The sequence below is a fragment of the Streptomyces sp. NPDC086554 genome, assembly GCF_040686095.1.
Classification (GTDB): Bacteria; Actinomycetota; Actinomycetes; order Streptomycetales; family Streptomycetaceae; genus Streptomyces.
This window is the reverse complement of sequence record NZ_JBFBJK010000018.1, coordinates 1-56,342: the sequence shown is the minus strand read 5'-3', so window position 1 is coordinate 56,342 and position 56,342 is coordinate 1. Positions and strand designations below refer to the sequence as shown.

52 protein-coding genes and 4 pseudogenes (1 of these 56 running past the window's edge) are annotated in these 56,342 nt (G+C 68.4%); 30 read left to right on the top strand and 26 right to left on the bottom strand.

The features are described 5' to 3' along the window. The 5 genes from AB0O76_RS27630 to AB0O76_RS27610 all read left to right on the top strand — a co-directional run. A protein-coding gene (locus tag AB0O76_RS27630) for an ROK family transcriptional regulator (RefSeq protein ID WP_365496459.1) crosses the window boundary here: on the top strand, window positions 1–647 show its 3' portion. Its footprint begins 553 nt before the window's first position; only the last 647 of its 1,200 coding nucleotides appear in the window; the start codon falls outside the window, past its left edge; the stop codon is at window positions 645–647. A gap of 96 nt (window positions 648–743) precedes the next feature. Continuing rightward, window positions 744–1,340 carry a class I SAM-dependent methyltransferase gene (locus AB0O76_RS27625; protein ID WP_365496457.1) on the top strand — a complete coding sequence of 199 codons (597 nt, stop codon included), beginning with the start codon at window positions 744–746 and terminating at the stop codon, window positions 1,338–1,340. 79 nt (window positions 1,341–1,419) lie between these two features. Further along, the gene (locus AB0O76_RS27620; protein ID WP_365496455.1) at window positions 1,420–2,844 is read left to right on the top strand and encodes a tetratricopeptide repeat protein; all 1,425 of its coding nucleotides are present in this window, start codon (window positions 1,420–1,422) and stop codon (window positions 2,842–2,844) included. Window positions 2,845–3,241: 397 nt separating this feature from the next. Next, window positions 3,242–3,520, top strand: a complete 279-nt coding sequence (locus tag AB0O76_RS27615) for a hypothetical protein (protein WP_365496453.1) — start codon at window positions 3,242–3,244, stop codon at window positions 3,518–3,520. A gap of 340 nt (window positions 3,521–3,860) precedes the next feature. Further along, window positions 3,861–4,064, top strand: a complete 204-nt coding sequence (locus tag AB0O76_RS27610; RefSeq protein ID WP_365496451.1) for a trypsin-like serine protease — start codon at window positions 3,861–3,863, stop codon at window positions 4,062–4,064. A gap of 476 nt (window positions 4,065–4,540) precedes the next feature. Here AB0O76_RS27610 and AB0O76_RS27605 read toward each other — a convergent pair whose 3' ends face one another. Next, the gene (locus tag AB0O76_RS27605) at window positions 4,541–4,870 is read right to left on the bottom strand and encodes a hypothetical protein (protein ID WP_365496449.1); all 330 of its coding nucleotides are present in this window, start codon (window positions 4,868–4,870) and stop codon (window positions 4,541–4,543) included. A gap of 273 nt (window positions 4,871–5,143) precedes the next feature. Here AB0O76_RS27605 and AB0O76_RS27600 point away from each other — a divergent pair, with 273 nt between their 5' ends. Both AB0O76_RS27600 and AB0O76_RS27595 read left to right on the top strand, forming a co-directional pair. Next, complete coding sequence (locus AB0O76_RS27600) at window positions 5,144–5,950, top strand: SGNH/GDSL hydrolase family protein (RefSeq protein WP_365496447.1); 807 nt, start codon at window positions 5,144–5,146, stop codon at window positions 5,948–5,950. Continuing rightward, on the top strand, window positions 5,947–7,317 hold the full coding sequence (locus AB0O76_RS27595) for a DUF3533 domain-containing protein (RefSeq protein ID WP_365496445.1): 1,371 nt from the start codon (window positions 5,947–5,949) through the stop codon (window positions 7,315–7,317). The genes AB0O76_RS27600 and AB0O76_RS27595 overlap by 4 nt, the downstream gene beginning before the upstream one ends. Window positions 7,318–7,364: 47 nt before the next feature. Here AB0O76_RS27595 and AB0O76_RS27590 read toward each other — a convergent pair whose 3' ends face one another. The 7 genes and pseudogenes from AB0O76_RS27590 to AB0O76_RS27560 all read right to left on the bottom strand — a co-directional run bounded on the left by AB0O76_RS27590 (window position 7,365) and on the right by AB0O76_RS27560 (window position 12,249). Further along, window positions 7,365–7,940, bottom strand: a complete 576-nt coding sequence (locus AB0O76_RS27590; protein WP_365496443.1) for a PadR family transcriptional regulator — start codon at window positions 7,938–7,940, stop codon at window positions 7,365–7,367. A 128-nt stretch (window positions 7,941–8,068) separates the two neighbouring features. After that, a pseudogene (locus tag AB0O76_RS27585) lies at window positions 8,069–8,473 on the bottom strand (LUD domain-containing protein); the annotation flags it as partial. A 374-nt stretch (window positions 8,474–8,847) separates the two neighbouring features. Beyond that, window positions 8,848–9,549, bottom strand: a complete 702-nt coding sequence (locus AB0O76_RS27580; RefSeq protein ID WP_365496441.1) for a hypothetical protein — start codon at window positions 9,547–9,549, stop codon at window positions 8,848–8,850. 340 nt (window positions 9,550–9,889) lie between these two features. Continuing rightward, complete coding sequence (locus AB0O76_RS27575) at window positions 9,890–10,294, bottom strand: hypothetical protein (RefSeq protein ID WP_365496439.1); 405 nt, start codon at window positions 10,292–10,294, stop codon at window positions 9,890–9,892. Between the two features lie 390 nt (window positions 10,295–10,684). Next, window positions 10,685–11,017 (bottom strand): annotated as a pseudogene (locus tag AB0O76_RS27570) (discoidin domain-containing protein); the annotation flags it as partial. A gap of 48 nt (window positions 11,018–11,065) precedes the next feature. Further along, entirely contained in the window at window positions 11,066–11,869 is an 804-nt protein-coding gene (locus AB0O76_RS27565; protein WP_365496437.1) for an alpha-L-fucosidase, read from the bottom strand. Then, on the bottom strand, window positions 11,809–12,249 hold the full coding sequence (locus AB0O76_RS27560) for an alpha-L-fucosidase (protein WP_365496435.1): 441 nt from the start codon (window positions 12,247–12,249) through the stop codon (window positions 11,809–11,811). The genes AB0O76_RS27565 and AB0O76_RS27560 overlap by 61 nt, the downstream gene beginning before the upstream one ends. A gap of 200 nt (window positions 12,250–12,449) precedes the next feature. On the opposite strand from AB0O76_RS27560, the pseudogene AB0O76_RS27555 reads away from it, so the two are divergent. Then, window positions 12,450–12,901: pseudogene (locus tag AB0O76_RS27555) on the top strand (transposase); the annotation flags it as partial. 29 nt (window positions 12,902–12,930) lie between these two features. Here the strand turns inward: AB0O76_RS27555 and AB0O76_RS27550 are convergent. After that, a complete protein-coding gene (locus AB0O76_RS27550; RefSeq protein ID WP_365496433.1) occupies window positions 12,931–13,875 on the bottom strand; it encodes a glycine betaine ABC transporter substrate-binding protein in 945 nt (314 codons plus the stop codon). A 312-nt stretch (window positions 13,876–14,187) separates the two neighbouring features. Between AB0O76_RS27550 and AB0O76_RS27545 the strand changes: the two genes are divergently transcribed. The 6 genes and pseudogenes from AB0O76_RS27545 to AB0O76_RS27520 all read left to right on the top strand — a co-directional run bounded on the left by AB0O76_RS27545 (window position 14,188) and on the right by AB0O76_RS27520 (window position 20,777). Continuing rightward, complete coding sequence (locus tag AB0O76_RS27545) at window positions 14,188–15,426, top strand: hypothetical protein (protein ID WP_365496431.1); 1,239 nt, start codon at window positions 14,188–14,190, stop codon at window positions 15,424–15,426. A gap of 38 nt (window positions 15,427–15,464) precedes the next feature. Further along, window positions 15,465–16,511: a transporter substrate-binding domain-containing protein gene (locus AB0O76_RS27540; RefSeq protein WP_365496429.1), complete on the top strand. Its 1,047-nt coding sequence runs from the start codon at window positions 15,465–15,467 to the stop codon at window positions 16,509–16,511. Window positions 16,512–16,814: 303 nt separating this feature from the next. Then, a pseudogene (locus AB0O76_RS27535) lies at window positions 16,815–17,157 on the top strand (acetamidase); the annotation flags it as partial. Between the two features lie 48 nt (window positions 17,158–17,205). Further along, window positions 17,206–17,805 (top strand): peptidoglycan recognition family protein, encoded by a 600-nt coding sequence (locus AB0O76_RS27530; RefSeq protein WP_365496427.1) that lies wholly within the window; start codon window positions 17,206–17,208, stop codon window positions 17,803–17,805. An 87-nt stretch (window positions 17,806–17,892) separates the two neighbouring features. Then, window positions 17,893–19,152: a GAF domain-containing protein gene (locus AB0O76_RS27525; RefSeq protein WP_365496425.1), complete on the top strand. Its 1,260-nt coding sequence runs from the start codon at window positions 17,893–17,895 to the stop codon at window positions 19,150–19,152. A 101-nt stretch (window positions 19,153–19,253) separates the two neighbouring features. Beyond that, window positions 19,254–20,777 (top strand): aldehyde dehydrogenase family protein, encoded by a 1,524-nt coding sequence (locus tag AB0O76_RS27520; RefSeq protein ID WP_365496423.1) that lies wholly within the window; start codon window positions 19,254–19,256, stop codon window positions 20,775–20,777. A gap of 169 nt (window positions 20,778–20,946) precedes the next feature. On the opposite strand, the gene AB0O76_RS27515 is transcribed toward AB0O76_RS27520, so the two are convergent. From AB0O76_RS27515 to AB0O76_RS27500, 4 genes are all read right to left on the bottom strand, one after another. After that, complete coding sequence (locus tag AB0O76_RS27515; protein WP_365496421.1) at window positions 20,947–22,329, bottom strand: integrase; 1,383 nt, start codon at window positions 22,327–22,329, stop codon at window positions 20,947–20,949. Then, window positions 22,320–22,517 (bottom strand): DNA-binding protein, encoded by a 198-nt coding sequence (locus tag AB0O76_RS27510; RefSeq protein WP_365496419.1) that lies wholly within the window; start codon window positions 22,515–22,517, stop codon window positions 22,320–22,322. The genes AB0O76_RS27515 and AB0O76_RS27510 overlap by 10 nt, the downstream gene beginning before the upstream one ends. A gap of 1,187 nt (window positions 22,518–23,704) precedes the next feature. Next, complete coding sequence (locus tag AB0O76_RS27505; RefSeq protein WP_365496417.1) at window positions 23,705–24,256, bottom strand: GNAT family N-acetyltransferase; 552 nt, start codon at window positions 24,254–24,256, stop codon at window positions 23,705–23,707. Between the two features lie 21 nt (window positions 24,257–24,277). Continuing rightward, window positions 24,278–25,624, bottom strand: coding sequence for a hypothetical protein (locus AB0O76_RS27500; RefSeq protein ID WP_365496415.1), 1,347 nt, complete (start codon window positions 25,622–25,624; stop codon window positions 24,278–24,280). A gap of 320 nt (window positions 25,625–25,944) precedes the next feature. Between AB0O76_RS27500 and AB0O76_RS27495 the strand changes: the two genes are divergently transcribed. From AB0O76_RS27495 to AB0O76_RS27480, 4 genes are all read left to right on the top strand, one after another. Beyond that, entirely contained in the window at window positions 25,945–26,379 is a 435-nt protein-coding gene (locus tag AB0O76_RS27495) for an ATP-binding protein (protein ID WP_365496413.1), read from the top strand. Window positions 26,380–26,513: 134 nt separating this feature from the next. After that, window positions 26,514–26,858 (top strand): DUF6415 family natural product biosynthesis protein, encoded by a 345-nt coding sequence (locus AB0O76_RS27490; protein ID WP_365496411.1) that lies wholly within the window; start codon window positions 26,514–26,516, stop codon window positions 26,856–26,858. Beyond that, on the top strand, window positions 26,855–27,340 hold the full coding sequence (locus AB0O76_RS27485; RefSeq protein WP_365496409.1) for a DUF6302 family protein: 486 nt from the start codon (window positions 26,855–26,857) through the stop codon (window positions 27,338–27,340). The genes AB0O76_RS27490 and AB0O76_RS27485 overlap by 4 nt, the downstream gene beginning before the upstream one ends. Continuing rightward, complete coding sequence (locus AB0O76_RS27480; RefSeq protein ID WP_365496407.1) at window positions 27,337–27,804, top strand: hypothetical protein; 468 nt, start codon at window positions 27,337–27,339, stop codon at window positions 27,802–27,804. Before AB0O76_RS27485 ends, AB0O76_RS27480 begins: the two co-directional genes overlap by 4 nt. On the opposite strand, the gene AB0O76_RS27475 is transcribed toward AB0O76_RS27480, so the two are convergent. After that, the gene (locus tag AB0O76_RS27475; RefSeq protein WP_365496405.1) at window positions 27,780–28,253 is read right to left on the bottom strand and encodes a hypothetical protein; all 474 of its coding nucleotides are present in this window, start codon (window positions 28,251–28,253) and stop codon (window positions 27,780–27,782) included. The two genes, AB0O76_RS27480 and AB0O76_RS27475, sit on opposite strands and share 25 nt — an antisense overlap. Before the next feature lie 89 nt (window positions 28,254–28,342). Between AB0O76_RS27475 and fxlM the strand changes: the two genes are divergently transcribed. From fxlM to AB0O76_RS27445, 6 genes are all read left to right on the top strand, one after another. Then, window positions 28,343–29,572: a methyltransferase, FxLD system gene (gene fxlM / locus AB0O76_RS27470; RefSeq protein WP_365496404.1), complete on the top strand. Its 1,230-nt coding sequence runs from the start codon at window positions 28,343–28,345 to the stop codon at window positions 29,570–29,572. Window positions 29,573–29,624: 52 nt separating this feature from the next. Next, the gene (locus AB0O76_RS27465) at window positions 29,625–29,822 is read left to right on the top strand and encodes an FxLD family lanthipeptide (protein ID WP_365496402.1); all 198 of its coding nucleotides are present in this window, start codon (window positions 29,625–29,627) and stop codon (window positions 29,820–29,822) included. Between the two features lie 98 nt (window positions 29,823–29,920). After that, window positions 29,921–32,944 carry a lantibiotic dehydratase gene (locus AB0O76_RS27460; protein WP_365496400.1) on the top strand — a complete coding sequence of 1,008 codons (3,024 nt, stop codon included), beginning with the start codon at window positions 29,921–29,923 and terminating at the stop codon, window positions 32,942–32,944. Further along, complete coding sequence (locus tag AB0O76_RS27455) at window positions 32,941–33,453, top strand: lanthionine synthetase LanC family protein (RefSeq protein ID WP_365496398.1); 513 nt, start codon at window positions 32,941–32,943, stop codon at window positions 33,451–33,453. The genes AB0O76_RS27460 and AB0O76_RS27455 overlap by 4 nt, the downstream gene beginning before the upstream one ends. Continuing rightward, the gene (locus tag AB0O76_RS27450; protein WP_365496396.1) at window positions 33,429–34,169 is read left to right on the top strand and encodes a lanthionine synthetase C family protein; all 741 of its coding nucleotides are present in this window, start codon (window positions 33,429–33,431) and stop codon (window positions 34,167–34,169) included. Before AB0O76_RS27455 ends, AB0O76_RS27450 begins: the two co-directional genes overlap by 25 nt. After that, window positions 34,151–35,209: a thiopeptide-type bacteriocin biosynthesis protein gene (locus AB0O76_RS27445; RefSeq protein WP_365496394.1), complete on the top strand. Its 1,059-nt coding sequence runs from the start codon at window positions 34,151–34,153 to the stop codon at window positions 35,207–35,209. The genes AB0O76_RS27450 and AB0O76_RS27445 overlap by 19 nt, the downstream gene beginning before the upstream one ends. A 391-nt stretch (window positions 35,210–35,600) precedes the next feature. Here AB0O76_RS27445 and AB0O76_RS27440 read toward each other — a convergent pair whose 3' ends face one another. Further along, complete coding sequence (locus AB0O76_RS27440; RefSeq protein WP_365496727.1) at window positions 35,601–35,762, bottom strand: transposase domain-containing protein; 162 nt, start codon at window positions 35,760–35,762, stop codon at window positions 35,601–35,603. A gap of 211 nt (window positions 35,763–35,973) precedes the next feature. Next, the gene (locus tag AB0O76_RS27435) at window positions 35,974–36,438 is read right to left on the bottom strand and encodes a thioesterase family protein (RefSeq protein ID WP_365496393.1); all 465 of its coding nucleotides are present in this window, start codon (window positions 36,436–36,438) and stop codon (window positions 35,974–35,976) included. A gap of 154 nt (window positions 36,439–36,592) precedes the next feature. Between AB0O76_RS27435 and AB0O76_RS27430 the strand changes: the two genes are divergently transcribed. The 3 genes from AB0O76_RS27430 (at window position 36,593) to AB0O76_RS27420 (ending at window position 40,148) form a co-directional block, all read left to right on the top strand. Further along, window positions 36,593–37,600 carry a DNA cytosine methyltransferase gene (locus AB0O76_RS27430; protein ID WP_365496391.1) on the top strand — a complete coding sequence of 336 codons (1,008 nt, stop codon included), beginning with the start codon at window positions 36,593–36,595 and terminating at the stop codon, window positions 37,598–37,600. After that, window positions 37,600–38,718 (top strand): DnaB-like helicase N-terminal domain-containing protein, encoded by a 1,119-nt coding sequence (locus AB0O76_RS27425; RefSeq protein WP_365496389.1) that lies wholly within the window; start codon window positions 37,600–37,602, stop codon window positions 38,716–38,718. Before AB0O76_RS27430 ends, AB0O76_RS27425 begins: the two co-directional genes overlap by 1 nt. Window positions 38,719–38,783: 65 nt before the next feature. Then, window positions 38,784–40,148: a DUF317 domain-containing protein gene (locus AB0O76_RS27420; protein ID WP_365496387.1), complete on the top strand. Its 1,365-nt coding sequence runs from the start codon at window positions 38,784–38,786 to the stop codon at window positions 40,146–40,148. A gap of 177 nt (window positions 40,149–40,325) precedes the next feature. Here AB0O76_RS27420 and AB0O76_RS27415 read toward each other — a convergent pair whose 3' ends face one another. Both AB0O76_RS27415 and AB0O76_RS27410 read right to left on the bottom strand, forming a co-directional pair. After that, window positions 40,326–41,222 carry a DUF5655 domain-containing protein gene (locus AB0O76_RS27415; protein ID WP_365496385.1) on the bottom strand — a complete coding sequence of 299 codons (897 nt, stop codon included), beginning with the start codon at window positions 41,220–41,222 and terminating at the stop codon, window positions 40,326–40,328. Window positions 41,223–41,701: 479 nt separating this feature from the next. Then, window positions 41,702–42,934, bottom strand: a complete 1,233-nt coding sequence (locus AB0O76_RS27410) for a 3-deoxy-7-phosphoheptulonate synthase (protein ID WP_365496383.1) — start codon at window positions 42,932–42,934, stop codon at window positions 41,702–41,704. 664 nt (window positions 42,935–43,598) lie between these two features. Between AB0O76_RS27410 and AB0O76_RS27405 the strand changes: the two genes are divergently transcribed. The 3 genes from AB0O76_RS27405 to AB0O76_RS27395 all read left to right on the top strand — a co-directional run bounded on the left by AB0O76_RS27405 (window position 43,599) and on the right by AB0O76_RS27395 (window position 45,362). Continuing rightward, complete coding sequence (locus tag AB0O76_RS27405; protein ID WP_365496381.1) at window positions 43,599–44,207, top strand: response regulator transcription factor; 609 nt, start codon at window positions 43,599–43,601, stop codon at window positions 44,205–44,207. 236 nt (window positions 44,208–44,443) lie between these two features. Further along, entirely contained in the window at window positions 44,444–44,848 is a 405-nt protein-coding gene (locus AB0O76_RS27400) for a DUF6223 family protein (protein ID WP_365496379.1), read from the top strand. A 196-nt stretch (window positions 44,849–45,044) separates the two neighbouring features. Next, on the top strand, window positions 45,045–45,362 hold the full coding sequence (locus AB0O76_RS27395) for a hypothetical protein (protein WP_365496377.1): 318 nt from the start codon (window positions 45,045–45,047) through the stop codon (window positions 45,360–45,362). A gap of 71 nt (window positions 45,363–45,433) precedes the next feature. Here the strand turns inward: AB0O76_RS27395 and AB0O76_RS27390 are convergent, their stop codons facing one another. The 8 genes from AB0O76_RS27390 to AB0O76_RS27355 form a co-directional block, all read right to left on the bottom strand. Next, the gene (locus tag AB0O76_RS27390; protein ID WP_365496375.1) at window positions 45,434–47,062 is read right to left on the bottom strand and encodes an AMP-binding protein; all 1,629 of its coding nucleotides are present in this window, start codon (window positions 47,060–47,062) and stop codon (window positions 45,434–45,436) included. Between the two features lie 4 nt (window positions 47,063–47,066). Further along, window positions 47,067–48,074: an acyl-CoA desaturase gene (locus AB0O76_RS27385; RefSeq protein ID WP_365496373.1), complete on the bottom strand. Its 1,008-nt coding sequence runs from the start codon at window positions 48,072–48,074 to the stop codon at window positions 47,067–47,069. Window positions 48,075–48,099: 25 nt separating this feature from the next. Beyond that, on the bottom strand, window positions 48,100–48,915 hold the full coding sequence (locus tag AB0O76_RS27380; protein ID WP_365496371.1) for an SDR family oxidoreductase: 816 nt from the start codon (window positions 48,913–48,915) through the stop codon (window positions 48,100–48,102). Next, entirely contained in the window at window positions 48,912–50,240 is a 1,329-nt protein-coding gene (locus tag AB0O76_RS27375; RefSeq protein ID WP_365496369.1) for an FAD-dependent oxidoreductase, read from the bottom strand. The genes AB0O76_RS27380 and AB0O76_RS27375 overlap by 4 nt, the downstream gene beginning before the upstream one ends. A 3-nt stretch (window positions 50,241–50,243) precedes the next feature. After that, window positions 50,244–51,278, bottom strand: a complete 1,035-nt coding sequence (locus AB0O76_RS27370; protein WP_365496367.1) for an AfsA-related hotdog domain-containing protein — start codon at window positions 51,276–51,278, stop codon at window positions 50,244–50,246. Next, window positions 51,275–52,684: an NAD(P)/FAD-dependent oxidoreductase gene (locus AB0O76_RS27365; protein WP_365496365.1), complete on the bottom strand. Its 1,410-nt coding sequence runs from the start codon at window positions 52,682–52,684 to the stop codon at window positions 51,275–51,277. The genes AB0O76_RS27370 and AB0O76_RS27365 overlap by 4 nt, the downstream gene beginning before the upstream one ends. Next, window positions 52,681–53,697 (bottom strand): 3-oxoacyl-[acyl-carrier-protein] synthase III C-terminal domain-containing protein, encoded by a 1,017-nt coding sequence (locus tag AB0O76_RS27360; protein WP_365496363.1) that lies wholly within the window; start codon window positions 53,695–53,697, stop codon window positions 52,681–52,683. The genes AB0O76_RS27365 and AB0O76_RS27360 overlap by 4 nt, the downstream gene beginning before the upstream one ends. Further along, window positions 53,679–56,342, bottom strand: a 2,664-nt coding sequence (locus tag AB0O76_RS27355; RefSeq protein WP_365496361.1) for an alpha/beta fold hydrolase, incomplete at its 5' end; no start/stop codon positions are given. The genes AB0O76_RS27355 and AB0O76_RS27360, both read right to left, overlap by 19 nt.

Here is a 56,342-nt window from a genome sequence, read left to right as displayed (position 1 = left end):
GGCACGACGTCGACCTCGCCGCGCTGTTGCCGGGCAGGCTGCCGCTGACGGTGGGCAACGAGGCGAACTTCGGCGCGCTGGCCGAGCTGTGGCTCGGCGACGAGGTGCCGCAGGACTTTCTCCACGTCTCCGCCGAGATCGGCATCGGTGCCGCGCTGGTCGTCGACGGACGTCTGCTGCGCGGGACGCGCGGCTTCGCGGGCGAGCTGGGACATGTTCCGGTGCGGCCCGATGGCCCGCCCTGTCCGTGCGGCGGTCGTGGCTGTCTTGAGCAGTACGCGGGCGAGGAAGCGGTACTCCGCAGCGCGGGCCTCGATCCTGGCGCGGACAGGGTCGGGCTCCTCACCGAGCGCGCCGCGCAGGGCGACCAGGCCGTGCGCCGCGCGCTGCACGATGCAGGGACCGCGCTGGGCATCGCCCTCACCGGTGCGGTGAACCTCCTGGACCCCCGGTCCGTGGTGCTCGGCGGGGCGCTCTCCCGGCTCGCGCCGTGGCTGCTGCCGCCGCTGGAGGCCGAGTTGGAGCGCCGCACCGCGGGCACGGCCTGCGGCGTCGCGGTCTCCCGGCTCGGCTCCGACGGTCCGCTGCTGGGCGCCGCGCACTCGGTCGTACGGGCGGTCCTCGACGATCCGGCGGGAGTGTCCTGACGGACCTTCAACCGGCACGGCACACCTCCGCCAGCTGCCCCACTCCCCCTCGCCCGTGGTCTGGGACAGTCGCTTCCTGTTGGCTACGGTCCGGCCATGGGAAGCCACGACGATGCACTTCTGGCAGAGCAGATCGCCTACTACCGGGCGGGCGCGGCCGAGTACGACCGGCCCTACGCGGAACGACAGGACCTCCAGGACCTGCTGACGGTCACCGAGGACCTCCCCATCGGCGGGGACGTACTGGAGCTGGCCTGCGGGACGGGCCAGTGGACCACGATGCTCGCCGCGCGGGCGCGTTCGGTGACGGCGGTCGACGCGGCGGCCGAGACCCTGGCCATCGCCCGCTCCCGTGCCGCGTCCCCCCATGTCCGGTTCGTCCAGGCCGATATGTTCGAGTGGCAGCCGCCGAGGCGCTACGACACTGTGTTCTTCGTTCTTCGGCTTCTGGCTCTCACATGTCCCGCCGAGGCCGCGCGGGAGGAGATGCTCTCGGGCAGGTCCGCACCGGCGGCCGTGCGCCGACTCGACGACGGCAGCCGGTACCGCATCGTGAAGGTGTTCCACGACCCCCGGACGCTCACGGACGACCTGACAGCGCTCGGCTGGTCGGCCCGCATCCGGACCGTGGCCGGGAAGTTCACAGTCGGCGTCGGCCACCCGCGTCTTATTCCGTCAGCCTCCTTCCGGTGAACCGAGCGTCGTCGTGGCATCACCTGGGCAGAATCGCGAGACTGCGATGGAGCCGACGGGAGCAGGGACAGTCATGGGAATGGACCGGCATGGCCACGCCATGGGTGGCACCGGCGACGAGGCCGCGCGGCATTACGAGCGGGCCCTTGACGCGCTGTTGTTCTTCCGCGGGGAGGTGGCCGATGAGGCGCAGGCGATGGCGGCGGCTGCTCCCCGGTCCGCCATGGCGCAGGTTCTCGGCGCCTATCTCGGGCTGCTCGGCACCGAGGAGAAGGAAGCCGCCGCGGCCCGGCAGACGTTCAGCGCCTTCCTCGGTGCCGTCGACCTGGCGGGGCTTTCGCCGCGCGAGCGCATGCACGCGGCCGCTGCCGACGCCTGGCTCGACGGGGACATGTTCCGCGCCGGGGAGATCCTCGGCGAGCTCAGCTGCAAGCATCCCCGCGACGCCCTCGCGCTGGCCGTCGGCCACCAGATCGACTTCTTCTCGGGCGACGCCCAGCGACTGCGCGACCGCATCGGCGGCGCGCTGACCTCCTGGGACGCCGATGACCCGCACTTCGGCCCGCTCCTTGGGATGTACGCCTTCGGGCTCGAGGAGTCGGGGCACTACAGCCACGCCGAGGAGACCGGGCTACGCGCCGTGGAGCGCCATCCGCGTGACGTGTGGGGCATCCACGCGGTCGTCCACACATACGAGATGCGTGGCCGCTTCGCCGACGGGATCCGCTACATGGACGCGCGGACGGCGGACTGGTCCGACGGCAACTTCCTGTCCGTGCACAACTCATGGCACTACGCCCTGTACGCGCTGGAGTCGGGGAGCATCGAGCGGGTCCTCGCCGTCTACGACAACACCCTCCACAACGAGGCCTCGCACGGAATCGCCATGGAACTCCTGGACGCCTCAGCCCTGTTGTGGCGGCTGCTCATCGCCGGTGTCGATGTCGGGCCGCGCTGGGCGACGCTCGCCGAGGCCTGGGCCGGGCGGGAGGACGGCGCGTACTACGCCTTCAACGACGTCCACGCCGTGATGGCGTACACGGGAGCCGGCCGGATCGCCGACGCCGAGCAACTCGTGAAGGACCGCGAGCTGTGGCTCGCCCGCACCGGCCCCGCGGTGTCCCCGGCCGTGTCCAACCACGCGATGACGCGCGAGATCGGGCTGCCGGTGTGCCAGGCCCTTATCGCCCACCGCCGGGAGCAGTACGCCCACGTCGTCGAGTTGCTCGCGCCGATCCGGAACCGCCTCAACTTCTTCGGCGGCAGCCACGCGCAGCGGGACGCCGTCCAGCGCACGCTGGTCGAGGCCGCTGTCCGCTCCGGCCGCCACGACGACCTGGCGCGCACGCTGCTCAGCGAGCGGATCAGTCTGCGCCCCATCTGCCCCTACAACTGGCAGGCCCGGGCGCGGCTGGCCGACCGGCTTGGCCACCCGGACCAGGCCGCTGACGCCCGCACCCGTGCCGAGCGACAAGCCGCTGCCGGGGCCGCAGCCTTGGGGTGATGGGGGCCGCACCCGTCCCCCTCACGGGTGACCGCGATATCCACAATCACGGTGCTGTACACAGATCCAGCTCGCGCCCTTCCGCCCCAACCAGCCAGCGCCGTAACGTAATTGAGGCGAGGCACCACTCGTCCTGGCGACGGGTCGTGTCGGCGTGGATCGGGGGATTCAAGTGTCGGGGGAAACCAATCCAGGACTGCGTCGCGGAGCCATCGGGTTACGTGAAGTCCTGTTCCAGAGCATTACGGCGATGGCGCCGGCCGGTGCATGGACATCTCCGGCGGAGAAGGCGCCGAGCCGCATGAAACCGCATGCGACGGCCGCCGATCGCAGCAGTGGGAGCTACTCGTCGACCATGCCGCTCAGGGAGTGCGCCTCCGCAGCTACGAGACCGGCAATGTGCTCGGCGCACTCCGCCACGGCCAAGGACGGCGCCCCCGTCCGCCAGCAGCGCTCCGCCCGCGGCCCCACCGCGGCCAACGCCCTCTGGACGTACTTCCGTCACAGCAACGGCGTAGTCGCCTTCGCGCAGAGAGAGAACACCCTGTACCTCCTCGGCCTCGACGACTGGCACAGAGCCGGAAAGGGCGAGGTCCATGACTCGGCGATCGGAACAACGGCCAACTGCTACGACACGAACTCGCTCCGCTTCCGATACACGGGCGACGCGTTCTGACGCCGACGGAATAGCTGCCGCCCTACGCCTCTCAACTCCCGCTTCACCTAAGAAGAATTCAGCAGCAGTCCGAGCCATTTGGACTTTCATGGCGCTTGAACCCTGGACAGGGCATTGCACCGGCAGCAGGCATCGCGCGATACCCAAACCCTCTCTGCACCTAGGGCTTTGGGCCTGCCTGCGTCCCGCCGAGATCCACGGCGGCTCGAACACGCATGAACATGCGCAGCCTCACCGGCATTTCTGTTCGTTCAGGAGACTTCCACAGGTCCTTGGCGGCTTGGCGATGGGTACTGACCGCGGAGCACTGCGTCGCTCGCCTCAGCTGAAGGTGGCCGCCATGAGAGTCGCGGGTGCGGACGACGGCTGGATCCACACGACGCGGCTCGACGGTCACACCGAACCCGGCGACTCCGGTAGCCCCGTCTTCGCCGAGGGCCAGAAGCAGGTGGGGGTGCACTGGGGCGGCGACGGGGCGGGGTACTCGCGTGACACCCCCATCGCCCCCCACCGCCAGTGGATCATGGACGTGGCCGGCGTGTGACGGCTCAGGGCCGCCCTCAGGTCTGATGCGGAGCCTCATCCAGGGACCGTGGTTGAGGCTCCGCACTCCGGCTCGGTCACGTACGTACGCTCAATCTCTCCTGCTCGCGGAGCCACTGACGCAAAGGATCGACAAAGCCGCGGGACGCGTCGGGTACTTCTGCCTCTACTTCCGTGAGAGGCCGAAACAGCCCCGACGAACCCCGACGAAAGGGAGAGCGCCAGGACGTACTGCGTACTGCGCACATGCGCAATGAGAGGCCGGCCTCGTGGCGGCGCGCCAAGTCCCCCCAGTGGCACGCCGCCACGAGATGCGTGGATCCCCACCCCGATCCGGGTGCGCCTCAGCATGGTCCGACTTCACGAGGCAGTCGGGGTCCGCCAGTGAGGACGCGATGATCGCGTCACGGACGGCCCGGTCCGGCACCTCGGTGAGCATCCACAGCGACGTACGTCCGTCCAGGTCAGCTGCGCGGATCAGGACGCCGGTCCCGTCGTCGCTTTCAGGCCGAGGAGGCTTCGTGCCACGGTCTCCGGGGACTCGCCGCGCTCGCGGGCCAGCACGATGAGGGCCCTGCCGGCGAGTTCGTTGACACCGAAGGAGAGCGCCTCGGGGGAGACCCAGCTCGACGCCTCGTCGGCGCGCTCCTGATCGCCTTCCGCGTGCGCGGAGGCGTACGCGGCGGCAGCCTCGAAGAGATTGTGGGTACGCCTCTTGGGCTCAGGCACGGGCCGCGGTGATGTGGTCGGGTGCTCATCGATCACGGTCCCGAGTGCTTTCCAGATTTTGCGCAGTCGCTCCATCATGTGCGGCCACCTTCCCCCTGTATGACCCCAGTGTGAGGTCCTCCTGGTCCTGCACTGCCGGAACACCAGGGTGCCTCACCGGCTCTGCCGAGCGCTGGTGCCGTACTGGTGAGGGTCACCCTCCCATCTCCCACAGCAGGGCCGTAGCCACTCGTTTTGCATGCGAGTCGACCGGCGTTATCTTACTAATCAATAATGCACCTAGGTGCGTAGTTGTGTATCAGTGGCCGGTTGCCACCTTCACCAGCAGCGTTAACGAGAGGCGGTCGACCCGTGCCGAGCAGTGCGTATCGGCGCTACGTCGCCCTGGGCGACAGCCAGACAGAAGGGCTCGGGGACGGCGATGACGTACATGGCCTTCGCGGATGGGCGGACCGGCTCGCCGACGAGGTCGCGCGTCAGAGTCCCGGCCTGCTGTACGCCAACCTCGCGGTGCGCGGCCGTCAGGCCGGTCAGGTGCGCGCCGAGCAACTCGCCCCGGCCCTCGCGATGCGGCCCGACCTCGCCACCGTGGTGGCCGGGGTCAACGACTTGCTGCGGCCGAGCTTCGACATCGACGAGGTAGTCGGCCACCTGGAGGCCATGCTCGCCGCTCTCACCGCTCAGGGCGCCACGGTCGCGACGCTCACGTTTCCCGACATCGGGCGCATCACACCGTTGGCCCGTCCGATCGGGCACAGGGTCCTCGCGCTCAACGAGCGCATCAGGGAGTCCGCCGGCCGCTACGGCGTGGTGGTGGCGGAGACAGCCGCTCACCCGGTCGTGACTGATCCGCGGTTGTGGAGTGCCGACAGGCTGCACGCGAGCCCGATCGGGCACGCCCGTATCGCGGCTGCCGTCGCCCACGCGCTCGGCCTGCCCGACAGCGACGACAACTGGACCCGGCCTCTCCCCGTCGCCGGGCCGCGGGCCTCCGCTTGGCGGGCCGCGGCCGCCGAGTTTCGCTGGGTCGGCACCTTCCTCGGCCCCTGGGTCGTCCGCCGCCTGCGCGGCCGCTCCTCCGGTGACGACCGCCAGGCCAAGCGACCCGGCCTGCTTCCGGTGTCCTCGCCCACCGGGGATGCCTCCTCAGCCGTATGAGGCACCGGCCTGCGATAACGCCGACGGCCCCTCCCGCTGAACCTCTCTTCTTCGAACCGGAGTTGGAAATGAGTAATGCCCACCCCTTCCGCGCATTGCGTGCGAAGCCTCTGTGGATCGCCAACGGCGTGATCATGGGCTTTGTGGCAGTGCTGTTCACCGTGTTCTATGTCGGTGCCAACCTCGACCCCGCCGGACACCTGCACAAGCTGCCCGTCGCCCTGGTCAGCGCCGACAAGGGAGCGAGTGTCGGGCGGCAAGCAGACCAACCTCGGAGCGCAGATCGTCCGGTCGATCGAGAAGTCGTCCGAGGGTGGAGACAGGATCGACTGGAAGTGATGGACGAGAAGGAGATGAAGGAGGAGCTCGGCGAGGGCAAGCTGTTCGGCGCGCTCGTCGTTCCCCGCGACTTCACCTCCGCCGTCGCCGCACTCCCCAGCCCCAAGGCGGCGGACAACGCCGTCCGCCCGACGCTCACCGTGCTGACCAACCAGTCGGCCGGCAGCATGGGTTCGGGCATGGCGCTTCAGGCCACGAGGGCTGCCGCCGAGTCAGCCTCCGCACAGGTGGGCAAGGAGCTGACCGCCCAAGCCCAGGCCGCGAAGGCCAAGCCGTCCCCTGCCGCGCTCATGGTGCTGGCCGATCCTGCTGCGGTACACGTGGAGGACGGGCATCCGCTCGACTCGCACACCGGCATGGGCCTGAGCGCCTTCTACTACTCGCTCGTCCTCGTCGTCTGCGGCATGCTCGCCGCCAATGTCATCAGCGGCCAGGTGGACCACGCCCTCGGCTACACCCACAGCGACATAGGGCCGCGGCGGACCCAGAACCCGCTCCTGCGCGCTACCCGTGTGCAGACCCTGGCCATCAGCAGCACCCTCATGATCGGCCTGTCCCTGCTCATGGGCAGTCTTGTTCTGGCCGGTGCGGTGGGCGTCATGGGAATGGACGCCGCTCATCTGCCCCTGCTGTGGCTGTTCTCGGTGAGCACGATCGCGGTCGTCGGCATCGGCGGCCTCGGCCTCCTCGCCGCGTTCGGTACGCCGGGGATGCTGTTCATTACGATGTTCTACATCGCGATGGCGGTGCCGACGTCCGGTGCCACGGTGCCCCTTCAGGCTCTGCCCGACTTCTATCGCGTCCTCGGCGAGTTCGAGCCCCTGCGTCAGATCACTGACGCTGTCCGCTCCATCCTCTACTACGACGCCCAGGGCGACGCCGGTCTGACCCGGGGCTGGGTGATGCTGGGCGTGGGGCTCGCGGTCGCATGCCTCTTCGGCTTCGGCATGACCTGGTTCTACGACCGCAAGGGACTGCACCGCATCCCCGCTGACGAGGAGCCTGAGCGAACCCTCACTCGGGTGTAGAGCGACGACCGGTGTGGGGCCGTCGCGTCAGGCGGGAACTCCCCCGGTCAGCCGTCGGCCTGGACCGCCGCCATGCGCTGGTCGAGCCTGCGCAGTGCCATGTCCCCCCACTGGAGGTTCTCCCGCTCGAAGGACATTCCGCGCAGCAGGGTCAGGTACGGGCCGATGCGCTCGGCCTCGGCGAAGTACGCCTCCTCCGAGCGCCCGTCGAGGGCGCGCTGCCGGAGCTTCTCGTAGCGAGCGAGCTTGGCGGTGGCCCATTCCATGCGCTCGGTAATGGCCTTCCGGACAGCCTCGATGTCGCCCGCGTCCAGGCACTGCACCTTGACCATCAGCTCATCCCGGATCACCGAGGGCTTGCCCAAAGGCTCGGCCGTATAGGCGTGTACGGCTTCCCGACCGGCTTCTGTCAGCGAGAACAGTCGCTTATTGGGGCGGCGCTCCTGCTCGACAACGCGGGCCGTGACCAGTCCTTCGGCCTCCATACGCTCCAGCTCGCGGTAGAGCTGCTGGGGCGTCGACATCCAGAAGTTGGCGACCGTCGCGTCGAAGCTCTTCGCGAGGTCGTAGCCGGACGCCTCACCCTCCAACAGTGCTGCCATCACCGCGTCACGCAAAGCCATGGAGCCACGCTAGCACTGCTGTGATTAGTCAACGAAGCGACTGAGAGTCGCTCCACCGCATGGACAGGGCGCTCTCTCCCTCTTTACTCTCGCACACCTATTCAAATTATTGAATACGAAACAAGGCTGCCCCACTCCCCCATCGCCTCACGGAAGACGTCGCGGATCTCGGCGCGGCCCTTGTGGATGGCCGGGACCAGGATGTGGGACGGGCGGTCGTCGCCGAGCTGCACGATGAGCTCGGCGAGGTCGGTTTCGTACGCGCGGATCCCCGCCCTGGAGAGGGCTTCGTTGAGGCCGATCTCCTGGGTGGCCACTTACTTGGCCTTGACGACCTCGGTCTCTCCGGTGCATGGACGAGTGCGGTGACAATGTGATTCGCCTCGGCGGCGTCCGCGGCCCAGTGCACGGTTCCACCAGCCACGGTGACCGTTGTCGCGGATGGTGCCGGTGGCCTTGCGCAGATTGGCGCGGAGGCGGCTGCGCGTGGCCTTTCTGGACGAGCAGATGCGGGGTGCGGGGCCGTCGGACAAACGGGTTCCCCTACGTCTTCCGGCCCGTCAACGCACTTGACCACCCCTAGGGTTGTCGGTCTCGTCCGCTTGCCTCACGGTCGGCCGGGCTGACCGAGAAGGCCGAGCACAACAGAAGCGATCACCACAGCCACCGCACCGCACAGGGCCACGGCCCGAAGCCTTCCGTTCCCGCCTGCCGACGGCGGCTCAGACTCGCCCTCGCCCAGGGCATCAAGCCAGTACACGCCCAACAACGCCGCATGTTGCACCGATTTATCTCGTCGCACATCCATGCTGGCTCAACGCGCAGCCCCCAGTACACGGCACGGGGATGACAGCGCTGCGCTCCGTTTTCGGGGTGCCGGGCGCGATGCGTCCTGCCGTACGCGGCGTCAGCCGCCGTCGATGATCTGGTACAGGTAGATGATGTGGGACTCGTCGTCCGGCATGGCGTTCACATCGTCGGACTCGGCGTCGATCCGGAAGTAGAACTCGGGGGCCTTGGGGCCCTTGAGCTGACCCTTGTCCTGCATCACCACCAACTGGTCGAGGAACGCGTTGACGCTCGGCGTCTTGGTGCCGAGGTCCTCGGCGATCGTGCCGCCCACGACCACCTTGAGGTGGGCCGAGTCAATGAGCACGTTCTGCGCGGCCCCGGTCGCGCTGGACGTGCGGAAGTTGGGGTCCATGTCGCCGCACTCGTAGTAGCCCAGGGCGATGCCCAGAGTCGCGTCCGGGCTCTCGCCGCCCATGTCGACGGACTGGACCTTCCCGTAGGGGCCCTGACCGTCGTTGTCGCAGACCGAACCGGACGGCGGCTTCTGGCGGTCCGCGTAGTCCCAGTTGTCGTCGCCCGTCTTCTCCGGGTCCGGGTTGGAGGTCCGCTTGCCGCCCGAGCCGCCCGAGCCGCCGGAGCTGCCGGAGCTGCCGTCGCCGGACAGCTTCTCGGTGGACTCGGACGCCGTCGGGGACGGCTTGGAGGCGCCGCCGCTGTTGTCGTCGCCGGACGGCTCGCAGGCCGTGGTGGCCAGGGTCAGCGCGGCTGTGGCACCCAGCAGGCAGAGCTTCCAGTTCTTGCGGGTCTTCGTACGCATTGGGGTTCCTTGGTAGGTGTGGCGGGAGCGGTGAGAGTGCTTGCTGCTTTGCCGGTACGTGGTCAATGAACCGGCCGCAGCGGCGTGGACATGCGCGACCCGGGCTCGGTCACAGAGGTCCGCGAAGTGTTCGGCCCGCGGCGGTGCTGGATCCAGTACATGCCGCACACCGGCGCGATTGAGATCCGAGAGATCGGATGGGTTGGCTGGTGCGCGGAAGCCCGACAGCGACGGCTTCGTGAACGTTCAAGCCCGGTGGGGAAGGTTCAAGCCCGGTGGGAACGGCCGTGGCCGTCCCCACCGGGCAACCTTCAGGTAGCCCGGTGTCGCACCGTGCGCGTTAGTGCTCAATCCAGCCGGTGCCGCCGAACAGGCCCTTGAACTGAACGTAGAACTTCTTGCCGGGTACCGCGTTCTGTGCGATGACCTTCCATTCCCCACCACTCACCGACTTCCAGGCATTGCAGGCGCTGGGAGTGCAGACCCGGACCTTGTGGGTGCCGGAGTTGGGCATCAGGCTGATGTTGTGGCACCCGCTGTTCACGACCGCCCAATGTCCTGCGTTGGGCCAGTGGGCGTCGTTACCGGGGCCCGTGCCTGCTTCACTCTGATACGGCGCTGCGGAGCAGGACTGCGCAGTGGCCGCCGTGCTGGGCGCTTCCGAGGCGAGCGTGGGCACGGTCATGGCGGCGAGTACGGCCGCAGCGCCGCCCAGCGTCGTGGCGATCTGCCTGGTCTTGATCATTGCTCCCCCAGTTTCCGGAGACATTCCGCGCGATCCGCGCCTGATGCCCCTTCTCATGATCACGGTGGTGTTCGAGCGCGCCGCCGCACCACAAGCACGCGACGCGCCTGGCCCGCGAGAATCCCGTCGTTCGGTCGCGTGGATTCCCGTTGGATTCGGCCGGAGTTGGCGGAGAGACCGACACCCCCACCTGACGGCGCCAGCCAGCGATCGGCGCCATCAGTGAAGGTAGAAGCGGACACGTGACGGCGTCGTCGCGCGCTGGTTTGATCACCGCCTAAACCCTGGCGGTACGTTCGCGGTTCCTACAACTTTCGCGGTATGAGGGCCCCTTGCGTCCGCGATGACCCAAAGCCGGACCGTCACGTCGATGCCCAGACGCCCGGGCTACTACTGGTCGTTGTGGAGGCTGACGGTGGCGATGGCCGGGGGAAGGGCCCGGGACGAGGTGATCCGCAGCCGCACCTTGCTGGTCGTCACCGACTCCGACAGCTTCAGGGTGCGGTGGTAGCCGATGGTGCTGGCCTTGCCGGTCTCCTTCCAGGGCTGTCCGTCCCAGACGTCGACGGCGAAGCCCGTCGTCCGCTGGCCCACCTTGATGTTCTCCTTCAGGTTCACTGTGTTGAAGGTCTTGCCGGAGCCCAGGTCCAGGACGAGGTTTCCGGTGATGCCAGTGGGCTGCCAGGCGGTGTCGTCGGTGTTGTCCAGCACGTTGCCGGGGCCGTTCCCGAGGGTGTGTGAAGTGCCCGCGTCGTCAGCGGCGGTCGCGCCCTAGGCGAGGTCCGTGTCGAAGGTGGACCGGATCCACCCGCCGAACTCCCGCATCCGCGCCTCTTCCGGCCCGCCGACCCTGCCGTTGTTGTCCGGGGCGGCGTTCAGCAGCTGACAGTTCTTGCCCACCGAGTTGCGGTACATGTTCTTCAGCGCGTCCAGAGAGACCGGCTGTGCGTCCTTGTTCCAACACCAGTTGGGGCCCTGCAGCCGGCCGTCGCACTCGGCCGGGTGCCAGGCCAGATAGTCCGAATCCGTGGTCAGCTTGTCGTCACTGGCGATGTCGTCGCCCTGGAAGCCGTAGGTCGGGTTGCGTTCGCCGTCCGGATCGGCCGTGCCCTTCTGCGGTACAACGCTCCACTCGTTGGCACGCGTGGTGAGCCCGTCCTCGTTGCCGACCCAGCGGATGTCAGGGCCGCCGAAAACGCTGGCCGACGGCTGGAGCGTGCGGACCATCTTGAACCAGTCGGTGAAGCTGTAGCTCTGGTTGAGCCCCGCGTCCTTCCAGGGGTTGGCTCCGTCCAGCCACACCTCGTCGAACTTGCCGTACTTGGTGAGCACCTCGTACAGGGTGTTCATGTAGTAGCGGTTGTAGTCGTCGGCCTGGACCGTGAACTTCGGGCCGTCGCCGCCGTTGCCGGGGATCGCCGCGGCCTTCTTCTCGCTGCCGTTGCCGTTGCCGTACCGGCCCTGGCCGCCCGGAGTCCGGTCCCGGTCGTCATAGGTCGACTGCTCAACTGTGCTCAGGCTCTGTCCCGCATCGTGTTTCTGGACGATGCCCGGGACCCCTTCTCCTTCCACCACTGATGGGGCAGCTCCGAACCATCGGCAGGGGAAAGGTAGACACCGACCTTGAGACCGACCTTGCGAGCGGAGTCGGTTAACTCCTTGAGGACGTCACCCTGACCGTTCCTCCAGGAACTGGAGGCCACCCCGTGACTGGAGTAGGCCGAGGGGAACAGCAGCATCCCGTCGTGATGCTTGGCGGTGAGGATGACCTTCTTGAAGCCGGCGCCCTTGAACGTACGCGCCCACTGGTCAGTGTCGAGGCTGGAGGGGTTGAAGACATCCGGGTCCTCGGCCCCCGAGCCCCATTCCCTTCCGGTGAAGGTGTTCGGCCCGAAGTGGACGAAGCCTGTCAACTCCTCGTACTGCCAGGCCAGTTGCCGTGCCGTCGGCGTCACCTTCGCCGCCTTCTCGCGGCCGACGCGCCTGCGCGGCCGACGCGCCTGCGGGCAGCATGCCGGTGCCGCACACGGTGAGAACAACGAGCGCGGCGGTCGCCGTCCGCCGTGCTCGCCGACGGGTGGGGGCCGTACCGATCGTGAGTCTGATCACGAGCCGTCTCCAGAGCGCTGTGGGGGGACGGCCCTTGCCCTGCGCGCACCGCGTCCTCACCGACGGCCACGGCATCCCGTTGGCGGTGTCGCTGACCGGCGGGAACCGCAACGACGTCACCCAGCTCATACCTGTGGTGGACAAGGTCCCGGCGGTGGCCGACCCCGTCGCCGGCCCGACGTGCTCCTCGCCGACCGCGGCTTCGACCACGACAAGTACCGTCGCCTGCTGCGGCAGCGCGGCATCCGACCGGTCATCGCCGAACGAGGCCAGGCACACGGCAGTGGCCTCCGAGCCCTCCACCACATGGTCGCGCGCACGATCGCCTGGCTGCACGGCTTCCGACGCCTACGAATCCGCTGGGAACGACGCGACGACATCCACGAAGCCTTCCTCGCACTCGCTCGCCACCTACCTCATCATCCACCGCCACGTCCAACGTCTTTATCAGGACCTCAAGGCCCGCATCACCGTGACCTTCGAGCCCGGCGCCGATAGAGGGCCCCGTCCGGCTCGCCCGGATCGGGTCAGATCGGGAGCCACTGTTTGACGAGGGGTTGGTTGTCGCCGATCCAGGTCTCCACCGCGGCGGATTTGCGCTCCGCGCCGCCGGCGTCCTGGATTACGGCCTCCAGGCCCTGCAGCTGATCCGGCGTCACCCGGAAGTTCCGCAGCCACTCCAGGGCTTCGTTGCCGCGTTGGCCGTGGAACTTCCGGGAGACGATCGTGTGGAGCTTGTCGGGGTCGCCGAAGGCGTCGGCGGGGTCGTCGAGGTAGCGGATGTCGTACTTGGAGAACGCCCAGTGGGGGCGCCACATGCCCACCAGGATGGGGTCCTTCGCGGCGTAGGCGGTGTCCAGGGCCTCCAGCATGGTGGCGGTGCCCTTGGCCTTCTGGCGGTACCTGCCGGACAGGCCGTACTCCGGGATTACTGACTTGTTGACCGTTCTGGTCAGACCCGCGGTCGGCTCGATGCCGACGATCGTCCCGTCGAAGAGGTCGGCGTACTCCGGCAGATCGACCAGGGACTCGACCTCATCCACGTAGTCGGGCACGGCCAGGCCCAGATCGCCGGGCTCATACCAGGGGCCGAGGTCCACCATCGAGCCGCCGTACTGAGCCCATTGCTCGGTGTGGACGCTCGGCAGCCAGGCGTCCATGAAGACGTCGAACCGGCCCTCGGCCACCCCGCGGAACAGGTCGGGAACGGCGTCCTTCTGTACGGCTTTGACCTGGTAGCCCTTGGACTCAAGGAGTTGCTTCCACAGCTCGGTGACCGCGATGTCCTCGTCCCAGGCCACATAGCCGATGGTGATGGTCCCTCGGTCCTTCTTCGCCGCGGTCTTCGCCCGGCCCGGTTCCCCGACGGTACCGCAGGCGGACAGGGCGGTGGGCGCCAGCGCCCCCGCGGCCAGGACTCCCAGGAACTTGCGTCGATGCAACGCGTGTGCACTGTCTCCCCCGGTGGACATTCCGTCAGCCTAGTGCCCTTCGGGATCGACGCACTAGTGTCCCCAACAGCGTTACGGGGCAGGGAGTTTGGCGGGGAAGCGGGGAACTGGCGGACGGCAAGGGGGAAGGCCGGTGTGGGTGTGGTGACGCCGACGGAAACGGGGGGCGCGTCCGGACCGGATGCATCCGTGCAAGTGTCCGCACCGATGGGGGCGGCCGCGCAGGCTGTTCCGGAACGGCGGCGCGGGAGGGTGCGGGTGGCGGCCTCCGTGGCAGTGGGGATCGTCGGGACGGGTTCCCCACCGGCCCGGTTGCGGCTGGCGGGGCTGATCATGACACTGGTGACCGTGCTCTTCGGAGTGCTTGTGGCCACGTCGGTGTACGAGCGACAGACGGCGGCCGGGAAGGTGGCGGAGCAGTCCGCGCCGCTGAGCGCGGACGCGGCGGAGATCTACCGTTCGCTGGCGGACGCGGACGCCACGGCGGGGGCGGGCTTCCTGCGGGGCATCGAGGAGTCCCATGCGGACCGCGTCACCTATGAGGCGAATATCCGTACCGCCTCCCGGCTGCTCTCCAAGGCGGCGGCCCGCACCGGGGACTCCTTCGCCGCGCAGCGGCAGATCACCATCCTGAACAAGGAACTGCCCGGCTACACCGCCCTGGTGGAGGCGGCACGCTCCGCCAACCGGGAGAACAAGCCGGTCGGCAACTCCTATCTGCGGTACGCCTCGGAGCAGATGCGCTCCACCATGCTCCCGGCGGCCGAGGACATGTACCACGCGGAGACCCGGCGGATGGCCGCGATCCGCGCCGACGCCACCGAGCCGCCCTGGGCGGCCTACGGCGCCGGGCTGCTCGTCCTGGCGGTGATCGGCTTCTACTCCTACCGGCTCTACCTGGCCACCAACCGGCTGCTCAACCTGGGTCTGGTGGCGGCAGCCGGGGCGGTGCTTGTCTCATTGGTCTGGCTGACGGCAGGTCATGCCATGGCCCGCTCCTCGCTGGAGGACTCCGACACCCACGGCTCGGCCTCGGTGCAGCTGCTTACCCAGTCCCGGATCGCCGGCCTGAAGGCCCGCGGGAACGAGAACATGGCCCTGGTGGCGCGCGGGGAGGGTGCCGCCTATTCCCAGGAGTTCGACTACTGGGCGGGTGCGATGGATGACAAGGACAAGGGGCAGCGGCTGATGCAGCGCTCCGAGCGGCAGGCCGAGGACGAGGTCGGGCAGGAGCTGGTGGCGGATGCCTGGGCGGAGCTGAAGGACTGGAAGAAGCTGCACGACCAGGCCCGGAAGCAGGACGACCGGGGCGACTACGAGGCCGCCCTGGCCCGCACCATCGGCGGGAAGGCCGACGGAAAGCCCGTCAAGGACACCACCGAGCGCAGCTTCGCCGCCATGGACCGCAAGTTGGCCGCGGCGGTGGACCACGAGCAGAAGCAGTTCCAGGAGCAGGCCGAGAGCGGGCGAGGCGCGCTCACCGGACTGCCCGTCGGCGGCTCGGTGCTGTGCCTGCTCGGCGTGGCCGGCGCAGTCCTGGGCGTCGGCAAGCGGCTGTCGGAGTACCGGTGACCGCCGGGGGCCGCGGCGGGATGAGGGAGGAGACGGCAGTGGGGAACGTAGGTGCAGGGTCCGGCGGTTCGGCACGGGGCACCGCGCCGCCGTGCGACCGGCGCCGCGTGGGGCGGGGGTGGGCCGCGGTGTGGCTGGCCGCCGCCGCGCTGGTGACGGTGCCCACGGTCAGCGGCGCCGCACCGCAGCAGGCGCCGACGGCGGGAGCGCGGTCCGCGGCGCAGGCGGGGGTGCCGGAGCAGGCCCCGCGGCAGCCGACGTCCGCCGGGGAAGACTGCAACACCAAGGTGAGCCCAGACCCGAAGAGCGGCAGCCGGAACGGAGCGGCCGTCAAGAAGATCAAGGACCGGGGCAGACTGATCGCCGGGGTGGCGCAGAACAGCAACCTGTGGAGCCACCGCAACGCCAAGGGCGAGCTGGCGGGCTTCGACATCGACCTGGTCAAGCAGCTGGCCGACTTCCTGCTCGGCGACCGTGAGGCGGTGGAGTTCCGCACCGTCCCGGTCGACCGCCGCCAACAGGCCTTGGAATACGGCGAGGTGGATGTGCTGGTGCAGGCCATGCCGATCACCTGTCGGGCGCTCAAGGGCACCCCGGAGGAACCGGCCGTGGACTTCTCCAGCCCCTACTTCGAGACCGGGCAGCGAGTGCTGGTCCCCGAGCACTCCGACATCACTGGCTTCAACCGCACCCTGAAGGGCAAGACGGTGTGCACCGCCTACGGCTCCAGCGGCTACGAGCTGTTGAGCGGCGAGGGCCAGGAGGAGTACGGCGCATGGATGCGAGGGCGGCCTGGCGCCCTGGACTGCCTGATGCTGCTTCAGCTCTCCCGCGTGGATGCGGTCCTGACCGACAGCGGGCTCGCCGCGGGCCTGGCTGCCCAGGAGGACGGCACCCGCCTTGTCGGGCCGCAGATCGGCGAGGACTCCTACGGCGTCGCCGTCAAGCACGGGACGGACGACCTGCTGCGGGTGGTCAACGGCACCTTGGAGAAGGCCGGCGAGAGCGCCTGGCAGAAGAGCTACGACCGGTGGCTGAAGGACTGGCTGGGCCCGGCCGAGCCCCCGGCTCCGCAGTACGGCTGAGGCGATGGCGGCAACTGGCGGAAATCACTGGGGCTCGGCCCGGGCCTTTGGGGCGGTCTCCAAGAGGTCCTGATAACCGCAACACTGTCGGAGAAGGGCAGGAGCTGTGATCGCCGAAGCGCGCATGTCCACTGCTGAGGTTCATCAAGACCCCGCGCATGTACACCCGATGTGCACCGCGCCGGCGGGCCCAGCAACTACCCGTAGTTCAGACCCCAATTCGAGGCAGACCGGCCCCTCCCAGGTGGAGGGCGCGGAGCCCGGTGACACCATCGCCGTGCAGGAGACCGTGTGGATCTGAGCGCACTCCTGAGCCTGGGCGACGGCCATGCCCGCCAGGGCGAGGGAGAGACCTGTGGTGTCGCCGTCGAGTGCGCCATGAACACCGTAGTGATCGTCGAACTCCTGAAGGGGATCACGACGCCCTGGCCGCGCCTGGAGTCCGATACCCACATCGTCTCGACCGGCTCGGCACGACCGCTCGAGGACGCCTTCCGCATATCCCGTCGAATCACCGCTCGCCAACGTCTGCGACACCAACTACACGTGCGTGGCCAAGATCCGCAAGGAGTGGCTGCCCGCACGCGAGACTCACCGGGGGCTGCACGCGCGGCTGCGCGAGACGGCCACGTCGCTGCCCCGCTGACGAGTCCAGAGAGTCCAGCTGTTCCCCCCACCGAGAGGTAGGTCAGCAATGGATCGAGCAAGACGCCTTCCCAGCCGTCGCCGGCTGCTGCAGGGCGCGGCCCTCGCCGCCGTCCCCTCCGCGCTCCTCCCCACCACCCGAGCGACCGCCCGGCCCCGCGCGGTCGACTACCCCCTCGCCGAGTGGGTTCCGGCCAGCACCTCCAACTACACGGCGGCCAACCGGCCGAGCACCTACCCGGTGGACTACGTGATCGTCCACGTCACCCAGGAGACCTACGCCGACACCCTGGCCATCTTCCAGAACCCGGCGAAGAAGGTGTCGGCGCACTATGTGGTGCGCTCCGAGGACGGCCATATCGCCCAGTGCGTGCGCGAGCGCAATGTCGCCTGGCACGCAGGCAACTGGGACTACAACACCCGCAGCATCGGCATCGAACACGAAGGGTGGGTGGACCAGCCCGAGTACTTCACCGACGCGATGTACGAGCAGTCCGCGCTGCTGACCTCGGCCATCTGCGACACGTACGGCATTCCCAAGAACCGCGACCACATCATCGGGCACGTCGAGGTGCCCGGCAGCGACCACACCGATCCGGGACCGTACTGGGACTGGCCGCGCTATATGGACCTGGTGAACTCTGTCTGACGTACGTCGGCTCAGGTTCCGATGCTTGTCGACGCAGGCTCGCGGGGCGACGATGGCTGCACCGCATCGCCGTCCCGGGAGGCCGACTTGACCGATCCATGGGTGGCTCTGGAGGCCGGCGCCGATCCCGCGGAGAGGGTGCGGGTGCTGCGCCGCGCGCACGAGAGATTCACCGAGGCGGGGACCGTCGCGCGACCGGTCCGTTCCGTGGTGGCCGACTCGTGGCGGCGTTCGGCGCGGGCGCGGGTCTGCCCCGAGGACACGGGTGCGGCGGTGGAACTGACCGACGGGGACCTCGGCTCGTATCGGGCGGAGCATCCGCTGGCCGGAGTGATGCCGCTGTTCCGCGAGCTGATGGGCACCTTCGCCATGGACGGTGAGCATCTGCTCGCCGTGTGCGACGCGCACGGCAGGCTGCTCTGGGTCGAGGGGCACTCCGCGACCCGGCAGAAGGCCGGGCGGATGAACTTCGTGCCCGGTGCGCGGTGGGCGGAGTCGGCCATGGGGACCAACGCTCCGGGCACGGCGGTGGCCGTGGACCGGCCGGTGCAGGTGTTCGCCGCGGAGCACTTCATCCGGCGCGTCCAGCCGTGGACGTGTGCGGCGGCTCCGGTGCACGATCCGCGCACCGGGCGGCTGCTCGGGGCAGTCGACATCACCGGGGGCGACGGTCTCGCGCATCCGCACAGCCTCGCCTTCGTCCAGGCCGTCGCGCGCGCCGCGGAGTCCCAACTGGCGCTGCTCGCACCGCCGGTGGACACGACGGACGCAGTGGAGCTCACCGCGCTCGGCCGCGATGAGGCCCTGCTTCTGACCGGGGGCCGCAAGGTGCGGCTGAGCCGCAGGCACAGCGAGATTCTCGTCCTGCTCGCCCGCCATCCGGAGGGGCTCACCGGTGACGAGCTGCTGTGCGCGCTGTACGAGGACGAGACGGTCACGCCGGTGACGCTGCGCGCCGAACTGGCCCGGCTGCGCCGTGTCCTTGGGCCGGAGTTGCTGAGGTCCCGCCCGTACCGACTCGGGGTGCCGGTGGAGTCCGACGTCGATGCCGTCGAGCGTCGGCTCGGCACGGGGGCGGTCACCGCGGCCGCCGCCGCGTACGCGGGGCCGCTACTGCCCGGCTCGCAGGCGCCTGCCGTGGCCATGCTTCGGCGCAGGCTCGCCGACCAACTACGCGCGGCGCTCATCGCGCGCCGCGACCCCGATCTCCTGTCCGACTGGGCGCACGCCCCGTGGGGCGAGAACGACCTGGCGGTGTGGCGCGCGCTGGCCCAGGTGCGGGCGACCCCACCGGTGCTTGCCCGCCTCGACGAACTCAACGCGGAGCTGACGGCCGCCGGGACGTAGCCGAGGCCAGAGGTCCGCAACGTACATGCAACGTCCGTTCTCCTAGCCTCCGGGCGAGAGCTGCCCAACGGCGGGCAGCCTTCCCCGGGAGGCCAGCCAAGATGACCCGTTACGCAGCGCCCGGCACCGAGGGCGCAGTCGTCTCCTACCAGGCCCGCTACGACCACTTCATCGGCGGTGAGTACGTACCGCCCGCCCGCGGCCAGTACTTCGAGAACCCGAGCCCGGTCAACGGGCAGCCCTTCACCGAGATCGCCCGCGGTACGGCCGAAGACGTGGAACGCGCCCTGGACGCGGCGCACGCAGCCGCCCCCGCCTGGGGCCGCACCTCCGCGACCGAACGCGCGGACGTCCTGCGGAAGATCGCCGACCGCATGGAGGCCAACCTCGAACAGCTCGCAGTGGCCGAGAGCTGGGAGAACGGCAAGCCGATCCGCGAGACTCTGGCCGCCGACATCCCGCTCGCCATCGACCACTTCCGTTACTTCGCCGGCGTGATGCGCGCGCAGGAGGGGTCGCTGAGCGAGATCGACGAGGACACCATCGCGTACCACTTCCACGAGCCGCTGGGCGTCGTCGCGCAGATCATCCCGTGGAACTTCCCTATCCTGATGGCGACTTGGAAGCTCGCCCCAGCGCTCGCCGCGGGCAACGCGGTCGTGCTCAAGCCCGCTGAGCAGACCCCTGCCTCGATCCACTACTGGCTGAGCCTGGTGTCCGATCTGCTGCCGCCGGGTGTCGTCAACATCGTCAATGGTTTCGGAGTCGAGGCGGGCAAGCCCCTCGCCTCCAGCGCGCGCGTCGCGAAGGTCGCCTTCACCGGTGAGACCACGACGGGCCGGCTGATCATGCAGTACGCCTCGGAGAACATCAAGCCGGTGACGCTGGAGCTCGGCGGCAAGTCGCCGAACATCTTCTTCGACGACGTGTGGGCGGCCAACGACGAGTTCCGTGACAAGGCGCTCGAGGGCTTCACGATGTTCGCCCTCAACAACGGCGAGGTCTGCACCTGCCCGTCGCGCGCGCTCGTCCAGCGCGGTCACTACAGCGAGTTCATGGAAGCGGCGATCGCGCGCACGGAGCAGATCGTGGCGGGCCACCCGCTGGACACCGACACGATGATCGGCGCCCAGGCGTCCAACGACCAGCTGGAGAAGATCCTCTCCTACCTGGACATCGGCCAGCAGGAGGGCGCCAAGATTCTGACGGGTGGTCAGCGCATCACGTACGACGGCGAGTTGGACGGTGGTTACTACGTCCAGCCGACGATCTTCGAGGGCGACAACCGCATGCGGATCTTCCAGGAGGAGATCTTCGGCCCGGTCGTCTCGGTCGCGTCGTTCAACGACTTCGACGACGCGATCAAGACCGCCAACGACACGCTGTACGGCCTGGGCGCGGGCGTTTGGACCCGCGACATGAACACCGCCTACCGCGCGGGCCGCGCGATCCAGGCGGGCCGGGTCTGGACGAACTGCTACCACGCGTATCCCGCGCACGCGGCGTTCGGCGGTTACAAGCAGTCGGGGATCGGGCGCGAGACGCACAAGATGATGCTGGAGCACTACCAGCAGACGAAGAACCTTCTGGTGTCGTACTCGCCGAAGAAGCTGGGCTTCTTCTAGCCGCAGAAGGAAGGCGCCTGACCAGGGGTTTCCCCGTCAGGCGCCTTCCTTCCGCACTTCGGAGTCGCCAGTCAGAATATGAGGCTAATCCCGATATCTCCCGCCCCTCTCCCACCTCTGACCAGCTGTTCCGGGGCATTTCCGGGCCAAGGTCCTACCTGGGCGCGCCCTACGCGCCGCTCTCCGGCTCGTCCCACCGCCGCATCGACTTCTCAATCATCTCGTTCGCGTGGTTGCGCGCTTCGGCCAGGAACTTGGCGTAATACCGGAAGAGAACCTGGATGCTCTGTCCGGCCCTGCGCGCACACTCTGCGGGGTCGACGCCGGAGGCGAGCCAGAACGAGATACCCGCGTGGCGCAGGTCGTAGGGGCGCTTGGCCAGCACAAGGGCGTGCTCATCGAGGGTGAGCGTGGCCTCGCGAGCCCGTCCCCAAGTGATGCCGTAAGCCGCAGCCTCAATGTAGTTTCCCGCTGCGTTGCGAAACAGGCGTCCGTCCGGCGCGACACCGAATCGATCTATGTGCTCGCGCAGCATGCGGACGAGCACGGGCGGGATGGGTACCGGCCGCGTGGCCTTGGCAGCCCGCCGTTTCAATGAGTGGATCTCGTGCACGGCGCCGTCATTCGTCCACTCCTTGCCCGCCGCCACGACTCCACCCTTGAGATTGAGGAGACCCCACCCATCCGCCGGCAGACGGCACTGCGTCTTCTGCAGATGGATTATTTCAGCGGGGCGCATGGCTGCGTAGTACATGCAACCAAAGAATGCATACAGGTGCGGTCCACGACCGGGTAGCGCCTTAACCGCGGAAAGCAAGCGCGCCACCTGAGCTGGGTTTGGCACACAGTCTGGATCGACCTCATCAGCGACTGCTGGCGCAGACCACCGAAGACCGGTCAGCGGGTTACCGTTGAAGTACCCGCGTTCCACCGCAATGCCGAACACCTCGTTGACCGCAGCCTTCTTGCGCTTGACGGTGTTCGCAGCAGCAGCTGTCCCGTCGACCTTGCGGCACAGGGCGTCGAGACCCCGGCGCAGTACGTCAGGCTCCTGCAACTCACTGACCGCTAGCGAGTGACGCTGCAGCCAGTCGAGCGCGGCCTGCCACTCCTCAGGAGGGTCCGCCTTCCAGGCATTCTTATTGAACGCCCACGAGTACAGCGCTCGCCGTAGTTCGTCAGGTGCGCGGGCCACCATGTCAGGCTCAACGAATGCTGGCGTGATGGTCGCGAGGGCGTCAGCGAGTGTGCGGCGCGTGGTTCCCGGCGTGCGATCCCACCGCTGCTCGATGTACTCCCTCGCCAGGACATACCAAGTGGTGCGCCGCTTCAGGGCCCGCAGCTCGGAAGCTGGCAGACCAGTCCGGACGTCAAACGGCTCGCCGTCGCGCGCGGCGGTCATCAACTTGGCTCGTCGGCTGTCTGCAAGCCCCTTCGTGAGAAAGGACTCGGATTTCTCCCTGCCATTGACTGTCCAGCGAACCTCGAAGCCCTTGCGGCGGTCCGCACGCTCGCGGATCTCCCAGAACCGGACCTTGTAACTCATCGCCATTCAGGCGTATCCCTTTCACACGCCGCCCACCACGCATCGAGATCTCCGCGTCGGCAGCGAAGTTCACCATTCGGAAGTTTGATCATCCGGGGCGCCAACCCACGAGCACGCAAGCGGTAGAAAGCAGATGGGCTCATTCGGATCTCACCCAATACCTCGGAAAGTTTGAGTGCAGGAGGGCGAGCCATGTTTCCCCAAGAGTGTCGAAGATTGGCCAGACGCTGAGCGGTGTTAAGTAGGAAACCGCACTGAACGTTGGCACGATGACTGGTGCATCCGCGCAGCTCCACCGCCAGGTTGCGCCGCTGCGAACTCCTCAATCGTCGTCAGAAACGCCGGTTTGGCTAACCGGCGATCGTGGTCTATGTTGCGCGCCGCATCGCCAGAGTCCGGTCACTCCCGTGTTGGCTTCGGTTGGGAAGCCAACCGGTATGAGCGAGGGCTGGGGGTAGCGTCATCCGTGACGATCACCAGCAGACCGTCACCAGTGGGGCGGTCAAGATTTCGACTACGACCCGCGCAGGAACCCAATCGAAAGGGCCACCCGTCGAGTTGTAGATCCAGGGTGCGCCGCAAGTGTGCGAGGACCGCCCGGTCGCGCGATAGCCGCGTTGCAGCAGGCCCTCGCCGAACAGGCTGGCCGCGCAGACGCAGACACACAGCCAGTGGACACAGATCCGTAGTCACCCGCTGTCTGACCGGACCAAGCGCTCACTGCACCGAGTGCAAAGAGGAGAGGCGAAATGAAGCGGGCGGGTCGGATTGCGGATTCAGACAGACGGGCCTCCAAAGTAGAAGCTACGCTAGCGGGCCAAAAAAGCGCGGCGCATCATTCCGAGCGGTTTCGGAACCTTGATCGCAGCCGACCAGTAGCACCGTATGGCCTGGTGTTCTGCGGGACGCTGTACGTTGACATAGTCCTGGCGCAGCTATCCAGTCTTTCGGTGCTCTTTCTTGTCTGCCGTAGGCGAATGCCTCACAGTCGCAGGCGACACGGAACAGAACGAGAGCGAGGCTCAAGCAGCTTATCGAGCGACAGAGTCAAGCCCGATGTCTCGGAAACGAGTGACCACGGCCTGCGGACCAAACGCCGCCAGCGCCCACAGCGCGCCGAGCCGCCGGCTAGAGGCCCAGACGCCAGCGGCGACTGATGTTTCGCCACAATCAGACCAACGAGCGGACAGGCCAACAGTCGCATGACCAACCGCTTTTATTAGAAAGAGTTAGTCCGCGGTGCCCTCCGGATTCACCCGGCCAGTCTCCGACCGCAGCGGGCTCCCATCCTGGACGCGGAGTCATAATGGCGCCAGCGCATCTTCAGCTCATGGCGCGGACTACCAGATGCTGCGGGCAACAAGCCCCGCTATGCCACGGGCTACTGCATGGGCTGCCACTCCTGGCGCAGGATCGTGTGCACGACCGAGTCGCGCCATTGTCCTGCCTTCTGGATGTGCTCGCGGATCGTGTAGTCCTCACGCATTGCAGCCATGAGCATCGTCTTGGCGGAAGCGGAGTTGCGCGGGGAACGAGCACCCCAGATGCGGTGCAGCTCCAGCTCACCGAAACCGACTTCGAGCAGAAGCCGCACCGTTTCAACCCCGTAGCCGACACCCCACGCGTCCGGGCGCAGCGCGAATCCGATCGTCGCCCCTTGCTGCTGGTGAGGGTCAAGGGCAAGGCGGGCGAACCCGATCAGCCTGGCATTGTCCCGTTCGACGACGGCCAGCGCGTACTCGTCGCGCGGAGACTTGCCGGCGGCGGCAATCGAGCGGGCGACAATCTGTTCCACCTGGTCACGCGAGCGCGGCTCGAAGGACAGGTGCTCGGTCGCTTCCGCGCTGCCGTAGATCGAGTGAACCGCATCCACGTCGTCAACGGTGAGTTCGCGGAGCTCAAGTCGCGGGCTGCGGCGGCTGATCGGGTACATGCTGGCGGACTCTACCCGTGCTTAACGCGGCAGGGCAGGGCGCGCAGGTCGGTACATCTCGATCTCGGCGCGCAGATCGCGAGCTACGACAGCATCTCGGACAGGGCCGCGGGCCAGGGCGACGCGGACGCGGTCGGCCGAGACGACGATGCCGTTGTTGCGATGGCTGGGCGCAAGGTCCAGGACCGGACGGACAGCTTCGGCGGCGCCGTCGAGGTCGTCTCCGTAGAGGCGCACCAGGGCAAGGTTGCACTGGGCTCCGGCCTGGTCCCCGAAGGCCCAGTTTGGATCAGACGGGTTCCTGAATCCGCGGACGGCTTCCTCGGCGGCGGTGGCGACTCGGGCGTCGCCTTGCCCCAGAAGGACGGCAGCTTCAACGGCGTAGTACCGCTGCTTGACCTCGGGATAGGTGAAGAGCCCGCCAAGCGAGTCCAGTTCATCCGGCGCAATCTGTTCACGCAAGGTGTCTGCCCGCTGATTGGCTGCCCGGACGGTGTCCTCGTCGCCCAGCAGGGCCGCGGCACGGGCCTGCAGTCCGTATAGCCACGGTGCCACTGTGCCCCGCAGTGCCTCTGCCGTTGCTGCGCCTTGCTGCGAGTAGTGCAGGGCGTCCTCGGGCCGGTTGGCCCAGTAGGAGATGAGGGACTTCAGGCCGTCCGTCAAGGCAGTCAGGCCGGTGTGCTCGGCCTGACGGGCGAGGAAGTTCGCGGTGCGCGCCTGCATCAGCGCGGCCTTTGCATGGCCGATGTCATGCGACCCCTTGGCCATCATGAAGCTGAGCGCACTGGCCATGAACAGCAGATCGCGGGACTGCGAGGGCCTGGCGCGGCCGCCCTCCAGAAGCCGGAAAGCCTCCTCCTGGCTCAGTGCCAGGTCGTCCCAGAGTTCCGGCAGCGGGACCCTGGGGTAGGCCGCCGCGAGCCGGGCCACTTCGTCGCCCAGAAAGCCGATGGTGTCGTCGCCTACCTGCTCGCGTTCCGCCCCCATGGCGAAGTCCATTGCACGTCGTGCCGCCATTGCGCCCGTCCTTCTCATCTCGTGCAGATCCACGCCGGGTTCGGCATGGGCAGCGGCCGTACCGAGCCGCGAGACCGGGTCCTGGGCTCCCAAGTCTGGGGGTGCCGGCGTCCACAACTGCTTGATCGAGTAGCCGAGCAGGTACACCAATACGCGTCGCGCATCAACGTTCGGCTGTCGATCGCCGTAGTACCACCCCTGGAAGGTCCGCTTCGCCGGCTCCAGCGTCGCCAGAGATTCAGGTCCCTCAAGCTCGGCAAGCTCTCGTGCCGCCTGCTGGAATCGAGGCAGGAACACGTGATAGTCGTGCCACTCGCGCTCGTCGAACAGGTTCCGGAGCAGTGTGGGCATGGTGCTCCCCTTCTCCCTGACGTTCAGTACGTCGCTACGGCCGACCGTAGAGCGCCGCCTGCTTCAACTTGCCCCGAAACGACAGTACTTAGCGAACCTGACGTTGATCCGGCGAATGGGCGGCGAAAGTCCGGCATACGGCACCGTGATCCGGCGGAAGGCCGGCGTCGAAATGGGGCTAGGTATGACCGGGTTCCGCTTGCCAGGCTCATAGCGCTCCTCGCTGAGAGTGCACGGACGGCCACACAAGCGTCATCTGCATTGCCCCAGCAGGTTTCACAAGGACGACTTCCCCACACTGGCTGCCTGGGAGGCACACGATGACCCCCGCCGCATCAGTCACCATGGTCGCCGCAGACCTGCCGCAGCAGACCGGCCGCGGCTTCGCGGTGGCCTTCACCCCGGACAAGGCCCTCGTCAGGCACACGCGCCAGATCACCGCTGAACACTGGCGGCTGTGGCACGTGACCGGGCCGACCGCGGACAGCGTCGTGCTTACCGTCTCCGAACTCGTCACCAACGCCATCCAGCACGGCAACGGAGACCTTGACCTGAAGGTCTTCCACACCGACAACGAACTGCGGGTTGAAGTCACCGATGGCAATCCGGAAGCTGCGCAACTCAAGCCTGTGGACGCCGAAGCCGTCTCCGGCCGGGGCCTGTTCCTTGTCGCCGCCCTCGCTCGCGACTGGGGTGTGAATGTCGACGGGACGACGACGTGGGCCACGTTCCGCGTCCCTGCGGGGAGGCTGTGATGGTTGCCGTGCGTGTAGCCGCCGCGTTAGTGGACGAGCCCAGCCCTAACGCATGCGAGCCGATCGTGAGAGACCGCCCAAGCCCCGCCCCTGAGCCGTGGACGCCTCCACACGATGCCGACGAGCTCAGCGACATGCTGAATCGACTGAAAGGCTGGACTCCGTTCGATGTGAGCACACTCCTGGACGTCGTAGCCGACGCACTGGACGACTTACCGCCCACCGCGATGGACGTGCCGGACCTGTTGCACCGTCTGCACCACCATCTCGGCCAGCTCGCGAACATCTCGATCGCCAACGAAGCCAACAACAAGGATGCGGACGTAGCCCGCCTACTCCTGCGCGGGGAGACATTGCGGGCCACTCCCCCTCCAGCCGAGCCTGCCGAGGCCCTGGGGCACCTGCGCCAGGTCGGTTGGGTCGTCAACGAACTCGTCGAGCGGCTCGTCGAGACCCAGTACATGAAGGGAACGGAATGAGCACGGCTATGGCGTCCCGCCCCGCGCCGCCCCATGCGCGGCTTTTGCCCGCACGAGACGCGTTCGACTACGACCACTTTCGCGAGCGCCTGGCCGACCCCGCTCTTGCCGACGCCGGCGTCGCGGTCGCACTTTTCCGTATTCCGCTGCTGGCTGTCCCCGTGGGCGGCGACCGGCGGGGCGGATATTCGAGCTTCGGGCAGCTCGTGGACGCGGTTCAGGCCCGCACGCTTCTCAGCGCCGTTCCCGGTTTCCCGGACCTGCGGATCCGCTGGTCGCCGTATAGCAACACCTGCCACACCGTCGAGTGGGGCGAACCAAGTCCTCCATGGTGGGCGGACAACGAGGTCATGGGCCGCTTCTACGGTTACAGCGCCCACGCCATCGCTGCCTTCGTACAGGGCCGCTCCCAGATCCCTTCAGCGTTCTCCGGACCGTGTTTCCTCACGGCCCAGCGTGCCCGGCAAGGAGGAGAGCAGTGACCACGACGACAGTCGCCAGGATCATCCTCGCCCCGCGGGAGCAGCAGGTCCTCGAAGGGCTGGCCGACGGGAGCACGCTCGCCGTGGTCGCGCTGACCCTGAAGATCCGCGAGGTCACGGCGGCGGGCTACCTCAAGCTCGCCAAGCGCAAGTTGCATGGCGTGAGCGAGAATGCCGCCGCGCTCGCCGTCGGCTACACCGTGCATGCCATCGCCCGGCCGGAGCTGCTGGACCCCGAGCATCTGTTCCTGCCCCTTGAACAGCGTCAACTCGTGCCGTTCGTCGCGCGGGGCATGCATTCCGCGCAGATGGCGACCGACCTGAAACGGCCTGCCGACGTCGTCCGCCGCGACGGCCGCAACCTCATGACGAACCTCGGTGCCAGGAACCCGGCCCACGTCGTCACGCGCGCCTGGCAGTACCAGATCTTGACGGCAGATCAGGTGATCTCATGGCTGCGCTGACTGCACGAGGCGATGGATCGCTTGTAGCTCTCCGGCGTGCTGCGTTCGGCTACCTCTGCGGTGGTGAAGAGTCCGATCTGATGGTGTTCGTGGCGGACCACCGGAATCGTTTCCGGCATGAGGGCCGTGCCCCGGTAGGTGATGATCACGATGCGGCATTGGGGCCTGGCCTGCGGGAGCGGTTGGTAGATCCAGACGTCCAGGAGCGGTTCCGCCTTGACGATCCAGCTGGACTCTTCCTGCAGTTCGCGCTCGAGGCGCCCGACAGCCGGGCCTATGACCAGGGTCGGTGTCGGGCGAAGCGTGTGCGGGTAATCCCTTCTACTTTCGCCGAGTTCCTCCTCATACGAACCGGCTCGACGAAGGAAGACAAGAACAGCGAGGGCGGTATCCGAGACCACTTTGCAACCGAACCTCGACGGCCGCTTGGCCCAGCGGCGCGTAGCCACCTCCTCCGTACGTCGGTCTGGCTAGCTTCACCGAGGGCAGACAGCCGGCGCGCTTGCAAGACCGCGCAGACACCACAGAAGGAAGCCCAGTGACCGATGTGACGACCGCACATTCCAGCGAGGCCACGCGCCTGCGCCACAAGACCATCGACCAGTTGCGGGACGAACGCTGGATCGCCACGGCCGCGGTCGAGGCGGCCATGAAGAAGGTGCCCCGCGACCGGTTCACCCCGCCCGGCACGCCATTGGAGGAGGTCTACGCCCCCTACGACGCTGTGATCACCAAGACCGACGAACACGGGGTCCAGATCAGCAGCGTCTCCGCCCCGCAGATCCAGGCCATCCAACTGGAGCAGGCCCAGATCAAGCCAGGCATGCGGGTCCTGGAGATCGGCTCGGGCGGTCTCAATGCCGCCTACCTTGCCGAGATGGTTGGGCCGGACGGTCAGGTAACCACGGTCGACATTGACGGAGAGGTCACCGAACGCGCCGCACGGCTCCTCGCCGAGAACGATTACGACCAGGTGCGGGTGGTCACCGCGGATGCCGCCGAGCCGATCCCCGACCTCGGCGAAGTGGACATCATCCTCGTCACGGTGGGGGCCTGGGACATCCCGCCTGCCTGGACCAATCAGCTCAAGCCCGGTGGCCGTCTCGTCGTGCCCCTTCGAATGCGCGGCCTGACCCGCTCCGTCGCCTTCACCCGCGTTGAGGACCACCTGGAATCGGAGTCCGCGAAAGTCTGCGGGTTCGTTCCCATGCAGGGTGCGACCGAGCACGACGAGCAACTCCTGCTGGTCAACGGGACGCCCGAGGTCGCTTTGCGCTTCGACGACGGGCTGCCCGCCGAGCCCAGCAAGCTCGACAACGCCGTCACGACGCCGCGCCACGAACTGTGGACCGGCGTCACCATCGGCCTGCGGGAACTGCTCGACACCCTGCAGATGCACCTGGCGATCAGCGTTCCGGGCTTTTGCACCATGGCCGTCGATGAGGACCTGGACACCGGGCTGGTCGCCCCGGTGAACAAGCGCTACGCCCTCGCCGCCGTCGAAGACGACACCTTCGCCTACCTCGTCACCCGCCGCACCGAGGACAACAAACACGTCGAGTACGGCGTGCACGCCCTGGGCCCCAACGCCGAGCAGTTCGCCGCCAAGATCGCCGACGTCCTGCGCGGCTGGGAAGCCCACCGGCGCGGCGGCCCCAGCCCGAGCATCCGGGCCTATCCGGCCGGCACCCCCGATGACCAGATCCCGGCGGACCGTGTCATCGACAAGGTCCACAGCCGGATCGCCCTCTCGTGGCCCGTGGCCTAACCCGCCGCGAGCCAGGCCTGTCAGACACCACCCGTCAATCAGGAGGATCAAGATGAGCCCTACCGCTGCAGTTCTGGAAGCACCTCAGACCGCCCTCGGCGAGGAGGACGACTTCGCCCCGCTGAACGTCAAGGTGGTCGTCGCCGCCCACCCCATCGGAAAGCTGATGTGCTCCACGGGCGACGGGTGCGGCAACACCTGCGCCGGCAACGCATCGTCCTGCTCCAGTTTCATCGAGGACCCGGCCTGACCCGACCCACTACCGGTCAAGCGGGGGCGCCTAGCAGCACTGTTCGGCGCCCCCGCGCCTCGCGCCCTGCTACCTTTCGCCGGAAGGACCGAGCCCCCATGGCTGACGCCATCAGGTACCAGTGGACAGGCGCAGCCATACTTCGCGCCACCACCGACCCAAGCCCTGCCGACATCCCCCAGGGCCTCGACCTGGACGACGCGGCGAGCACCCGCGCGTGGCTCGTGCGAATCTGGCAGCGGCCCGACGTACGCAACGCTCTGGCCACCGCCAGCCCCGTTCTCTGCGAGACGGTCGAGAGCACCATTCACGGCACTCCCCGCTCGCCCCGACAGGTGCGTCGATCTGCCCTGTCCGTCGTCTCCTATCTCCTGCGCTGGCAGCAACGCCCCACGCCCTTCGGCTTGTTCGCCGGCGCCGCCCCGCTCTCGATCGGCCTGACACCGCGGGTGCGCTGGGACCGTGACCACCTCGTTCGACTACGCGCCGACGGCGAATGGATCAACGACGTCATCGGGCAACTGGAGAAACACGCCGAACTCCTCGAGCGCCTGCCCATCGTCGCCAACAACACCGCCTACTTCCGCGGTGACCGTCTCGTCGCGCCCGGCGCGCCCGCCGATGGTCACGCCCGTCTGATGGCGCCCGTCGAGATCTCCGTGCAGTGCACCCGGCCGGTGAGAGCGGCGATGCACGCCGCCCAGAGCCCGATCCGCTACCAGGATCTGCGCGATCATCTGACGGTCCTGTTCCCGCTCGGAGCCGGCGGGAAGATCGACGCGGTCTTGCGCGAACTGCTCACGCAGAACCTCCTCATCACCAGCCTGCGCCCGCCCATGACGACCGTCGACGCACTTGACCTGGTGTGCGCTGAGCTGAAGAAGGCCGACGCGCACTCGCTGCCGGACGTCGGGGCCTACGCCCGCAGCCTGTATGACCTGCGCGACGCCCTGGCCTCCCACGACAAGTCGGGCGCCTCTACCGACCTCCATGCGCTCACCACCCGCATGGCCACCTGCTCAACCATCACACCCGGGCCCGTTCTCGTGGACACCATCCTGAACGGGGCAGTTCAGCTGCCCAGCCACGTCGTCACAGAAGCACAGAACGCCGTCGCCGTCATGCACCGCCTGAGCCCCCTGCCTTACGGATACCACCACTGGCGGGACTACCACCGCCGCTTCCGCGCCCAATACGGAGTCGGCGCGATGGTCCCCATTCTGGACCTCGTAGCCGACAGCGGCCTGGGCTTGCCCGCCGGATACACGGGCTCCGAGCGCCGCAAAGCCCCCACCCTGCTCACCGACCGCGACGCCGTCATCCTCAAGCTCCTCCAACAGACCGGCCCCGGTGACCTCGTCCTCGACGAAGCCACGATCACCGAACTGGTCGAGGCCGCCGGCATCGAGGAACCGCTGTACGCAGACCGCTGCGAAGTCGGCTTCGAGGTCCACGCTCAGTCCACGCAGGATCTGGCCCAGGGCGAGTACAGCCTCGAAATCACCAGCGTCCCCCGCCCCGGGAGCAGCATGCTCGGGCGCTTCGCCCACCTGCTGCCCGCCGACCAGCAGCACCCGATCGCCGACTCCTACATGCCCCGGCCCGACTCTCTGACCGCGCAGCTCTCCTTCACCCCACGCCGTCGCCGCAACGAGAACGTCGCCCGCGTCCCCCAACTCCTGCCCTACGTGATCCCACTCGCCGAGCACCCCGTCGAAGGTGCTGCTGCGATCGCACTGGACGACATCGGCGTGACTGCCGATGCCCGCAGGCTCCATCTCGTGCAGCTCTCCACCGGCCGCCCGATCGACGCGCGCGTGCTCCACGCCCTGGAGGCCGGGATTCAAACTCCTCCCCTGGCCCGGTTTCTGTCGGAGGTAGCAGGCGCCCGGAACTCGGTCTACAAGTCCTTCGACTTCGGCGCCGCCTCCCGCCTGCCGTACCTGCCCTGCGTCCGCTACGGCCGCACCACCCTGGCCCCAGCCCGCTGGCTTCTCGACAACCGAGACATGCCCGGACGCACCGCATCGCACCACGCCTGGGAGAAGGCGTTCGAAGCCTGGCGGAAGCGCATGAACGTCTCCCGCTACGTCTGCCTGATGGAATACGACCAACGTCTCCCTCTCGACCTCGACCACCCCATGCACCGCCGTTTGATGCGTTCGCAGATGTATGAGAGGCCTGGTCTGGAACTTCGTCAGGCCGTCGGCCCCGACGCCCACGGCTGGGTCGGCCGAGCACACGACGTCGTGCTTCCGTTCGTACGCTCCACCCCCGCCAACCCGTCATTGCCGGTGCTCCGGCGCCATCAGGACATCCAGTCGCCCATCGAGCTTCCTGGCGCGGGCTCGGTGCTCCAGATGCACCTGCACGGACACCCCGACCGGTTCGACGAGACCCTGGACTGTCACCTCCCGAGACTGCTAGCCGCACTCGAACAAGAGCCCACGTGGTGGTTCACCCGCCACCGGCAACTCGCCCGCCCCGAGACCGGACAGCACCTCGCGCTGAACCTGCACATCACGCCGACCGCATACGCTGCGGTGGCAGCCGCGGTGAACCGGTGGGCGGCCGAACTGCATCACCAACGTCTCCTTGCCCGCATCACCCTGGAGCCGTACCGGCCCCAGACCGGGCGCTACGGCGCGCGTGCTGCCATGGACGCCGCGCATGACGTCTTCGCCGCCGACTCCGCGGCAGCCCTGGCACAGATCCGCCTCGCCTCCCGCATGCCCATCGCGCCCCAGGCGGTCACGGCCGCGAGCCTGGTCGACCTCGCTGCTCATCTTTTGCCCTCCGCCGAGGACGCGTGGCGGTGGCTGATCGAGAACACCCCTGCCCATGGGCGCCCCGAGCGGGCCCACCGCGCCGAAGCGCTCCAGCTCTACGCAGCTCAAGGAGGTGCCGACCTCGCCGCCGCGTGGGCGGAACGCGGCTACGCACTTGCCCGGTACCGGCAGGCCCTCAGCGCGGAGCAGCATGACCCAGGCGCTGTGCTGCGCTCTCTGCTGCACCAGCACCATGTGCGAGCCCTCGGCGTCGATGCCGCCGGCGAAGCCGCCACCTTGCACCTGGCCCGCACCGTGGCCTTACGCCACCAGCCGATCAAGGCGACTCGATGACCGGCTCGACGGAGCAAGCCCAGGCACTCGTCCATGAGTTCGCCGCCGCACTGGCACAGCCCTTCGCATCTTCGAGGGATGAGCCGTGGGCTGGGCAGTCGCTGGCCACCGGCGCGGCCGGCATCGCGCTGTTCCACATCGAGCAGGCAGCCACCGGTCAGGCAACGTGGCACCGCGCCCACCGCTGGATCGGCCAAGCCGCCGCCGGAGACATCACCGCCACTGACAGCACGGGCCTCTACCTCGGCGCCCCGGCCGTTGCCTACGTCCTGCGCGCGGCCCCCGTCTCCGTGCAGCATCTCTACCGCGATGCGGGCGCCGCCCTGCACGGCCACGTCGTGAACGTGACCCACCGCCGTGTCGATGCTGCTCTCGCCCGCATGTACCGGGGCGCACACGCCACCTTCGCCGAGTACGACACCCTCTACGGACTCACCGGAATCGGCGCCTACCTACTGCGCACCGCCCCCCCCACGACAGCGCCATGGAGAGGGTCCTGCGCTACTTGATCTCGCTGACCCACCCGCTCGACAGCGCCGGCCTGCCCACTCCCGGATGGTGGGTCGACCATGACACGAGACGTACGAACAGACTGCCTGGCGGTCACGGCAATCTCGGCGTCGCCCACGGCATTCCCGGACCGCTCATGCTCCTTGCCCAAGCCCTCCGCTGCGGCATCCAGGTCGAGGGCCAGGTCGAAGCAATCCGAACCATCTGCGCCCACCTCGACATTTGGCGCCAGGAGAGCGACACGGGCCCGTGGTGGCCCGAACACGTCACGCTGGCCGACCTCAAGTCCGGCCGCCCTCATCACCGGCATCCCGGACGGCCGAGCTGGTGCTACGGCACGCCCGGTATCGCGCGGGCCGGGCAGCTAGCCGGAATTGCCTTGAACGACCAGACCCTCCAGAGCGCCTACGAAGATGCCCTTCAACAGTGTCTCAACGACCCTACGCAGCTTGCCAAAATCACCGACACCAGCCTGTGCCACGGCTGGGCAGGCGTTTACCAAACGGCCTTCCGGGCAGCCCGCGACGCTCGCACGCCTCACCTCAGTTCTCTGCTCCCGGTTCTCCGCAAGAACCTGATCGCACGTGCCCGCCCGGCTTCGGCCGAAGGGCCGGGCTTCCTGGAGGGAGACGCCGGCTGCGCCCTCGCTCTCGTCACTGCCTCCACCGACCGTGTGCCGACCACTGGATGGGACGCATGTCTGATGATCAACTGACCGCTGTCGCCTGGCCACCCGCCCCCAGCCCCGTCGGCCGCGCGGTCCTCGACGTACTAGCCGGGCAGCCGATCCACGATGTCGCTCGCAAGAGCGGCATGGAGCCAGTTGCACTGGCCGACGCGATCGAGGTCTTCAAGCAAGCAGGGACCGAAGCCCTCGCCCGCCACGAGTTGCGGGACAACTGGTCCCAGTTCTACATGGAGTTCTCAGACTGGGCCGACGCGGACCGAACGGCGGCCGCTCTCCTCGCACCCGTGCTGGAAAGCCTCAAGGACCGCGGAGAACTATCGCTGTGGTGGTTCATCCGCAAACACCCCTGCTGGAGACTGCGCCTCGACGGCGGCCCCGGCTCCCCGGCCTGCACCGAACTCTCGGACCACCTGGACGAACTGGTCAAAGACGGTCAGCTCCGGCGGTGGTGGCCTGGGGCCTACGAGCCGGAAACAGCAGCCTTCGGCGGCGCGGTGGGCATGCTCAACGCGCACATCCTCTTCTCTGCCGACAGCCACCACATTCTGACCCGGAAGGGCCAAGGCGACGTCCCACTCGGCCGCCGTGAACTCTCTGTCGTCCTATGTACGGTCATGCTGCGGGCCGCAGGACTGGAGTGGCAGGAGCAGGGCGACGTCTGGGACCGGGTGATCAACGAGGAGCATCGCTCCTCCACCGGGAAAGTCATCGAAGATCGCCTTGGGGGAATGACCCGGCAGATCCGTCAGCTCCTCGTCAGCGACACCAGTCCCGATGGGCCACTGTTCGGGCCGCATTGCGCGCTACACCCCGTCGCTAGCTGGGCCGTGGCCTTTCGCCGCGCAGGCGACGCGCTCAAGGAAGCGGTTGCCTCCGACGGCCTCGACCGCGGGCTGCGGCGAGTTCTGGCCTACCACGTCATCTTTCACTGGAACCGACTCGGTCTCTCCCTCGGCGCTCAAAGCGCCCTCGCGCTCGCTGCCCGGACGGCGATCCTCGACCCGCCCCCGGATGCGGTCTCATGGAGTGATGCAAACTCCCCCCACGGGCGACAGGGGGTGGTGTGAATGGGCAATCCGCTGGCCACGCGACAACGACACCTGCCACACCCACGACCGACCTCCTCGCTCGCCTACGCTCCCGGCATGCGCCGCCTCTCGACGATTTCCCTTCGCGAAAACGTCACGTGGTGCGCGTCTGCATCGACCGCAATACCGGCAGGCCATCGGTTCAAAACTCATCGCTACATCCTGCGCGTGGGCGGCTTGATCCGTGTGGCCCATTCCAGCGACCTGCTCGGTTCAGCCGTGAGGGGCCCTACCGGTACGGCGCCCGCCCCTTGCTGGAGGCCCGGCCAGCATGTTGAACAACGCCTCACCGACGCGCTGCCTGGCCGTCGGCGCCGGCCACGTAAGCCTTCGCCGACGGGCGGCGACCGACATCCCGGACAGCCCGTGGTCACTTGGCCCAGCCGAGGCAATAGTCGACCTCAGGGAACAGCCACATCGCCAGCAGGAAGTAGACCGCGACCCGCGACGGTGGAAAACGCCGTCGCCGCTGTACAGCTCTCGCCTTCGCAAGGGCCGGGTCCGCCAGCTCGAATGGCACGACCGCCGTCAGCTCTCCTGGATGTCCCGGAGCGCACCGGCTCCCAGCCCACTATTGGGGCGTACGGATGATGGTCGTCAGCGGGCGGCAGGACACAACGCGTAGGCGGCGGAGCTCGTCGGATGCAAACCGTCTTGGTCAACTGCCTGTATCAACGAGCTTCGTTGCCTTACCTGGCGGCGATGCCGACAGGCATGAGGCTTCTCGCGGCATCCGAAGCCGATCAAGCTGGCGTGTAACGAGCGAAGAATTCGATCTCTGCCTCCGAGATGCGTCGCGGACGGCCTGTGTCCAGGTTGTACGCGGCCAACTTGGTCGTGGCCTCGGCGTAGGTGCGTTCGGGGTCCTGGATCATGTAACCAAGCTCGAGGCGCGCCCCACGGCAGCTGACGACCCATACAGTCACATCGACCGGCTCATTTCGGTATACAAGAGGAGCCCGGTAATCGACGATGGACTGGCTGACATCGAAGGCGTGTTGATGGCGTTCGGCTTCATCAGCGGCCAGCATGGCATGGAACATCCGCGTCCGTGCTTCCTCCATGAACCGGAGGAACAGCGCATTGTTCACGTGGCCGTACGCATCGGCATCGGCCCAACGCAGAGGGCATGGGTAGGTGTAACTGGGCACGCGAGACTTCTTTCTGAGGAAGTGCGGCTGGACTGTGTAGGGCTCGGCCGTGACCATGCCTGCTATTCGAAACCTGCTGGCTGCCGAGACCATGCCTAGGCGATCTCGCCCGGGGAGGTCGGTGGTACGCCGTCGACCCCAGGCAACTCCTCCAAGATCTCCCGGAGCAGACGCTGTTCCGCGTCACGCTCATCGAGCAGCTCCTCGATGCGTGTGGCGGCGGCCTTGGGGGCCTCGGGCAGCCCGACGCGAACGCCTCCTGGCCGCCTGCCGCGACGAGCGCTCCCTGCTCGCGGCCGAACCCATGCGCTACCTGCACGCCCTGAACACCGTCGGCGAGCCCGACTGGGTCGCCATGGAGGAAGTGCCGGACGTCCTGCCGCTGTGGAAGCAGTACGCGGCCATCCTGCGCGGATGGGGGTTCTCCGTCTGGTACGGGACCCTCAACGCCGCCGACTTCGGCGTTCCGCAGACCAGGAGGCGGGCGATCCTCCTCGCCTCCCGCGTCCGCACGGCGCAGCCTCCTGCTCCCACGCACGCTCAAGTAGCTGAACCAGAATCACTGTTCGGCCCAGGCCGCACTCGCTGGGTCAGCATGGCCGAGGCGCTGGGGTGGGGCGCGACCGACCGCCCCGTCCCCACCGTCTGCGCCGGCGGCGGCCCCGGCGGCGGACCCGAACCCTTCCCTTCCGGCTCCCGCAAGGCACTGTCCGACGCCCGGGAGCGCGGCACCTGGACGCCCCGGACGGACGGTCTGGTCCCAAAGTCCCGCCGCGAAGGCGCAGGATGGACGGCACGGCACGGCACCCTCGAGAACCGGGCCGCCAACGCTCCGGCGCCGACGACCACCGCAGAAACGCACCACTGGTCCTGGTCCCTGCGCAGCAACAACCAGGCCAACGCCACCATCCGCTCCATCCAGGAACCGGCGGGCACCCTCTTCTTCGGGCACCGTGCGAACGAGTGCACCTGGGTCGCCGAACCGGCCACCACTCCGGCACAGGATGCGGACGCCCCCGCTGCGCCAGAGCCGATCCGGATCACCGCTCGCGAGGCCGGCCTCCTGCAGACGTTCCCCGCCGACTACCCCTGGGCCGGCAACAAAGGCCAGCAGTTCTCCCAAATCGGCAACGCCGTACCCCCATTGCTGGCAGGCCACCTCCTCGCCCCACACCTCGGCGTCACTCTCGACCCCAACGACTTCACCCTCGCCGCCTGATGCCCACCATCCCCGAACCCGACGAAGACGAGCACGACGCCATCGCACCGCCGCAGCCGGTGTTCCACGTCGAGCAGGCCCTCCTCGGCGCCCTCCTCCTCGAACCGCACCGCCTCGGCGACGTGACCGGCATCGCCGCCGACTCCTTCTCCACCGCCGCGCACGCCGCCCTCTACGACGCGATCAGCACCCTGCCGCCGCCCAACCCCGCCGAGCACGCCCAGAACGCCAAGTGGCTCGACCAAGTGCTCACCAAGGGACGCGACCAGACACGCGGACTGACCGCCTCGTACCTCCACACTCTGATCCAGGTCTGCCCATGGCCACAGCACGCACCCGCCTACGCACGCATGGTCGAGGCCGAACACGCCCGCCGCCGCTTGCAAACGGCCGCCGAACACCTCCTCCAGACGGTCCACGACGCCACCCTCCCGCACCCCGTCCAGACGGTGCTCGCGGAAGCCGACGCACTCGGCGCGGTCGTGGACGACGTCGCGAGCCGCTTCCCGCCACGTGCCGGAGCCCTTCCCCGCACCACGGCACCGCCGCCGCCCGTCGCGCCCGACCCCAGGGAAGCAGTCGAGGAGGAGCAGCTCCTGCTCGCCACCGCCACTGCCCACCCTGCCGACATCGGCTCCGTCCGGTGGCTGCTCCCCGATGACCTCACCCTGCCCATGCACGCTGGCCTGTGGCAGTGCCTGACCGCCCTCACCCGCCGCCGCGAGTCCGTCGACCCCGTCACCGTCCTGTGGGAGGCCCAGCAGCGCGGTCTGCTCGACGACGGAAGCGAACCTGGCGACGTGCTCCGCCTGCTGGCCGAACCGGCCGGATCCCTGGAGTACTGGGCCGAGCGCGCCCTGCAGCGATCTCTCCTGGTCACCGCCGATCAGGCTGGCCAGCGCATCCAGGCATACGCCGGCGACCCGGCGAACACCCCCTTCCAGCTCGTCGTCGGCGCCCGCCGCTCCCTCGCCGGCATCGCCGCAATCCGCACCCGCTGGCAGCACGCCACCAGACCGGCCCCGCCGCAGCAGCCGCGATCAGCGCCCCCCACCCGCGCTGGCCCACCGACCACCACCGCCGCGCACACCGCACGCGCCACGCGAGCAGCCCGATAGCACCCCACATCTGCCGGTGGCCGGACCCGAAGACCCGGCCACCGGCAGAAGAGACGAGCCTCCACGTGACTCCCGCCATCGACGCCCACGTCCGCCTCGACACCCACCCCACTCACTCCAGCGCCGTGCAGGCCGTCCTCACCGGCAGCCAGGCCCGCATCGCTCTCCTGGCCCTGGAGGCCGCCGACTGGAGCGTCGCCGCCACCAACGTCCTCATCCTGGCCCGCATCGATCACGAGGAGCCCTACTGGGCCAACCATGCAGCGATGCAACTGATGGCGGAGGGCATCACCGTCGAGATCTCCCCTCGCCTCCAGGAGGCCATCGACGAGGAGTGGACCTGGGCGAACTATCCGATGCCGTGGTGCACCCGCAGCGAGATCCGCGACGTCTCCCAGCAGGCGCAGAAGATCCACGATGACATCCGCCACGGCCACCTCCTGATCCACGCCCACGCCCGCGACGGCCACACCACCGTCGCGGTCGGCACCTACCTCCACCGAGGCGGCAAGTCCGTCTACCTCCATGGCGAGAACCACCTGCGCCAAATCGCCGACACCTTCGACACACCCGCGGAAGCGCTGGTGGCCTTCGAGAAAGTCCATGCCGCCGAGATGCACCCCGGACCAGCGCCCCTGACCGACACCGAACGCGCCGCCATCGAAGCGCGGTCCGTCTTCGACGTCACCACAGCCAAGTCCGGACCTTCCCACCCGGAGCCGGAGACCGTCCCCGTCTACCTGGCCGACGCCGGGGACCATGACGCCCTACTCGACGAATTTCTAACTACGCACGGCGAGTTCGAGCGGTGGCGCACCTGGTCGGATGACACGACACACGCCATCCACGAATCGCAAACCCTGCGCATCGAGCGCGTCCACGAAACTCAGGCCCGCGAAACCGCCTGGACCGTGGCCGCCTACGAGACACCCGTCTCCGACCGCATGTGGGTCCTCACCGCAACCAGCGCCACCCCAGCCGCGGTGCTGCAGGATCTCCTGATCCACCTCGCCGACGGCGACGGCTGGGATACGGCCATTGGCGCCCCGGTGGACGAGAAGACGGTCACCGCAGCCACTCAGCCGCTCACGGAGGCCGGATGGAAGCATGCCTTGAACGGGCACGGGATCCGATGGACGTCTCCCGACGAGGAAGCAGGCGTTCAGTTTGACCCCCTGACTACCCAGAACCCCCAGAACCCAGCCACCTGGACCATCTGGGCCGGTCCCGGTCCGGACCAGCCCACCTGGGCCATCACCGCGTCCCCGCACACCCCGAGTTCACTGCTGACGGCTCTCTCCGAGACCCTCGCCCACCAGACCTGCACACGCCAGGCCCAGCCGGGTCGCGAGCACAAGGACCGCCTCGCCGCCAATGCGGCAGCAACTCCGGTGGTCACCGCCAGTCGCCCCAGCAGCCGTTCGCGCTGATCGTCGGCCTGCACGAGCGGGGCAACATAGCGCGGGATCGCCGGTTGGCCAAACCGGCGATCCCGCGGACCATAGATAGTCCACCGCCACTCCCTGCCCGGACGTCGAAAGGACCCGCCCACGACCGCAGACCCGACACGAAGCGCACCCCGCCACGAGTCGGGCGGCGCCATCCGATCACGCCGCCGCGTAGCTCGCCCGGAACAGATCCTGCGCCCGCTCCACGTCCCTCGGCGTACGGAGCTGGACCTCCAGGTCACCCGTCCCGTGGTGACCCAGGCCGGACACATCCCGGGTGAAGCCAGGAACGAGGTCGACGTCCTTCGGGTTGACCTTCAGGTAGACCAGCAGCTTGGTCCGCTGCGGCGGGCACAGGCAGGCGAAGTTCCGCAGGCGCTGGTACGCCCGGTACTGCTTGCGCTCCACACGGTTCACACCGTCACCGAGCCCGAGCAGGACCTCATCCACCGCGCCCGCCAGCTCCATCATGACTGCGCCCTGGACGTCCGCCGCTGCCTGGGCAACAGACTGGCGCCGTGCACGGCGGGAGACCTGCATGCCGCCGCTCACGGAGGCCACGGTCTCAAGGCCGAGCATGTCGCTGCCGAAGAGTCGGTAGCGGACCAGGTCGATCGAGCGCCGGTGCTCGCGCACGGCGTGCACGTCGTAGCGGGTGAAGTCGCCGGCGATGCAGATGAGGCGCGGGCCGCTCCACAGGACCTGGGACGCGGCCGTCACCCCGAGCCGGTCGCGGACCAGGTGCTCAAACTCGGCGCGGTGGTCCATCAGCCAGGCCAGGTAGAACAGGCCCTGGTTGATCACGCCAGCATCCGTGCCGCGCTTGTACTCGACGATGACCGGCGAGCCGTTCTCGTCCAGCCCGAGAGAGTCAATCCGGCCCCCGTGCAGCGGTCTGGTGCTGTACTCGCTCGCCAGGAACCGGACGCCCAGCAGCGTCTCCATGTGCGTCTCTACGAGACCCTGCACATCGGCTTCGATCTCAGCAAGACGCGGCATGACCTCCGTCATGCCGCTATTGGTCGTGTCCGTGCAGAACAGCTTCAGGCCCGACACCTTCCCTTCCTCGGCTCGGAGATCACCAACGCCGACAGGGGCGGGATTGTTTCCACGAGAGGCTTCGGAGGCGTGAAGATAACGTGAGACCCGACGTACAGCCTGATCGGGGAGCGCTGACGTCCCCCGATCACTGGGAACCCACGATTCCCCCATGCGTCCCGCGCGACCTGGGGGTCGGCCGGCGGGCGTCGGACACCGCTGGTGATGCCCTGGATCATCGTCGTGGGCGCCGGCATATCGGCCTACGCCGACTCCCTGCTGTGATGCTGGTGGGGCAGACGCTGCAGGGCATCGGTGTCGGCACTCTGCCGGTCGCGTTCGCGCTGGTTCGCGAGTACGTGCAGGACCGGATGGCGCTCGCCGTCGGGCTGGTCACGGGTCCCTTCATCGCCGGCACTCGGAATCGTGGTCGCGGGGCCGCTCGCGGACGCCACATCACGCCGTTGGGTCGGAACGCAGGCTTGAGCGATGGTGCGTCACTCGGTGCGCCGACCCGTCACCGTTCCCTTGGCCCACGCATCGATCAGCTCGGTGGCCTGGTCGGCGTTGAGTCGCGGATCGCACAACGTGGTGTAGTGACGCTGCAGATCGTCCTCGGTCTCCACTGGTCCTCCGACGCATTCCGTCACGTCGTCGGCCGCCACCTCTATGTGGACTCCGGCGGCGTACTGCCGGTTCTTCTCGAGGATGTCGCGGAACCGCAGCGCTTCGGTGATCACATCAGCGAGATGGCGTGTTTTGAGGCCGTGGCGGGATTTCACGGTGTTGCCGTGCATGGGGTCGCTCAGCCAGATCACCGGGTGTCCCGCATTCGCCACGCGGCGGACGACGGGCGGCAGGGCCTGCCGAATCTGGTTCCGGCCCATCCGCGGTATCAGGACCAAGCGGCCGGGTTCGCGGTGCGGATCGAGCCTCTCGCAGACGCGCAGTATGTCGTCGGTGTTCGAGGTCGGTCCGATCTTGCACCCCACGGGATTGGCCACGGAGGAGAGCAGGGAGACGTGTGCGTCGGCCGGCCCGCGTGTCCGCTCTCCTACCCAGGGGAGGTGTGTCGAGGTCAGGTACAGGTCATCCGTGTCCGGATCCCGGCGGATCAACTCGGATTCGTAGTCGATGACCAGGGCCTCGTGGCTCGACCACGGGCCGTCCGTGGCCGGCACGCGAGCGGTTCCCTCGCGGTACGCCCGCATAGCCCGCTGCACTGTGTCGCTGGCGTCATAGGCCCACATCATGCGCAGTGGGTTGGCATTCCGGGTTCCCGGCGTGGCGATTTCTGAATTGATCATATGCCCCCGAAACGAGGGAATTTCCAAGGTTCCTTGATATTCGGTCGCCTGTGATCTGGGTTTGGCGAATTGCCCGCCCATGCGGCCGACCCGGACGACGTCCCGCCCTGTGATTTCACCGAGGCGGTCTCCCAATCTTTCGATGACGTCCAGCTTCGCCGATATATGGCGGGGCGTGCATTCGTAGAAGCTCTCCGCGCAGTCGCCCATTTGAAGCAGGAGGGCGCCGTTCGTGACCAGTTCCGAGAGCGACGAGCGCAGCCGCCGGATCTCCGCCGCCGTCACCAGGGGCGGAGCCGACGCCAGCCACTGACGGGCCCCCTGGTAGGCGGCGTGATCCCGCCAGTCCGGCTGCTGGGCCGCCGGCATGTCCTCCCACGGCCCGGGCCGGGTGAAGTCCGCCGTAGAGCTGGTGAGTTGCATGTGTGCTCCCGTCGAGAGATCAGCGAGACGTGCTTCCGGAGTCCATGGGGGGCCGCGGGCCGGTTGCCGCTAGCGTGACCCAGTGGCCGGTGCGCGCACATCACGTCTTTGCGCTGCTCTCCCGGTGGTTGGTGTGGAGCGGGCACGGTCGAATCGGACATAAAATAACCCGAACGCAATCATGACGGACATAAGACCCCTAAGTACCTCCTCGCGAACGATCAAGGGTAGAGGAATTGTGGCCAGAGGGGCTAAGGTCAACGGCTGCGGCTCTTGCGCATAACGGGGGATTCTGACGATGGTGTTTTGCGTTTTTTCGGTAAGGTCACACTTACTTGATTCGATTCTCGGTATCGACCCCTGCGTTTCGATCCGGGGTTTCGCTCACTGCGAGCGACTGAGGCGCTCACACGTATTCCATGTCGGACAATCCGATGAAAGGCGTCCTTTCGCCGTCGTTCAGCGCCACGAAGTCGGCAAGGCGAAGCCGGTCACGGCTCGATCGAGGTCTGCGCCGACGGTCGGGCCGCGCATGGGGCGGATCACCGACAACGGTGCCGGGCAGCGGGGCTCGACACCCAGGACAGGGCTTGCCGGTCCGGCGACGTGGACCACATGCCGCTGACGGCACGTCTCTCCATGGCCGGGGAGTGGTGGAGGCAAGATGGCGATCAAGGTTGTTCTAGCCGGGGACGAAGCGCTCACCAGGGAGGCTCTCACTGAACTCCTGCAACTCTCGGGAGGTATCGAGGTTGTCGCCCAGACGGGGTGGGGCGACAGGGTGTTAGGGCTGCTGGACGACTACCAGGCGGAGCTCGCCGTTCTCGATGTGCGCATGCCGGGCATGAACGGCATCGAGGTCGCCGAGCATCTGCATGAGGAGCGGCCCGGTTTCCCAGTGGTGATCCTGAGCGGTTACGTGCGGCCGGGGCACCTGGAGCGGGCCTTCAAGGCCGGAGTACGCGGAATTCTCACCAAGGAGACCTCAATCCGCGAGTTGAGCAGAGTGATCCGTGATGTGCACGCCGGGGGCAGTCACTACCCGTCCGAGCTGGTGGCCCAGTTGGTGGCCGTGGGGGACAACCCGCTGACGGCCCGTGAGGTGGAGATCCTGAAGGCGGCCGAGGACGGTCGCCCTCTCAGTGCCATCGCGTCACAGCTGCACATCAGCCCGGGAACGGTCCGGAACCACATACATTCAGCCATCTACAAACTGAAGGTGGGCAACAGGATCAGCGCCGTGCACGCTGCTTCGAGGGCCGGTTGGATCTGAGCTGACATAACGGCTGATGGCGTCCGTTGCCATGACATTGCGATAGCGGAAGGGATCCGGGCGAGCCGAGGCGGTGCTGCGGCTGCGGTATGCGACTGCTGTAGCGGCAGGCCTGGCCCCGGGTGCGTACCGCCTCGGTGGTAGCGCTATCGGCGACTCCGGGATGACGCCCCGTGAGCACCTCGGTACCTACGCTTTCGTCTGTACCCGTCAGGCAACCGAAGGGATCCCCCCCGATGTCCATCCGTCACTTGCTCAGCGCCGCCGCAGCCGCCTGCCTCGGAGGGCTTGTGCTTGCCGCGCCGGCGGCCGCGCAGGTCTCGGTCGCCGCCGACGACAGCTCCGGCTCCGGGCGAGGTGGGTCCATCGCGGCCCTGGTGGTGGTTCTGATCGGTGTGGGCCTCGGTGTGCGGGCGCTGCGCTCCGCGGGTCGTAGCGGTGACGGTGCGCGCAACGGAGCCATCGCGGCCGTGGTGGTGGCGTTGCTCGGGATCGTCATCGGTGCGGTGGCCGCGGCCACCGCCGACGGCGGTACCGGCTCGGGCAACGGACGCGGCGGATCCATCGCGGCCGTGGTGGTGGGGCTCATCGCCCTGGTCCTCGGTGGCATGGCACTGGCCCGCTCCCGCCGCACCGCCTGACCCGGCTGTTCTCATCGACGCGTTCATCGAACGCAAGGCACGACCCCTGAACGGGGCCGACCCGGACCTCCCCCGGCCGGGTCGGCCTCATTTCTCTTTCTGGATCCGTCGGGCAGCAATGGAGTTATCACGCTGCGCCCATGGGGACCTTGTCCTGAAGGAGACGTCCCGCGGGCCGCTCGCCCACCTCAGTTGGATGGACTCGCCCGGGGCGCTGTGCCCGGTCGGGCAGTCCCGCTTCTGGTCGGACCCCTACGCCGAGACCTGGGGCGGCGGGGTGGCTACGGATTCCCTGTCCGTCGTCCTGTCGGACGGCATCGTCCACTCCTGGTTCCCCGGCCCCGCGGTCACACGCGCCGCTAACGGCGAACTCAACGATGACGAAACGCACTTACTCGACGACGTCTCGTCCGGGGAGCTGCACGCGGGCGCCGAGCCGCCGGGCTTCGCGGAGCTCAAGGCTGCCGACAGGGCGCGCTATCGGCTGGGGCTTTCGCATGTGCTGGATGTCTGAGCCGCGCGCTGCCGGACTCCGGAACGACAAAACCGGCCGTCGGCGCGTGTCGACGGCCGGTTCCCTGTGCCTCAGGCGTAAGCCACCCGCGCCATCGGGTCGAGGCGGTCCTCGGCCAGCAGGGCGCGGCAGCGGAAGCGCTGGAGCTTGCCGCTCGGCGTCTTCGGCAGTACGCCCCGCCGGACGAACAGGCACTCGGTCAAAGGAAGACCAGCCTTCTTCAGTGCCAGCTCAGCCGCCTCGTCGGCGATGGGTGCGAAGTCCTTCGGTACGCCCTTGGGCTCCAGGATCAGCACGAAGCGGTTGGTGCCGCTGCCCGCGTCGATCAGGGCGGCGCACCCCTTGCGCACCGCGGGGAGGGAGTCGATGGCCGCCTCGATCTCGGACGCGTACACCTTGCGCCCGCCCACGGAGAGCATGTCGTCCGCCCGCCCCATGACGAAGAGTTCGTCGTCGTGGACGAACCCGAAGTCGCCGGTGCGGAACCAGCCGTCCCGGAATCGGGCGGCCGTGCGCTCCGGGTCGCCGTAGTAGCCCTGGGCGAGGCTGGGCGAGTTCACGCGGATCTCCTCGACCGTGCCCGCGGGGCCGGCGGCGACCTCGATGCCCGGCAGCGCGGGACCGTTCGAGACCAGGATCGCCGCCCCGGGCTGGTCCGGAGCGACCTCCACGACTGATCCGTCAAGCAGCGCCGCACCGTCGAAGGCCAGTGACCGGGCCTTCTGGGCCCAGGGCTTCGCGGTGATGGCCAAGGTTGCCTCCGCCATGCCGTACGCGGGCTGGAAGGCCGTCTCCGCGAGGCCGTACTGACGGAACTTCTCCGCGGCGGCCACCAGGACGTCCCAGCCGATGCGTTCCGCGCCGACCACCGCACTGCGCAGCTGTAGCGGCTTCGGCAGGTCGGCGCGGCCCTGGGCCCGTGCGGCGAGGTAGACCGCGGTGCTCGTGGCCGTGGTGATGGTCGCCCCGTACTCGGACATGTCGCGGAACCAGCTGCGCGGCGCCATGCCGAACCGTTCCGGGGTCGAAAGGACCAGATCGAAGTCGTACGCCCACGGGTAGAGCAGGGCGCCGAACATGCCCATGTCGTGGGAGAGCGGCAGCCAGGAGGCGAACGTGTCCGCACCGGGACGCCCGCCCGTCAGATGGAGGATGATCTCCATCTGCGTCTCGATGCTCCGGGTGGTCAGCGCGCAGCCCTTGGGGGTGCTGGTGCTGCCGGACGAGTACTGGATGAACGCCACGTCGTCCGGACCGGGCGGGCTCGCTTCGAAGCGCCCCGAGCCGGAGCCGTGCAGCGCGGCCCAGCTGCGCACCGGGATGTGCCGGCTGAGCTTCTCCGGGACAAGAGGGGTCAGCCACTCGTCGGCGACGACGAGGGACGGGTCGAGGCGCGCCGCGAGCGCGGTGAGCTGGCCCGTGTACTCCTCGGAGCTCTGGCCGCGTGTCGGCAACGGGAGCGAGGCCACGGCGCCGCCGGCCAGCCAGACGGCGAGCAGACCGCGGACCGTGTCCGGGGTGTTGGTGAGGATGGTGGCGACGCGCGCGCCCGGTGTGACGCCGAGGCGGCGCAGTTCGGTGGCCATCTTGTGCGCGTCCTTGACGACGTCGCGCCACGGAGTGTGGGTGAACTCGTCTCCGGTCCACTCGTGCAGGACACCTCTGGAGGCGCTGTTGGTCAGAGCATCGAAAAGCTGCATGCGATCACTCCACGTCAATCAACGACAGGTCGTCGGCCTTGGAGCGGTCCGCCATCGGCGCCAACTTCTGCTGGCTCTCCAGGAGTTCGCGCTCACTGAGGGCGGTGCCGGAGACCCGGCTGACCCCGGCCTCACGCATGGTGATCCGCTCGGGGTCGATGCGGATCACCTTCTTGGCCATGCCGGTCTTCTCCATGCCCCAGATGGCGATGGCCGTGAGGTCCACCTCGTACCACTTCATGCCGTGGCGGGCCGAGCGCGGGAACGCGTGGTGGTTGTTGTGCCAGGCCTCGCCGAAGGAGGCGAGCGCGAGCCAGGCCACGTTGCGCGACTCGTCGGTGGTGTCGAAGCGCCGGCGTCCGAAGTAGTGGCCGATCGAATTCACGGCGTACGTCACATGGTTGACCAGGAAGATCCGCACCAGACCGCCCCAGAGCAGTGCGGTCACACCCCCCATGAGCGAGCCGCCGGTGATGGCGAAGCCGAGGAGCCCGGCGAACACGACACCGCCCATGGTGACGAGGAGCAGGTGCTCGCTGAGCCAGCGCAGCGGCTTCTCGCGGACCAGGTCGGGGCAGTAGCGCATGGGGTCGGACGTGAGGTCCTCGTTGAAGAGCCAGCCCAGGTGGGAGTGCCAGAGTCCGGCCAGTGTGCCCTTGAAACCCGGCTCGAAGTCCAGGTGCGGGCTGTGCGGGTCACCCTCCTTGTCGGCGACGCGGTGGTGCTTGCGGTGATGGGCCGCCCAGATCAGTGGCGGGCCCTGCCCGGCGATGGCGCCGGAGGTGGCAAGCGCGACGCGGATGGGTTTGTAGGTTTCGAACGATCGGTGCGTGAGCATGCGGTGGTATCCGGCGGATATCCCGAAGATGGATATCGAGTACATGATCACCAGGACCACCAGGTCCGACCAACGGAAAACGCTGTTCCACAACAGCGCCATGGCGCCGAATACGGCTATGAGCGGGATGACGGACGCACCCAGCATGAACCAGCGGTGTTCTCTGCCGCCCATCTGAACCTCACTTTTCGTAAAGGGGTTAATTGCTGGGTGTGGCGGCTGCCCTGGCTCCTCTGAGCCGGGGCAGGAACACACCGCGCAACAAGGGGAAAAGCACTACGCGGGGGGTGAGTCGGCCTGCCACGTACTGGGCTTTGGCAACAGGACCCGGCACCGAGAGGCGCCGGCCGCGTGCCATGGACCGCAGTCCGGACTCGGCCACGTGATCGGGCGAGAGCCAGGCGAGGATCTTCTGCCGCTGGAGGTGCGGGATGCCGCCCACTTCGTAGAAGTTGGTGCGCACCGGGCCCGGGGCGAGCAGCGTGCAGGTCACGCCGGTGCCCCGCAGTTCGGCGTGCAGCGACTCGGCGAAGGTGTTGGCGAAGGCCTTGGTCGCCGCGTAGGTGGCCGCGGTCGGTACGGGCTGGCAGCCGGCCGTCGACCCGGTGATCAGGATCCGTCCTGCCCGGCGGGCCAGCATGCCCGGCAGCACGGCGTGCACCACATCGTGCAGGGCGACGACGTTGACCTGGACTTCCGCGGCTTCGGTCGCCGGATCGTTCGCACTGAGCGGGCCGCAGGTGGGAAAGCCCGCATTGGCGCACAGCACGGACACGGACTCGTCCGCCAGTTCGCGGGTGAGTTCGAGACGGGCCTGTGGGTCCGCGAGGTCACACGTCCTGACCCGGACGCGAATGGCCCGGTCGTCCGCCACTTCCTTGGCGAGGCGCTCCAGTTTCGCGGTGGAGCGTGCGATGAGCCACAGGTCATAGCCCTGCGAGGCCAGCGTGCGGGCGAGCGATTCTCCGATGCCGGACGAGGCGCCGGTGACAACGGCCAGGCGGCGTGCGCTCATGAGGCAGCGCCGAGGTGGTTGGCGAGGCGGACGGCCGCGGCGCCGCCGGTCCTTGCGCACGGCTCGATGGCCACACCCTGGATGTAGTCGCCCGCGAGTTCGAGCCCGGGGACGGTCGCGACACCCTTGCGGACATCCGCGAGGAATTCCGCGTGATAGGGAACGTATCCGCTGTACGCGGCCTCCCAGTGCTTGACGAGCGTGTTGACGCGTTCGGCGCGCGGCGCCCCCAGGTGGCGGCGCAGCTGCGCTTCGGTTTCGCTCGTGAGGCGGTCGATGTTCTCGGGGCTCAGGTCGGTGAGCCGGCCCTTGCGGCCGCTGTACGTGTAGCGGACGATGTGCCGCTCGTCCTTGCCGTACGAACCGGCGTTGCTGCACGGCCCGTCGTCCATGGCCAGCGCGCGGACCTCTTCGTTGAACATGTCCCGGTCGTACTCGACGAGGACCACGGTGGACGGGAAGTAGCGGACGTCGGAGAGCCGGCGGGCCAGGGCGGGGTGGGTGTCCCGCAGGATGGCCGACGTGGCGTAGGCGGGAGTGGCGATGACGACGCCGTCGTACTCCACGTCCTCGGCCGGTGCGCCGTTCTCCGAGAGCCGCAGTCCGGCTACCTTGCCGTCGCGGATGACCAGGGATTCGGCCCGGGTGCCCGTACGCACGGGAATGCGCTTGGCGAACGCGTCGAGCGCCGGCTGGATGCCGCCGGCCAGCTGGTCGTAATGGTCCATCAGCATCGCCAGGTTGGTCCCGAAGGTGCCGGGGCTCACCTCGTCGGGCTCGGCGCCGTTGTTGCGGATCACCATGGGGCGGATAAGCATGTCCGTCATGTCGGCCCCGAAGAAGGAGCTGAGCGGGGCGTGGTCGTGCCGCTGCGAGAGCCTCGTGAAGTAGCTCGAGCCGAGGAAGCGGTTGGAGTCGTTCTGCCGGATGCGTGCGGCCATGGCGACCAGACGGGCGAAGTCCCGGGCGGAGCCCATCTTGCGGATGTTCGCCAGCGTCTTGCCGCGGCGCTCGCTGTCCAGGGTGAGGATCTCGCCGTTCTTCAGGCGGGAGGCATTGTATCCGAAGGAGTCGTAGGCGTCGACGCCCAGTTCGGCCGTGAAGCGGCGGAACTCCGTGTAGCGGCGGCCGATGTTCTTTCCGCCGGTCATCACCTGCCGGTCGCCGAGACGGTCCACGCCGAAGCGGCCGCCCGCGGTGTCGGCCGCCTCGATGACTTCGACGCTGTGGCCGAGCATCTCCAGGCGAAGGGCCGCGTTCAGACCAGATATTCCCGAGCCGACGACGGCTGTCCGACGCCGACGCACTGTCCGTTCAGCAGACATCGTTCACTCTCCGTGTATTCGCGTCGCCTGGAGGTTCGCAAGAAGCTCGATGCGGCCCTGGACGACGCACTTTCCGAATTGCAGAAGGTCGACGGTGACCGGGACACGGCCGTCGGCGTCGGGGCGTCCGGCCGTCGCCCGGAGGACGAGGTCCGCCTCGAACTCGACGAAGTCGAGGAAGGCCGCGTCGCAGCCGACGACGAACGCCGTCGGGGAGGAGACAGCCCCGCTCCGTACAGCTGCCGCCACAGCTGCCTGACGCAGGCCCTCGACCATGAGCGGGCCGGGGACATGGTCGTACTCGTGGTCGAAGAAGGCGGGGTGGGTACGGTCGATGGCGAGCAGGTAGCGGGTGGTGTCGGGGGCGTCCGTACTGTCCCCGCCCGTCTCGCCCGTCTCCGCGATCACGACGTTCTTCGGGTTCTCCCGGCCCACTACGGCCGGTGCGAGCGCGCTCGCGTCCGTCAGGACGGCGGTGGCCACCGGTTTCTGGGCGCGCTGGAAGGAGCGGAAGACGTCGTAGTCCTCCTGCGTCATGAAGGCCAGGTCCGCGTCGAGCGTCATCGCTCTGCGGCCGCCGATGAAGATGGTCCCTTCCAACGTCATGCTCACCACGTCGGAACCGCGGTCCTCGCGGCTCGCGACGCGATAGTGCACATGGCCCTGGAGCGCCGTGGTCCCGTCATGGGCGTACGCCTCGGGGTCGGTGACCCGCAGGGCGACGCGCTGCAGCGTGAAGGGGAGGCCGACGGGCACCCCGATGTGGCGGTGCAGCATCACGAAGATGGACTGGCGGGCGGCCTCCGCCGTGGCGAGCATGTCGTAACGCCGGCCCGGATGGTCGGACCAGAGACTGTGGGCCCTGGGTACCTCGTACGCGAGATAGAAGTCCTCCGGCGAGCCCTGCGCGGAGTCGACGACGAAGACTTCACCGATCTGCCTGCGGTGGGCGATGTCGCGCGGCACGGTCTGCTCGTAGCTCAGGCTGATGCCCGACGGCAGCGCGGTCGTGTCGGTCCCGGGCGGGGTAACGGTCATCGACTCAGCTCCGCTTCTGGAAGGTCTGGTTGTACGGGCGGCCGCACCGGGCCGCTCTGGTGCACGGGCCTGCGCATGGCGCGTCTGCGGCCGATCTCGGTGGAGACGAGCGACGCCATTTCGGCGATGACCGCCTTGCGCCGGCCGGGACTGTGCCGCAGGAGGCCTCCGGTGGCGTGCAGGACACGGGCCGGACTGAGGACGTCCAGGACGGACGAGCGATGGCTCAACAGGTTGAGCAGGTCGTCGATCCTGCCCTTGGCGTGCATCCGCCGGACGGTCTGCGGGACGACGGCGGCGATCGGGCCCGCCACACCCAGGTCGGCGGCGAGGCCGTAGTACTCCGCGTACGTACGGTCCCGCCAGCGCACGAACTCCCGGGTAACCCGGTCGATTTCACCGCCGGAACGCGTCAGAGCCCGCTCGATGCGCGGGGCGAGGTGCTCCGCCTGGTGGAAGGCGTCGCCGATGCCCCGGCCGCCTGCCGGGTCCTTGAAGTGCCCGGCGTCGCCGAGCAGTACCCAGCCGGGGCCTGCGGCTTCACGGAAGTATCCGAAGAAGCGCCGGACTCCGTAGATCTTGGTGGCCCGTTCGGCGTCCGCGAGCGCCTCGGCGATCGGCGGGCAGTGCTCCACGTGGGCGCGGACGGAGGCGTCGAGGTCCTCCCGAAACCGGTCCCGCTCGTGCTGCTGCGGCGAGACCCCGAGGATGTACAGGCCGTTGTCGGCGGGGCCGCCCAGCATGTGCCTGTCTCCCCACCGGTGGAAGACGAAGGTCGGGTGGGTGCCCAGGTCGGCGCCCTGGAAGTACGTCCAGTAGTAGCTGCGTTCGCCGTGCAGAACGTGATAGCGGCGGGCGTTGCAGGCGTCGGCGACCCAGGAGTTCCTGCCGTCGGCGCCCACCACCAAGCGCGCTCGCAGCTGCGTCTCGCGCTCACCGCGGACGACCCGGACGCCCGCCACCCGGCCGTTCTCCTCGATGAGGCCCACCACCTTGGTGCCGAGGCGGATCTCGGCGCCGGCCGCCGCGGCCGTGTCCACGAGGGCGCTGTCGAGGATCTCCCGCCGGATGCAGGCCGCGCCGCCCGCGTCACCGGGGGCCTGGGGCAGTTCCTCGTGGCAGTGGAAGTCCTCGAGCCGCATGTCGATGTGGCTCATGGTGGTGGCCCCGGCCGCCCGCAGCCGATCCATCGCACCAACCCGCCGCAGGAACGAGAGGGAATCGGCCTGCAGGATGTTCGAGGACAGGGTGAACCCGATGCCGGCGCTCTTGTCGACCACGACGACGCTGAGGCCACGGGCTGCCAGGAGCACCGCGAGGGAGGCACCGGCGCAGCGGGCGCCGACGATGGCCACGTCGAAGTCCTCGACGGCCGAATGACCTTCACGGCCCTCGGTGCGCGTCATTGGGCGCCTCCCCACCGCACGGCCGACGCGGCGGCGAAGTCTCCGGCGTGCGCGAACCCGGACATCACCACGAGGTCGCCCTCGTGCAGATCGCCGGCGCGCGCGGCCTGGTCGAGGGTGATGGGGACGGCGGCGCCGTAGAGGTTGCCGAAGCGGTCGAAGGTGTCCAGATGGTGTTTGGCGTCGAGGCCCAGGGCGTCCCGCCAGTTTTTCAGGAAGATCCGGTTGGGCTGGTTGGTGACGAGGACGTCGATGTCGGTGGCGCTCTCACCGATGTCCGAGCAGAGTTCCTGGACCAGCTCGGGCACGAGGGTGTTGCCCCGCTCCAGGATCTCCGTGGTCTTGTTCTTGTCGAACTCGATGTCCATCTGGCCCGTGCCGGGTTCCCAGAACTTGCGCCCGTCGGGGGTCTTCAGGCCGAGGTCGAGTGCGTACTCGGGAATGCTTCTGGTCCGTACGCCGAGCACCGGCGAAGGGCCGCCCGCCTCCAGGTAGGCCACGCCGCAGCCGTCCCCGGGGACCGCCGCGTGCGAACGCTTGCGGACATCGGGCTGGGCGAACATCCGGCCCGCGATGTTCTGCACGTTGGCTATAAGGGCGGTGCGCGCAGAGCCGTCGGCCATGATCTTCTGGGCAAGCCGCACCATGTACATGAACGAGGCGCAGCCGCCGTTGTGGAGGTCCACGATCCACTCGGGGTTGATGCCGAGCCGGTGTGCTGCCTGGGCGCCGATTCCGGTGAACAGCTCGTCCGGCAGCAGCACGTTGGTGATGAGGATGTCGACGTTGCCCGCGGGCTCGCGGCCGAGCCGTTCGAAGACGGGCCTGGCTGCCTTCTCGATCCACTCGGCCGCGCTGTCGTCGCGGGCCGCGTGGTGACGGGTGGGCGGCACCTTGAACAGCGGCAGGTTCCCCAGGGGATCCGCCGGTGCATGCTCGTCCAGGAAGAACTCGGGCGTCACCACGTTCTCGGGCAGATGGCTCCCGAAGTCGACTATGCCGACGGGCTGCATGGTGTTTCCTTTCGAAGCCAGTCCTCGATGGTCCGTGCGGTGTCCGCGGCATGCGTTTCGAGGATCGAGAAGTGGTCCCCGGGGATCGTGGTGACACTGTCGGCGGTACTCCACAGCGGCCACGCGTCGCTGCCGGGGGCTGCGGGTCCCTCGGCTGCGCTCAGCAGCAGCGACGGGGCCCGCAAGGGGTCGGGGCGCCATCCGTCGAGCAGGCCCAGATAGCCGCCCATGGCCAGGATGTTGTCCTCGCGGATGTCGATGGCGGCGCTCTCGCGGTCGATGATGCTGCCCATCGCCCAGCCGAACACCTCGGTCATCCGGCCGGGTTCCGGCTCGTAGGTGTCCATGAGCACGACACCCGCGACTTCATACCCGGCGCTCTCCAGGGCTGCGGCGACGGCGTGTGCCAGCACCCCGCCGATGGAGTGGCCGACGAGTAGCACGGGGGCGCCGTCGGCCACCCGCGCGGTGGCGGCGGCGAGGCTGTCGACGGCCGCACGCCAGGTCGCGGGCGGCGGATCCGCCGCGCCGAACCCGGGCAGGGTGAGCGCCCACATCCGTGACCTGCGCTCGAAGCCCGCGGCGAACCTCGCATACATATGCGGTCCTGAACCGGCGAGGAAGGACGGGACGCAGACGACGACCGGTGACTGCGAACCATCGGAGACGAGGATGGATTCCGGCGGATCGCCCAGCTCCTCCGGGGAGTCGAAGGACGGAAGGCGCCGGGCGGCTTCCCGCAGACGCGGAACAGCGTCCGGCAGTTCCCCGCGCGCGTGGGCTTCGCGGAGCATCCGGGTGTACGTGCCTTCCGGCGCAGGGCGGTCGGACAGCAGGAGCCGCAGATGGTCGGCGATGGCGGCCGGAGTCGGGTGGTCGACGAGGAGGGTGGCCGGCAGGTCGAGGCCGGTGGCCTCGGACAGGCGGCGCTGCAGCCGCACGGCGGCGAGCGAGTCGATGCCGAGCTCGAGCAGTGTCCTGTGCCCGTCGATGCTGCCGTCCGCTCCGCCCTCCTCGTGTCCGAGGACGAGGCCTGTCTGTATGCGGACCAGGGACAGCGTGTCATCGGGGCTGAGCCGTTCGGGCGTTGCCGGGGCGCTCTCGGCCACCGGCCGTGCCTGCGTCACCGGGGTGGTGCGCTGGCCGTCGGCCCAGTAGCCGCGGGTCTGGAACGCATAGGTCGGGATGGACACCCGACGGGCCGCCGATGGCTCGAAGAGCGCGGCCAGGTCGCCGGACGCGCCATGGGCGGCCAGCTCGGCGAGTGCCATGAGGAGGGTCTCGGGCTCACGGCCGCTGCGGTGCAGGGACGTGGCGAGGACGGCCTTCGCGGGCGTCTCAAGGCAGCCCCCGGTCATGGCAGTGAGGACGCCGTCCGGGCCGAGCTCCAGATAGGCGGTGACGCCCGCACGCTCCAAGGTGCGTACGCAGTCGTGGAAGCGGACCGGCTGTTCGGCCTGCGTCACCCAGTAGTCGGGGGTGGCGAGGGTCGCGACATCGGTGAATGCGCCGGTGACGTTGGAGACGACAGGCACGGCCGGGGCGCGGAACTCCAGCTTCGCGGCCAGGGCGGCGAGGTCGGCGAGCATCGGGCGCACCAGCGGTGAGTGGAAGGCCTGGCTCACCCGCAGCCGACGGATACGGCGACCGCGCTGCTCCCACTGCCGCTGCCAGTCGTCGAGTTCGGCCCGGGGCCCGGACACGACCGTGGAGTTCGGTCCGTTCACGCCCGCCACGGCCAGCGCGCCACCGGCGTTGCGCAGGCTTTCGCGTACCTCGTCCTCCGTCGCCTGGACCGCCGTCATCCCACCAGCGGCCGGAAGCGCCTGCATGAGCCTGCCGCGGGCGGCGACCAGGCCACAGGCGTCCGCCAGGGAGAGCACACCGGCGGCGTGCACGGCCACGAGCTCACCCACGGAGTGCCCGACCAGGAAGTCCGCGCTGAACCCCCAGGAGGCGACCAGGCGATACAGAGCGGTTTCCAGGGCGAACAGGGCGGGCTGCGTGAAGTCCGTGCGGTGCAGCAGCTCCGCCTCTTCAGTGCCTTCATCGGCGAACATCACCTGGCGCAGCGGCCGGTCGAGATGACGGTCGAGTTCGGCGCACACCTCGTCCAGGCTCTGGGCGAAGACGGGGTGACTGGCGGCGAGTTCACGGCCGGCGCCGGGCCGCTGGGCACCCTGCCCGGTGAAGAGGAAGGCGGTCTTGGCCCTGCGCGGGGCCACTCCGCGGACGCCATTGCGCGGCAGCTCGCCGCGGCCGAGGGACTGCAGACCGCCCAGCAGCTCGTGGCGCGTACTGCCGCTGATCACTGCCCGGTGCTCGAAGCGGGACCGGGTCAGGGCGAGGGCGGCGCCCACGTCGGTCAGGGAGGCGTCCGGCCGTCCTTCGAGCCACGTGTGCAGCTTCGTGGCTTGCGCGTCGAGGGCGGCCGGGGACTTCCCCGACAGAATCCACGGGACCGGGCCTGCCCACTGGGGTGTTGTGGTGGTGTCGGGTGCCTGTTGCGGGGCTTCCTCGACGATCACATGCGCGTTGGTCCCGCTGATACCGAAGGCGGAGATCCCGGCCCGGCGTACGCGCTCGCCCCGCGGCCAGGCAGCCGCCTCGACCAGCAACTCGATGCCACCGCCCGACCAGTCGGC

Coding starts and splice junctions, on each gene's coding strand:
- AB0O76_RS27625 (WP_365496457.1), top strand. CDS start 744: ATGGGAAGCCACGACGATGCACTTCTGGCAGAGCAGATCGCCTACTAC.
- AB0O76_RS27620 (WP_365496455.1), top strand. CDS start 1,420: ATGGACCGGCATGGCCACGCCATGGGTGGCACCGGCGACGAGGCCGCG.
- AB0O76_RS27615 (WP_365496453.1), top strand. CDS start 3,242: ATGTGCTCGGCGCACTCCGCCACGGCCAAGGACGGCGCCCCCGTCCGC.
- AB0O76_RS27610 (WP_365496451.1), top strand. CDS start 3,861: ATGAGAGTCGCGGGTGCGGACGACGGCTGGATCCACACGACGCGGCTC.
- AB0O76_RS27605 (WP_365496449.1), bottom strand. CDS start 4,870: ATGATGGAGCGACTGCGCAAAATCTGGAAAGCACTCGGGACCGTGATC.
- AB0O76_RS27595 (WP_365496445.1), top strand. CDS start 5,947: ATGAGGCACCGGCCTGCGATAACGCCGACGGCCCCTCCCGCTGAACCT.
- AB0O76_RS27590 (WP_365496443.1), bottom strand. CDS start 7,940: ATGGCTTTGCGTGACGCGGTGATGGCAGCACTGTTGGAGGGTGAGGCG.
- AB0O76_RS27580 (WP_365496441.1), bottom strand. CDS start 9,549: ATGCGTACGAAGACCCGCAAGAACTGGAAGCTCTGCCTGCTGGGTGCC.
- AB0O76_RS27575 (WP_365496439.1), bottom strand. CDS start 10,294: ATGATCAAGACCAGGCAGATCGCCACGACGCTGGGCGGCGCTGCGGCC.
- AB0O76_RS27550 (WP_365496433.1), bottom strand. CDS start 13,875: ATGTCCACCGGGGGAGACAGTGCACACGCGTTGCATCGACGCAAGTTC.
- AB0O76_RS27545 (WP_365496431.1), top strand. CDS start 14,188: ATGACACTGGTGACCGTGCTCTTCGGAGTGCTTGTGGCCACGTCGGTG.
- AB0O76_RS27530 (WP_365496427.1), top strand. CDS start 17,206: ATGGATCGAGCAAGACGCCTTCCCAGCCGTCGCCGGCTGCTGCAGGGC.
- AB0O76_RS27520 (WP_365496423.1), top strand. CDS start 19,254: ATGACCCGTTACGCAGCGCCCGGCACCGAGGGCGCAGTCGTCTCCTAC.
- AB0O76_RS27515 (WP_365496421.1), bottom strand. CDS start 22,329: ATGGCGATGAGTTACAAGGTCCGGTTCTGGGAGATCCGCGAGCGTGCG.
- AB0O76_RS27510 (WP_365496419.1), bottom strand. CDS start 22,517: ATGGCTCGCCCTCCTGCACTCAAACTTTCCGAGGTATTGGGTGAGATC.
- AB0O76_RS27505 (WP_365496417.1), bottom strand. CDS start 24,256: ATGTACCCGATCAGCCGCCGCAGCCCGCGACTTGAGCTCCGCGAACTC.
- AB0O76_RS27500 (WP_365496415.1), bottom strand. CDS start 25,624: ATGCCCACACTGCTCCGGAACCTGTTCGACGAGCGCGAGTGGCACGAC.
- AB0O76_RS27495 (WP_365496413.1), top strand. CDS start 25,945: ATGACCCCCGCCGCATCAGTCACCATGGTCGCCGCAGACCTGCCGCAG.
- AB0O76_RS27490 (WP_365496411.1), top strand. CDS start 26,514: ATGCTGAATCGACTGAAAGGCTGGACTCCGTTCGATGTGAGCACACTC.
- AB0O76_RS27485 (WP_365496409.1), top strand. CDS start 26,855: ATGAGCACGGCTATGGCGTCCCGCCCCGCGCCGCCCCATGCGCGGCTT.
- AB0O76_RS27465 (WP_365496402.1), top strand. CDS start 29,625: ATGAGCCCTACCGCTGCAGTTCTGGAAGCACCTCAGACCGCCCTCGGC.
- AB0O76_RS27460 (WP_365496400.1), top strand. CDS start 29,921: ATGGCTGACGCCATCAGGTACCAGTGGACAGGCGCAGCCATACTTCGC.
- AB0O76_RS27455 (WP_365496398.1), top strand. CDS start 32,941: ATGACCGGCTCGACGGAGCAAGCCCAGGCACTCGTCCATGAGTTCGCC.
- AB0O76_RS27450 (WP_365496396.1), top strand. CDS start 33,429: ATGGAGAGGGTCCTGCGCTACTTGATCTCGCTGACCCACCCGCTCGAC.
- AB0O76_RS27445 (WP_365496394.1), top strand. CDS start 34,151: ATGTCTGATGATCAACTGACCGCTGTCGCCTGGCCACCCGCCCCCAGC.
- AB0O76_RS27435 (WP_365496393.1), bottom strand. CDS start 36,438: ATGGTCACGGCCGAGCCCTACACAGTCCAGCCGCACTTCCTCAGAAAG.
- AB0O76_RS27425 (WP_365496389.1), top strand. CDS start 37,600: ATGCCCACCATCCCCGAACCCGACGAAGACGAGCACGACGCCATCGCA.
- AB0O76_RS27410 (WP_365496383.1), bottom strand. CDS start 42,934: ATGCAACTCACCAGCTCTACGGCGGACTTCACCCGGCCCGGGCCGTGG.
- AB0O76_RS27405 (WP_365496381.1), top strand. CDS start 43,599: ATGGCGATCAAGGTTGTTCTAGCCGGGGACGAAGCGCTCACCAGGGAG.
- AB0O76_RS27400 (WP_365496379.1), top strand. CDS start 44,444: ATGTCCATCCGTCACTTGCTCAGCGCCGCCGCAGCCGCCTGCCTCGGA.
- AB0O76_RS27395 (WP_365496377.1), top strand. CDS start 45,045: ATGGACTCGCCCGGGGCGCTGTGCCCGGTCGGGCAGTCCCGCTTCTGG.
- AB0O76_RS27390 (WP_365496375.1), bottom strand. CDS start 47,062: ATGCAGCTTTTCGATGCTCTGACCAACAGCGCCTCCAGAGGTGTCCTG.
- AB0O76_RS27385 (WP_365496373.1), bottom strand. CDS start 48,074: ATGGGCGGCAGAGAACACCGCTGGTTCATGCTGGGTGCGTCCGTCATC.
- AB0O76_RS27380 (WP_365496371.1), bottom strand. CDS start 48,915: ATGAGCGCACGCCGCCTGGCCGTTGTCACCGGCGCCTCGTCCGGCATC.
- AB0O76_RS27375 (WP_365496369.1), bottom strand. CDS start 50,240: ATGTCTGCTGAACGGACAGTGCGTCGGCGTCGGACAGCCGTCGTCGGC.
- AB0O76_RS27370 (WP_365496367.1), bottom strand. CDS start 51,278: ATGACCGTTACCCCGCCCGGGACCGACACGACCGCGCTGCCGTCGGGC.
- AB0O76_RS27365 (WP_365496365.1), bottom strand. CDS start 52,684: ATGACGCGCACCGAGGGCCGTGAAGGTCATTCGGCCGTCGAGGACTTC.
- AB0O76_RS27360 (WP_365496363.1), bottom strand. CDS start 53,697: ATGCAGCCCGTCGGCATAGTCGACTTCGGGAGCCATCTGCCCGAGAAC.